We start from the raw sequence: 57,671 nt of genomic DNA, 5'->3' as shown, positions 1-57,671 counted from the left end.
ATGGCTCTGAGAAAGCCAAAGACCCTGACGGCAGGGTGAATTACACAAGATTGGAGCTGATATAGTGGGCATTGAAATAAAGCTTGATATGCAGGCGATAAAGGCTATCGAGGACGCCGCTGTGAAGTCCGCTGAGGTGGCTATGGAGCAGGTGAGGACAGACCTTGTAAGTGCTCAGACAATGCCGTTCGATACAGGCGATATGCAGAATAATCAGACCTTTGTCCACGCTGACGAAAGCGGTGCAAGTCTTGTGACAGGCTCTCCGCAGGCAAGACGTTTGTACTATCACCCTGAGTATCATTTTCAGAAAGGCAATAACCCTAACGCAGGTGCGGCTTGGCTTGAACCATATATCACAGGCAGTAAAAAGGACCTTGCCAAGAATGAGTTTGTGGCAGAGTTCAAAAAGAGGACAGGCGTATGACTTTACTTAACATAGCGGATATGCTGAGCGACATCCTTGACTTGCAGGACGTGTATGCAGGCACTATTGACGGCAACCTTGATAAGTGCATAGGCGTGTACAACGCAAAGACCTCAAAGCCGCAGCGTATCTGCATAGGCGGAAAAGCCTGCACAAAAACACTTGAAAAACATATCTCGGTGCTTATTCACTGGACTGATACTCCCACGCAGGCAGAGATAAAGGCACAAAGCGTTCTTGATATCCTATCCGATATACGTCAGTATAATGGTGACGGATTTACGGTAAAGTATCTCGAATGCAAAGAGCCTGTTTCTGTTGGCAGGGACGAGCGAGGCGTGTGTGAATATGTTATCGAGGCAACAGTATATTACGAAAGGAATGAATGAGTATGGCAAACACAACAGGAGTTTATCCCGTATATGAAAACCAGTTCAAGATAGACAAGACAGGCGGTGACGGCTCGACAGAGGGCAATCTTGTGACTATTGCCGATATGGAGAGCTTTTCAGTATCCATTGACGGCAATATCGAGGAGTGGAAGCCTTTTGATCAGCAGGGGTGGACAAGACGTTTGCTCACTGGTAAGTCTATCACTATCAGTATCTCAGGCAAGAGAAACGTCGGTGACGCAGGCAATGACTACATCGAGAGCCTTGCACTCAAAACAGGTGCTGCGGCGACCACAACCCTTGTGTGGAACTTCCCAAGCGGAGCAAAGCTTGTTATCAAGGGCGTTGTCAGCGTAACAGAATGGGGCGGCGGAGATTCGACAGCAGTTGCGCCGCTTGCGTTCGACTTTGCTTCCGACGGCAAGCCTGAGTTTACAGAGGCGACAGCGTAAGAACACAGACAAAACAGGGGAGCGTTCAAAGCGCTCTCCTAATTTTATATATCAGAAAGGATAATAACTATGGCAAAGATGTATACACTCGACAGCAAGCTTCTTACAGGTACACCTGAGATAAGAGTAGGCGACAAGGTCTACCCTGTGGACGACAGGCAGAAAACTGTCAAGAAGATACTTGACATCTGCGACAAGAACGCTGAAAAGAAAGACCTTGATATGATAGACGAGGTTTTCAAGCTTGCGTTCGCACCAAAGGACTACAAGGAGATAGAGGGAATGAATATGCCTTGGGCGGCATATCAGCAGCTTTTCACTCTTGTTATCTCAGCGGTAACAGGCGAGGACGCAGAAAAGACAGAGGCTCGATTTCCGCAGGAAAACGCAGAGTAAGTTTGAAGAAAGCTGGTACGATCTTGACTATGACCGAGAGCTTATCATACAGTCCATTGCAAAGCAGTACAATATCCTGCCCTCAGAGCAGGAAAATCTGCATTACAGCGATTGGTACAGGCTCGTTGCAGGGCTTATGCACGATACGCCGCTGGGTCAGGTCGTTCGTATCAGGAGCGAGGACAACAAGGATATCATAAAAAATTTCGACAGGTATGAAAAGCAGATACGCTCAGAGTGGACGGCGTTCAGAAGTCAGAAAGCAAGAGAAACGTTCACGGAGCAGGACAAGCTTGAAACTGCGAGATACTTTGAAAGGCTGTTCAAGGGAATGTTCGGAAAGGCAGGTGATAAGTAATGGCAGACGGAGCAAGCGTTGGTGTTATATCTCTTGACCTTGTGATAAAAAACAAGGTGCAGGAGCAGCTTGACAAGATATCTGCAAGCATACAGAACGGCTTTTCAAAGCCAGTAGAACAGGCAGAGAAAGCTGTTGAGAACGCTATGGATAAGACCGCTAAAGCCATAGACGAGGGCTTTGGCAGTGCGTCGGAGATCGCTCAGAAAAGTATGCAGGAGGCTGTTGAAAAGGCAATGGCTGAGTATGATAAGCTGGGCAAAAAGGCGCAGGAAGCGGCAGGGCAGACAGATAATATCAAGCCTAAAACTGTTCAGGTGAACTATGACCCTGAGTATGACACTACAAAGGTCGAAGCTGAGGTCAATGAACTAACGGATAAGATAGTTCAGAAAATGCAGGACAAGACTAAATCAAGTTCTGCGAAGATAAGTCAGACAGCGGCGGAAACGGCAAACAAGTCAGCCGAAAGCGTTTCAGAGCAGACAACAAAAATGGACGATATTATTGCAGGCTTTGCTGAAAGTGCCGTGCAGAAAATAAAGACTGTTGCAGGCAGGATAAAAAGCGGTATCGGCTCAGCTGTCAGCTTTGCAGGCAAGGCGGTGAAGTCAACTCTCGGCGGAGCTTTTAGGACAATGCATTCGGCAGGCTCGAAGGCTGTTGACGCAGTTAAATCCAAATTCAGCAGGCTTAAAACAACTATCGACAGCACTTCAAAACCGCTGAGCAAGTTTACACATTCGCTCAAATCTGCGGCAAAAAGAGTGTTCTTAATGGCAGGCGTGCTTGTTTTGCTGAAAGGAATACGTTCCGCTGTTGCAAACGCTGTTTCAGGCAACGAAGAATTTGCCAAGTCCTTAAACGAGATTAAAGCAAACCTCACCATAGCTTTCACACCGATAATGAACACAGTTATGCCGTATCTCAATACGCTTATGACGGGCGTAGCGACGGCGACAAAAACTGTGGCAGCGTTTATCTCTGAGCTTTTCGGTACCACCTATCAGAAGTCCTTGCAGGCGACAAAGCAGGCGCAGAAATCAGCGGAGAAGATAAAGAAAACTCAGGACACTTACCTTGCGGACTTTGACGTTGTAAGAGTTGCACCGGATCAGAGCAAGTCCGATACAGACAGTTCAGAGGGCGGCATTGATTACTCAGCCATAAACGGCGACAACGTTCAGCTCCCTGATTGGGCGGAGCGTATGAAAGATGCCATTAAGTCGGGGGACTGGGCAGGAGTTGGCTCTCTTGTGGCTGAAAAGGTCAACGGAGCTTTCGCATACATCAACTGGGACGGTATTCAGAAAAAGCTGAATGGCTTTGTGGATAAGCTTACAGACGGTCTGAACAGCTTTATTAAAGGCGTTGATTGGACAGGTCTTGGAGACAGCTTCGGCGGCGGTATAAACACAATTTTTGGCGCAGGATACCGCTTTATGAAGAAGTTCGATTGGGCAGGCTTCGGCAAGGGTACGGCTAATTTTCTTAACGGCGGTATAAAGAAAACGAATTGGTCGCTTATCGGAAAGACCCTTGCTTCAAAATGGCAAGCTATCATCGACTATCTTTATTCGTTCGTTACCACCTTTGATTGGTCGGGCTTTGGCTCGTCCATAGGCACTTCGGTGAACGGCTGGTTTGATGAGATTGATTGGGGCAAGGCAGGAACGACTATCTCTGAGGGCGTAAAAGGTCTGCTTGATACGGCAATAAATTTCCTGCAAACTGTAAACTGGCAGGGCATAGGCGAAAAGCTGTGGACGTTCATTTCTACAATAGATTGGAGCGGTATTGCCACAAAGCTTTTCAAGGCCATAGGCTCAGCTATAGGCGGTGCGGTATCGGTGCTGTGGGGCTTTATCAAGGACGCTGTTTTCAGTATCCGTGACTACTTTACGGAGAAGATACAGGACTGTGGCGGTAATATCGTTGAGGGGCTTTTCACAGGTATCGTTGACGCTTTCAAGGGCATAGGCACTTGGCTTTATGACCATGTTCTTACACCATTTATTGAGGGTTTCAAGAACTGTTTTGGTATTCACAGCCCTAGTAAGGTCATGGCTGAAATGGGCGGATATATCATACAAGGTCTGTATAATGCCGTATCTGAGGGTATTGCAAAGATAAAGGAGATCTTCACAAAGCTTCTTAACGCTGTCAAGGGCGTTTTCAAAGGCATAGGCAAGTGGTTCAAAAAGACCTTTTCAGACGCTTTCGGAGGCGTAAAGACCATTCTCAACGGTATTATAATGTTCGTAAAAGGCATTTTCACAGGTAGCTGGAAGAAGGCTTGGCAGGGTGTAAAGAAGATCTTTAAAGGCGTGTGGGATACGCTTTACAGCGTTGTGAAAGCACCTATAAACCTAATTATCGGTGCAGTAAACAAAATGACCAGTGCTATTGAAAGTGCGGTCAACTGGATAATCGACGGCATTAACAGCCTGAGTTTTGATGTGCCTGATTGGGTGCCTGGCATAGGCGGAGAAACATTCGGCTTTGACCTTGACACAATAAGCATACCTGAGATACCAAAGCTTGCCACAGGCGGACTTGCCACAGCACCGACCCTTGCAATGGTGGGCGATAACAGGAACGCAAAGGCAGACCCTGAGGTAATTTCACCGCTGAGCAAACTGCAAGGTATGCTTGATAACGGCAAGCTTGACGAGGTGCTAAGGGTGCTGAACGCTATACTTGATTGGCTGAAAGCTTATGACCCTGTGTTCTTCGGAACAGTTGACAGCAAGGTGCTTTTCAAGTGTATGCAGGACAGCAACAATCAGTATAAACGTAAGACGGGAGTGAGTGCATTTTGACAGGAACATTGCTAAAGATAAACGGCGTGTGGGTGACAGACCCTGACCCTGGTAGCTGGAGCCCTGTAAACTGTTACGAGTGGACGGCAGGCTCAGGACGAGTGAATACAACAGGTCTGTTTGTGGGTGCAAGAAAGTTCTGCAAATACAAACTGCCCTGCAAGTGGACAATGCTTCCTGTCGCAGATTCAGCCGAGATACAATCCCTTATCGAGGACGGACCCGACTTTGCAGAGCTGGAGTTTTGGCACAATGGCAAGTATTATTCTATATCCGCCAACGCAAGCGACTATGTACCGCAGGGGCTTGTCAGACTTGACGGTGGTGAGTATTACAAGAGCTGTACTGTCACATTCGCAGAACGTTAGGAGGGCATATGTACACCATAGCAAGCAATGAGATAACAAGCAGGATAGAGAATTACAAAGCCTTGTGGGGTATGTGGATAGAGGACGCTCAGAGTGGAGAACCTGTGGCATATGACGGCATTCAGAACGTTCAGACGGACATTCAATCAACATCTCTGAGTGATGATATAGAGCTTGGAGCTGTCTGTTCTCAGAGTGTGACGGCGGAGCTTGTTGACGACGGGACTAAGTATCTTGGAAATGAGTATGTTTTCAGTTTGTATACAAAGGACGCAACTTCATCTGATATAAATGACGAAAAGATACCAATGGGGCGTTTCACCTGTGTGAAGTCGAAAAAGTCAGGCGGCAGTGTTCAGCTGACAATGGCGGATAGATTATATTTTTCCGACAAACCATATGTGCCGCATATCCCTATGCCAAACTGGAATAAAGCCGTCGAAGACGACATTTGCAGACAATTAGGCTTGCAAAACGGCAATGACTATACAGAGGTGCGGTTACTGCGTGACAAGAATGGCAGAAGGTTGATAGATAAGAACGGCAAGGTGCTGTACTCAAAGTATTTTTACTTCAAGGTCGGTTCCGTGCCCAAAGACGTGACCATGCGGCAAATGTTGTCCTATCTGACTTCTGTGCAAGGTCAGTTTGGGTATGTTGACAGGTATGGAAAGTACGTCCGAAAGTGGTATGGCAAACCGGTGAAAACGTTGGATAACAATACGATAGACCTGCCAACACTGTCAGAAAGGCAGAACGTTATCGTGGGCATTATCTGCAAGGTCGGTGAAGATGTAACGTTGTCGCTAGGCGTGACAGATACAACGCAAGGTCGAGTCTTGGAGTTTGAAAATCCGTACATGACCGAATCACTGCTGAAATCTCTGTGGCGCAGGATAGGTGGATTTTCGTGGTATACCACTGAGCTGTACCACAGACTTGGTGACCCACGTTTTGATATCGGGGACGTGGTGACCTACACCAACGGCACAGACAGCTATGACATACCGATAACGAATTTAGGATTTACCTTTGACGGCGGACTGAGTGCTGATATTTCGGCGGTAGGTTTGTCGGTAGAAGAACAGCTTTAAGGGGGTGAGATAATGGCTGATGAAAATGTGACATTGACACAAGATATCACAGAAAATGACTATCCTATGCAACACGCCGGGGAGGAAATTGATGAGATATTGATCCGAGCCGGCAAGATACACTATGGCACTGTGGAACACAAGATGACGGGAGCAAATGCGCTGATGCGGATACCGCTTGGACTGACCTTTACACCAAAGCAGGTAATAGCAACACTACGGCAGACAGACATACCAACACCATACAAGACGTTCTGCACCCACGTTAGTGGTTCGGGAAAGTCGTACTATCTGAACGTCTGCATGGGAGCTAATAACGGGTCAACAGTAAATGTCCCGACAGGAACGTACTATGTGGATTACATTGCGATAGAATAGAGGGGGATTAAATGACAATAACATTAAATGCAGATTATGACGTAACCCTAAGCACAGCCCTGCTGGGCTATGTGGGTGAAACGAATGCCCGTCCTGTGTCGGTCGAGGGCATGGAGATAGACGGTGCAGACCGCTATGTGCTGACTATCGACTATGGCGACGGCACTGTCTATGAGGTCGATATCACAGGCGGACAGTGGACACCTACGGCTGATATACTGCGGTCAGCGCAGACAGTCAGCTGTCAGATAGCGGCGACGAAGCTGTCAGGTGATGAATATGTGCTGGTGAAGAAATCACGCATGTTCAGATTGCGAATAGGTGCGGCTATAGGCGATAATGCAGTACCGTCACCAAGTGTGGCAACTGACGCACTAGACCGCATAGACGCCATAGGTAAACAGGCGCACGCAGATATGCAGACAGCCGTCACCGCCGCAGACACAGCTACTACAGCGGCAAATAACGCCACTAAATCTGCCACAAACGCAGGATTGTCAGCCGACACCGCAGAACAGGCGGCTGAACGTGCTGAGACCGCAAAGACAGCGGTTGAAACGTCCGCAACGCAGGCAGAAACCGCTATGCAGGGCGCAGAAACCGCACGTGCTGAGGCAGTTAAATCACAGAATAGTGCCAAGGTATCAGCAGTGCAAGCATCAACGGCAGCACAGCAGACCACAGCTGACAAAAACATTACAGCAGGCTATGCTAAAACCTCCAAGACTAATGCCGATAGCACAGCAGTGGATAGACAGGCTGTTCAGACTCTTGCAGAACAGGTAACAGCGGATAAGGCTAATGTAGCAGAAAACGCTACTAAGGTTGCGGAGGACAGGGCAGCCGCCGAAACTGCCGCACAGACAGCACAGGCGGTGGCTGATAGCCTTCCGGACGACTACACAACAGCGGTCGGAAAGATAGCTGAAAATACGGCAGAAATAGCTAACGTGAAGCTGACGGATAAAGAGTTACAACGTAGGGTAAACGCACTGTATGACTTGGGCAATGGTGTGACACATCAGTTTGAAACCGACAGCGAAACAGCGTATGCCAAGACAGTGCCTACAGGGGCGAAGTTGATGAGCGTGAAGTCTGTTGGTGGTAGGTCTATCGTGTTTAATCAGTTTGCGAAAAATAAACCATTCGATTCCAGAAATGGAATTACAACGTCAACGGACGGAAATTATTCAGTTCTGGACGGAACGGCAACCAATGCTATAACTGCGAAGGGATGGTGGGGTTTGAAATTGGACGAATTCTCGCCAACTAACGGACACAAATATTTGTTTTGTTCAAAAATTATCTCAGGAACCGTTAATCCTGCGAATGGATGCACAATCGGAACTGCAATCCAAAAACAGATTGTTGGAAAATCGTTCATATTTGAAATGTCGGATAAACATTGGGATAGCAATTGGCTATCGGCCATATATTCTGACAAGGATACAGTTTTTAACAAATTAAAAATTTCCGTCATGCTGATAGACCTCACCCTCATGTTCGGCTCAGGCAACGAACCTAGCACAGTGGAAGAATTCGAGAAAATATTCCCTAATGATTATTACCCATATAATGCAGGTGAGATTGTCAGTGCAGGCACGGAAGAGGTCGTTGTGGGTGATACCGCCCACCCTATCCCTGAAGCAATCCGCAATCTGCCTGGCTACGGCTGGTCAGCAGGAACGGTACGAAACTACGTTGATTATGAAAATAAACGATACGTTCAGTGTGTGAACAGCGTTGATTTGGGGACGGAAAACTGGCGGATGTACAAAGACGGTGACTACACCCCATTTTTCTATTTGAATGCAGTATCTGACATTCGTGGTGGCACATCAAATTTTCTGTGCCCGAAGTATCAGTATGTTAAGATTGGCGTTACTGATAGCGCATCTGGATTATATGTTTTGGAGAACACAACGGTGCGTGTGCGAGACACCGCCTACACCGATGTCGCCACATTTAAACAGGCAATGCAGGGTGTTATGCTATACTATGAACTAGCAACACCTATAATAACAGACATTTCAACCCTGGTTGACGACGATTTTCTGCGAAATCTAACAGTTGAAGCAGGCGGTTCAATCACGTTCAAAAACAGCAACGACAGCTATCGCATACCAGTGCCGTCGGAAGAAGAATATGTGGTCAAGCTGTCAGAGATAGGAGGTAGCGTATGACGGATTTGCAAAAGAAAATGGCTGAGAAGCTGGGGTTGACGAAAGATAATTTTGAAAAACCTACAGTAACTGAGCAGGACAAGATAATGGCACAAGTGCTATACACAGCTGCTATGACAGGCACGCTGATAGGTGAGGAGGGCGAGTGATGTATTACAGCATTATTAAACGTTTCTATGATCTGGGCGTGTATTCGCTGGCAAAGGTCAAAGATTTTGTCAAGGCAGGCGTTATTAGTCCGGAGCAGTTCAAAGAAATAACAAAGGAGGTATACCATGAAGCAGAAGTTAGCGAAACTCATTGACGTAAAGTCCATTGTAACGCTGTTCTTGACAGCGGTGTTCTGCGTGTTGGCACTTCGTCGCACGATCTCAGCAGAGCAGTTCATCACAGTGTTTACTGTGGTGATATCGTTCTACTTCGGCACGCAGTCGGCAAAGAAAGGCGGTGACGGCGAGTGACGGAAGCAATTATCGTTGCACTGATAACGGCGGCTTCAGCGGTAGTGTGTCAGATCGTCATAGCATCTAACAGCCGTAAGACTATGCAACAGGCGCAGTATGATAGCCAAAAACTCATTGAGTACAAGATAGACAAGTTGTCTGAGCGTGTGGATAAGCACAATTCCGTTATCGCTCGGACGTACAAGCTGGAACAGGATTATGCGGTGGTCGCTGAACAGATAAAGGTCGCAAACCACCGCATTGAAGATTTAGAAAGGAAGTAATTTTATGGGAAAGACATTTAAAGGCATTGACGTATCGCAGTTTCAGGGGAACATTGACTTTGGCAAAGTCAGAAAAAGCGGAGTTGAGTTCGTTATCATTCGTGCAGGCTTCGGCAAGTACGCTAATCAGAAAGACCCATATTTTGAGAAAAACTACAAGGCGGCAAAGGCGGCAGGGTTGAAAGTCGGTGCTTACTGGTACAGCTATGCGGCAACTGTTGTGGAAGCAAAGGCAGAGGCTCAGACCTGTATCAACGCTATCAAGGGCAAGACGTTTGAGTATCCGATATACTTTGACCTCGAGGAACGTTCACAGTTCGCAAAGGGCAGAGCATTTTGCAACAGCCTTGTCAAGACTTTCTGCAATGCACTTGAACATGCAGGCTACTGGGCAGGTATCTACATAAGCAGAAGTCCATTGCAGCAGTACATATCTGCCTACGTCGCTAAGAGATATGCTCTTTGGGTCGCTGAGTACGGCTCACGCTGTAACTACGGCGGCACTTATGGTATGTGGCAGTACAGCTCCACTGGAAGAGTCAGCGGTATCAGTGGCAATGTTGATATGGATATATGCTATATAGACTATCCTGCTAAGATAAAGGCGGCTGGCTTGAACGGTTTCAAGGCAACGTCGCAGTCAGCTGTTAAGCCGTCTGTAAAGTCCTTAGAGCCGTCCAAAACAAAGGCAGTAACTTACACGGTAAAGCGTGGTGACACCCTTTCTGCTATCGCTAAGCGGTACAAGACCACTGTTGCGAAGCTTGTCAAGGATAATGGCATCAAGAACGCTAACCTCATTTATGTGGGGCAGAAAATCAAAATCAAGTAGGTAGTAAGACAGCCGACAGGGATTATTCCTTGTCGGCTGTCTTTGTTATGAAGCACCAAAGCACTATGTTCTATTTCTGATAACTGCTGATTAAAACAACATCAACAATTTAGGAAAACTTTTTTGAAAAATCACTTGACAAAGTTAAATTGATGTGATATAATAGTATCATCGAAGGGAGGGCGTAAAAGATGTTGACAGAAATCGGCAAGTTTCTCAGAAGATATCGTATTGACAATGGTCTCCTACTTAAGGATATGGCTGGTAAAGTTGGAGTTACATCAGCCTACTTGTCTGCTGTTGAAAATGGCAAGAAACGACCAACCGAAGATTTAGTGGGTAAGATCATAAACGCTTACGATTTGGATTCGGAAAAGGCAACAGAGCTTAAGGAAGCTTATTTCCGGAGCGTAAACGAAATCTCAATTAGCACAGCAGGGTATTCGACCGAGCAAACAAATTTGGGACTTATCTTTGCACGGAAGATTGACTCGCTTACAAGTGATGAGATTAACAGTTTAATTAAAATTCTTGATAGTAAGAGGTGATCAGTATTGAGTCAATTCATCGCAAAACCGATGAGCACAGATGACATTTTACATTTGACCAACAGACTTCGCAGAAACTCAACTTATACGATCGTACATATTTTCCGATTGTTGAGTTCATAGAAACTGTGTTGCCTGAAATAGACCCAAAATTTTCGTATTTATATGTTGCTAAAAATGAGATGCCCGATACATACGCATATTTTGATAACGTAGCAAACAGTATTGTCGTCCGTGAAGATGTTTATGATAGAGCGTTAAATGGTAGTGGACGTGACAGGTTTACGTTGGCACACGAGCTAGGGCATTATGTTCTTCATAGTTCAGGTGTGCAGTTGTGTAGGAGTGACGGCGGACGTGTTGTTACATATTGTGATCCAGAATGGCAGGCTAACACATTTGCAAGCAAATTGCTTATGCCGGATCATCTGATATACACGCTGACACCGTCAGAAATTTCAAAAGAATTTGGCACGTCTTATCAGGCAGCAGAAATTGCTCTATATAAAGCAAAAAAAGCCAAGCTCGCAACTTGACTTTTCATACCACTTGCTATCGAAACTGTGTTTGTCAGCAATGTATTCTCAACAATTACATTATATCATAGTTCTTTCGAGTTTGCAAGGGGTTTTATAAACTTTTTTTGCAAAGGGGGAATGTCTATGTACATTTTCACGGCGTATATTACGTCGAAAGATGGACGCAGACTCTATGCTAAACAGTATGGCATGAAGGCGTTCCGTATCTGGATTGATGACGACATGGTAAAAAATTAATATAGACAGTATGTGAGCTGACAACATACTTCTGCAATAGTTTAAACAGCCGTCTCGGAGTGATCTGAGGCGGCTGATTTTGCGTACACGAATTATACACGATAAAGCTGAATTGTAAATATATGCTTGTGAAATGTGGAACAAATGAAATGGCTTAAATGACGTAAATGCGTGGTTTACAAACAATTTTATAAAGCAATAAAAAGCGGTGTAAAGTGGTGTATTTAATCTCTCCATCTCCGCCAGCAGGGGCGTGCCCCTGCACCCAATCCGCTATCATTTATGGTAGCGGATTTTTTTGCTCCCGCCCATAGGTATGATACGCTGGGAGGGGTTTGATGCTCGCCGTGACGGGCATTGTCCGTCATGGCTTTTTGTTGCCACACAAAATCTTGCATTTCCACCCGAACTGTGTTATAATCCTATATATCAAACATCATAACACGGAGGTCTATCATGTACGAAAATTTTAAATATCTCGACGCTGTTGCACAAAGAGAGATAACCAAGGGTGTTTTCTCAGGCTCAGTTCTCAGCGTTATCCATAAAGGCGAAACTGTCTATCTCAAAAGCTTTGGTCTTGCTGACAAGGAGAAAAATATCCCTATGAAAACTGACAGCATTTTCAGACTTTTTTCTATGTCAAAGCCTGTCACAGCCGCTGCCGCAATGATACTTATCGAGCGTGGTCTGCTCGACACTCGTCACCTGCTCAAGTGGTTTATCCCTGAGTTTTCCGATCCTGTGGTCCTTGATGAGAACGGTGAGCGTCCTGCCGACAGAGATATAACCATAGGCGACCTGCTCACCATGACTTCCGGTATCCCTTATCCTGACGGCACTCCTGCAGGTCAGAAAATGGGTGCGCTTTGGGGCGAGCAGTCTGAAAAATATCTCAAGGGCGAAAAGCTTCTGGATACTGTGAGCTTCGCAAAGGAAATGGGCAAGCGTCCTCTTATGTTCACCCCTGGAGAGAAGTGGATGTACGGTGCATCTGCTGACATCATGGGTGCTGTTATCGAGGTGGTTTCCGGCATGAAGTTCGGAGATTTTCTTAGAAAAGAGATCTTTGAACCTCTCGGTATGAACGATACAGGCTTTTATATCCCGGCGGAAAAATACAGCCGACTTGCCCAGTGTTATGAATACAAAAATGGCGGAAACGAGCCGTTCACTCACTTCCACCTTTGCCTTACTGATTACACCGTACCTCCTGCCTTTGAGTCGGGCGGAGCAGGTCTTGTTTCCACTGTAGAGGACTATGCAAAGTTTGCCAAAATGCTTATGAACAAGGGCGAGCTTGACGGCGTGAGGATACTCGGCAGAAACACGGTCGATTTCATGACAAGAAACGGTCTTACACCTGAACAGCGCAAGACCCTTAACTGGGACAGCACAAAGGGTCACGGCTACGGTAACTTCATGCGTATCCTTGACGACCCTTCCGCCGCAGGACTTATACAGTCAGAAGGCTCTTTCGGCTGGGACGGCTGGATGGGTTGCTATTTCAGCCTTGACCCAAAAGAACAGCTCTGCATACTATATTTTATCCAGCAGACAGGCGCAGGCACTACCGATTCTGCAAGGCGTTTGCAGAACATCGCATGGGGTGCGGTAAAATAAGCAGAGGAGGTCTGAGATTTGAAATTACAGGAAGGCAGATTTATACAAGGGCTTAGAAATATGTTCAGTCTGCGCTGGGATATGGCTGACCCTGATGAGATACATAATACGATAATATCTGGCGCAAAGCTTCAGGGTACTAATATGTGTATCCTTATGCTTGCAATACTTATAGCCTCCATAGGTCTGAATATGAACTCCACCGCCGTTATAATCGGTGCTATGCTCATCTCGCCTCTTATGGGCGGCATAACAGCCATAGGCTACGGAATAGCCACAAATGACCTGACTCTTTCAAAGGGTGCGGCAATAAGACTTTGCATACAGGTGGTCATTTGCCTTATCACCTCGACTATTTACTTTACTATCTCACCTATCACCACAGCCTCCTCCGAGCTTCTCGCCCGAACGACCCCTACAGCGTGGGACGTTCTTATTGCCCTTTTTGGCGGACTTGCCGGTATAATAGGTCAGACCCGTAAGGAGAAAAGCAATGTTATCCCAGGCGTGGCTATCGCAACAGCACTCATGCCGCCGCTTTGTACCGCAGGCTACGGCTTGGCAAGACACCGCCTTGACTATTTCGGCGGTGCATTGTATCTCTTTTTCATAAACAGCTTTTTCATCTGCCTTGCGGCTATCGTTGTACTGAAGCTTTTAAGGCTGCCTCACGGCAACGATATTTCCCCGAAGGCTTTGAAAAAGATACACAGAAATATCGCTTTTATCACAGTTATTACCATGCTGCCTAGTATTTATCTTGGCTATGATATTGTGAAAAAGACAATGGATAACAGCAGTGCAGAGAAGTTTATCACCGAGAATTTTGACTTTGACGGCACTCAGATAGTGCAGAAAACTATAGATACCGATAAACGTATGATAGAAGTGGCACTTCTTGGCAAAAAGATAAGCACTGCCGATACAAAGGCGCTTCAAAGCGAGCTGAAAGCTTTCGGATTGGGAGATTATAAGCTTGTGATAACACAAACCGAGGTGGAAAGCGGTGTTACCGCTGACGAGGTCGAAAAGATGCTTGAAAAGAACGCCGACGATGAGGAAACACAGAACAAGGTGGCACAGGTGCTTGCGCAGAAAGAAAACGACGACCTTAAAGCCGAGAATGAAAATCTGAAAGCACAGCTTGACAGCTATCAGAGCTATGATATAGACATGAGCGATATCGCCGAGGAGCTTGCTATCGTTTATCCAAACATAACAGGTGCGGCAGGCGGTCACATGAGCAGTCATTCAGTAGGCTCCCCCACAACAGTTAATGGCGTAACAGTGGTGCTATATGAGAACAAGGCTCTTACCGATGAACAGCTCAAAACTGTCACAGAGCTTCTGAAAAAACGTCTTGACGTGTCAAACGTCACAGTTATCCAGCAGGTGGAGAAGCAGAAAGATACCACCTCAAAGGCTGAAAGCACCGATAAAAAGAAAAAGAATTGAAAAAATTCTGAAAACCCCTTGCAATCTGAGAAGATGTGTGCTATAATATATTAAAATGTATAATTATGTTTTGGAGGAACAAAAATGAGCGTAATTGAGATCGTTGCAGGCGCACTGCTGATCGTAGCCAGCCTCGTTATCATACTTGTAGTTCTTGCGCAGGACACCAAAGAGCAGGGTCTTACATCTGCTATCGGCGGTGGATATAACGATTCTTTCTATGGAAAGAATGGTTCAAACACCAAGGACGCTAAGCTTAACAGACTGACAAGGATAAGTGCGATACTGATATTCGTGATAACTCTTGCTGTAAATATTATTTATCAGATCAAGAAATAATTACCCGCCCTGCTCCGTGCAGGGCTTTTTCTTTGCAGAAAGTAAGAATGGGGAAAAGAATGTAATGAAATGTGCAGACGGTGTAAAGAATAAGATAAGACCGCTTTTTGCGGATCTTTATGACTCGCTGATGTTTTCATATTTTGACGGCATTTTCGGCAATGCCTTTTGCGACGATACCACCGCACCAACTGCGGCGGTCATATGCTGCGGCGACTTTTATTTTGCCGCAGGTGACAAAAGCTTTGGGGCTGATATGCTCAAATTTTGCAGCGATAACAAAAACGCAGTCATAGTTCCTGACAGCGAGGAGCTTGCAAAAGCCTTGTGTGCCTGCGACGGACAGCTTAAAATAGTCAAAAGATATCACACCTGTCCGCCTGAAAACGACTTTGATACCGACAAACTGCGTGAAACATTATCAAGAGTACAAAATATGGGACAGCTTAAACTGTCAATGATAGATGAAGAACTTTATAAGAAAGCCTTGGCAGAGCAGTGGTCGGAGTCCTTTGTATGCAATTTTAAAGACTTTGCGGACTTTTCAGCCCATGGCTTTGGCTTTGTGCTCACTGATAATGGCAGGATAGTCAGCGGAACTTCTGCGTTTTCATACTACGATAAAGGCGTTGAGATAGAAGTTTCAACCCGTAAAGAATACCGTCTGAAAGGTCTTGCACAGATAACTGCGGCGGCGTTTTTGCTGGAATGTGTACGCCGTGGGCTTACACCTCACTGGGACGCACGAAATCTCACCTCGCTTTCAATAGCACAGAAAATGGGCTTTGTGTTCAGAGATGAATACATAGCGTTGGAATATAAGTAAAAAGAAAGGAAATTTATGAAGTTAGATTACAGAAAAATAATATATTCAAAGTTAAAAAAAGCAGGCAAAAAGCCGCTGACTTTCAAAGAATTGCTGAGATCATGCAGAGGAAAGGGCTTTGAGTTTGAAAAATTTACAAAAGCCGTTGACAAAATGAAGAAAAACGGCGAGATAATGGAAGACAAATTCGGCATAAGGCTCGTTGACCCTAAGAAATTTGTCAAGTGCGAGGTGGTAAGGCTCAACAAGACCTATGGATTCGTGAAAAATCTTGACACTGACGAGGAAATTTTTGTTGTGGGCAAGTACCTCAAAGGCGCAATGCCACACGATATCGTCCTTGTGAGAACCTTCAAGGGCGAGGGAGCTTGCACCGAGGGCGAGGTCATGAGCATTGTGGAGGAGAATTTTGCTAAGTTCACAGGAGAGCTTGTGAGCGAGTTCGGAGTGCTGAAAATCGTTCCTGATATGCTGTCAAAATATGCAATGACTTTTGAAAACCCTATGAGGCTTGAGCTACATGAGGGTGATAAGGTGGTGGCACAGGTCACAAAGCGTGGAAACAGGCACTCTGAACACGTCTGCGAGATAGTTTCAAGCTATGGAAGCTCCATGAAAGCCTCTGCCTGCGCAATGAGCGTCCTTGAGGTCAATGGTCTGACCCCTGTTTTCCCAAGCGAGGTCATCTATGAAGCTAGGGAAGTGTCCGATTATTCAAGGATAAAAGAGGAGATACCGGGCCGCCTTGACCTCCGTGACAAGCCGATATTCACCATTGACGGCGCAGATACAAAGGATATCGACGACGCAATTTCTGTTGAACGAACCAAAACAGGTTATCTCCTTGGTGTTCACATTGCCGACGTTTCCCACTATGTTCAGCCAAAGTCACAACTGGATAACGAAGCTTTCAAACGTGGCACAAGCGTTTATTACGCAAACCGAGTTATACCAATGCTCCCAAAGGAGCTTTCAAATGGTATCTGCTCCCTTAATCCCCAGGAGGACAGACTCGCGTTCTCATGTCTTTGTGAGCTTGACAAGCAGGGCAATATCACCGAGTATAAGTTTGCAAAAACTGTTATCCGCTCCCGTGTAAAGGGCGTGTATTCTGAGATAAATTCACTTTTGGCAGGCAGTGACGATGCTGAACTTAAAGAAAAATATGCCGAGGTTTCAGGTCAGCTTCCTATTATAAAGGAGCTTGCGGATATTTTGTATAAAAACAAGAAAAACCGTGGATGTCCTGAGCTTGAAACCTCTGAGAGCAAGCTTATCATCAATGACGAGGATATCTGCGTGGGCGTTGAGAGGCGTACCCGTGGAAGAAGCGAGGAGATAATAGAGGACTTCATGCTTGTTGCAAACGAGTGTGCCGCAAGATTTGGCATGGATAATAACCTGCCGTTCGTTTATCGTATCCACGAAGAGCCGTCAGACGAGAAGCTTGAATCCCTTAGAGAAGCCCTTGTCAAGCTCAACGTCCAGTATAAGCTGGGCGAAAAGGCTTGCCCTGGGGATATGTCGGAGATACTCAAAGCTGCAAAGGGTACTGATATCGACCTTATCATGAACAATATCGTACTGAGAAGTATGTCAAAGGCAAGATATTCCACCGAGCCTGTAGGTCACTTCGGTCTTGCGCTGGAGGATTACGCCCACTTCACTTCTCCTATCAGACGTTACCCTGACCTGACTATCCATAGAATAATGTCAGCTTTTCTCGGTGGCAGCAGTGCAGAGGAGTGCGCCACAAAGTTCAACAAATTCGTTTACGCCTCAGCCGACCAGTCCACAAAGACGGAGCTTACCGCAATGCAGGTGGAGCGAAGCTGTGAGGATTGCTACAAGGCTGAGTATATGAACGCCCATATCGGTGATGAGTTTCAGGGAACAGTGGTTTCAGCCGTTGAGTTCGGTCTGTTTATCGTACTTCCTGACACCTGCGAGGGACTGCTCCACACGGACAATATGCCTGACGGTGAGTATGTCTGCGACGATATGGTGAGCCTGAAAAACCTTACAAACGGAATGGAATATCGTGTGGGCGACTCTATCAGAGTAAAGGTGATAAACGCAAATGTAAATTCGGGCAAGATAGATTTTGCACTTGCTGACGAGGACTAAAATATGCTTATATAAGAAAAATGGCGGTCTTGCACCGTCATTTTTTTTTGCAATTCTGTAGGGGCTGGCGCCCTCGACAGCCCGCTTTTCTCGCACGTCACTATTTATGTTGATTTTCACATTGTATAAATATTGCACAAACAATGTAGGGGACGGCGCCCCCGACGTCCCGATATTCTCGCCCGTTATGTCGCCCTACAAATCTATGGCTTTATGAATTGCATATATGTACAAAAAAATCGGACAGCCGCACCAAGCAACTGTCCGATAATTTTTTGTATTAATAAATTACTTTGAAAGACCCCAAATATCTCTAGCGTAGTCCTCAACAGAACGGTCTGCGGAGAAAATGCCTGCACCTGCAATGTTTGCAAGGCTCATCTTCTGCCACTTTGTCTGATCCTTGTAGCACTCAGAAGCGTAAGCCTGAGCCTTCTGGTAAGAATCGAAGTCCTTGAGAGCCATGTATGGGTCAGAGTTCTTCAGGCTGTCAGCGATCTCATTGAACTGCTGTCCGTTGATGCCGTACTGAAGTGTGTCGATAGCCTGCTTAACAACTGTGTTTGAGTTGTAGATGTCCATAGGCTTGTAGCCTGACTTGCAAGCGTTTACCTCGTCAACGTTCATACCGAAGATGATGATGTTGTCGTCTCCTACCTGCTCGTGTATCTCAACGTTCGCTCCGTCAAGAGTGCCAAGTGTGATAGCACCGTTTATCATAAGCTTCATGTTACCTGTACCTGAAGCCTCTGTACCAGCAAGTGAGATCTGCTCAGAGATGTTTGCCGCTGGCATGAGTATCTCAGAAAGTGATACGTTGTAGTCCTCAAGGAAGATAACGTTGAGCTTCTCGTTGAGCTTCTTATCCTTTTTCAGCTCCTGAGAAATGTTCCAGATAAGCTTGATGATCTGCTTTGCCATGTAGTAGCCAGGAGCAGCCTTTGCAGCAAAGATATATGTCTTTGGTACAAAATCAGCGTTTGGATTAGCCTTGAGGTAATTGTACTGTGCTATGATGTTCAAAGCGTTGAGCTGCTGTCTCTTGTATTCGTGAAGTCTTTTTACCTGAACGTCAAAGATAGAATCAGTGTTGAGAACAACGCCGTACTGATTCTTTACATACTTTGCAAAACTCTTCTTGTTGTCAAGCTTGATCTTTGCAAGTCTGTCAAGAACGTCCTTGTCGTCCTTGAATACAGCAAGCTTTGAAAGCTCAGCGGCATTCTTGAGGAAGCCGTCGCCTATCTTCTCGCAAAGAAGATCTGTCAGACCCTCGTTTGACTGATAAAGCCATCTTCTGTATGCGATACCGTTTGTAACGTTCTTGAACTTTGTTGGTGTGTCAAGATACTCGTCCTTGAATGTTTCCTTCTTGATGATCTCAGAGTGTATCTTTGCAACACCATTTACGCTGTGGCAAGCGTGTACGCAAAGTGTAGCCATTTTCACCTTGTTGTCCTCAACGATAGACATATGTGAAACCTTAGCCTGATCCTTGTATCTCTCCCAAAGATCCTTGCAGTAACGCTCGTTTATCTCGATAATGATAGAGAAGATTCTAGGGCAAACGCTCTTGAGGAGGTTGCAGTCCCACTTCTCCAAAGCCTCAGGCATTACTGTGTGGTTTGTGTATGCAAATGTGTTTGTAACGATGTGCCAAGCCTTGTCCCATGAATAGCCGCAATCATCAAGAAGAACTCTCATAAGCTCTGGGATAGCAAGTGTAGGGTGAGTATCGTTGATGTGGATAGCTACCTTTTCGTGGAGGTTGTCAAGTGTGCCGTAAACGCTCATGTGCTGGTTTACGATATCGCCGATTGAAGCAGCGCAAAGGAAATACTGCTGTCTGAGTCTGAGTGACTTGCCCTCTGCGTGATTGTCGTTAGGATAAAGCACCTTTGTGATAGCCTGTGAAATTATGTTCTTGCTAAGAGCCTTCTGATAGTCGCCCTGATTGAACATTGACATATCAAAGTCAGCCATTTCAGCTTTCCAAAGTCTGAGCTTTGAAACAGCTTCGCTGTTGTAGCCTGATACGAACAGATCGTATGGAACAGCCATAACTGATGTGTAGTTCTCGTGAGTTACGCAGTGATACTGATTGTCCCAGTATTCCTTAAGCTCGCCGTCAAAACGAACCTCGACAGCCTTTGACGGAACAGGAACGAGCCATACAGAGCCGCCCGGGAGCCAGTTGTCAGGAAGCTCGGTCTGCCAGCCGTCCTCCAGCTTCTGCTTGAAGATACCGTATTCATAGCAGATAGAATAGCCTGTAGCATGATAGCCGTCGGCAGCAAGAGCGTCAAGATAGCATGCAGCAAGTCTTCCAAGACCACCGTTTCCAAGACCTGCGTCAGGCTCGCACTCGTAAATGCCGTTTATAGAAATGCCCATGTCCTTAAGGACCTTTGTAGCCTGCTTCTGCATTTCAAGGTTATAAAGAGAAGTTTTAAGGCTTCTTCCCATAAGAAATTCCATTGAAAGATAGTAGACCTTCTTCTTGCCCTCAGACTGAGTTTTAACAGTGAACTTTCTTCTCTTAGCTTTAAGAATGCCTACAACGATCTTTGACAGAGCCTCGTATACCTGCTGGTCGGAAGCGTCCTCAGGTGTTGTCTGGAAATCGTTGTGAAGAACGTCAAGAAGCTTTTCTTTAAGTTCCTGCGTGGAAATTGTTTTTTCTACAGCACTATTTGCCATAAATCTTTACCTCCTATATACTTTCAAGCCGAGCTTTGCGCTCTGCACCTTTATAACTATATTGGCGAAAACGTTTAAGAAACAAGGATAGTTTTCACCCATTGAGGGGATAGCACGCCCCTGCTCCTGATAATTATACCACAAGCCGACAATTTTTGCAAGAAAAAATGCCAAACGCCCCAAAAATTTAAACACTTTTTACATAGGGCAGGCGTATGATTTGTAGAAATCATAGACGTTGATATGCTATTTCTGCAATAGCTGTCATATTATGTTTGGAATATAATACAGGATATAGTATTTGCCTAATTTTATTATATGGTATAGTTGCATAATTGTCAAGGCGTTCAATTGTATAAAATGCTGATTTTGGAAGAATGAACAGCAAAATGGGGCAGTAGGGGCGGTAGTTTTTATATAATCACAAGAATATGAATTTGCTAGGTGGGCATATAGGCCATATGATATGTGTTTGAATAAAAAATCAGGACAGCCTTAACCGTCCTGATAACAAAAGTTCTATTCTTCTTCTATCTTTTTCTCAGCCTTTGCAAGCTGCTTCTTGTCAAACACGCTCTTTGCTACCTGAATACCGAACACTATCGCCGCACCGATGATAAAAAATACGATGCTGAATGTGCCGAAGGACATAGGGTCTTTAGGCTCTTTAAGCGTTGTAGGACCTATAACTATGGCGTACAGTGAGCCTATCATCATGCCGATAACGCAGTAGATAGTCTGGCTTCTGAACTTTTCAAGAGCCTTTTTGATAAGCCTGAGGGTAATAAACACCCCAAGGATAATGCCAATACCCAAAGAGCAGAGAAGTCCGAAATACTCGAAATTCAGATGAAGAAACTCTTTTATTCCCGTGATAACAGGCATATAAAGACCGAATGTGAGAAGTATGGTGGAGCCTGAAATGCCGGGAAGCACCATTGCAGATATTGCGCACATTCCTGCAAGAACAACGAATATCACTGTGCCTATATTCATGTGAGAAACGTCAGCTCCGCTGCCGGAGGGATTTATAAGGGATATTCCCACGACTATTGCAATGCCGATAACAGCCCATACGATGTTGTAATATTTGCCCTTAATGCTCTCTTTTTCTTCCATTATCATGACCGGTATCGCCAGAATGATAAAGCCCAGAAACAGCGAGCTTACCTTGTAGATGCCGCTTTCAAACACGTTGGCAAGAACGCTTACTGCAAGAAGCATACCGATCACCCAGCCCACGCCAAGCTTTATAAGAAAGAAAAATGCTTTTTTACGCTTTGCATTGTCACGTCCCATAATGTCGTTAAGGGAATTTATGAAGCTGTCATAAAAGCCCAGCAGGAATGCTATAGTTCCTCCCGAAACTCCAGGGACACTGTCCGCAAGAGCCATGCAAAAGCCTCTGAGTGCGTTTATTATCATACTTGTTTCTATGCCTTAAAAGGCATATCCTCCTTCCGTGGTGTTGTCTGCTTTCGTATCAGCAGACTTTTCTTTTGTTCTGATGTAAGCTTTTTCTACCTGTGTCATCAGCTTTCCAAGCTGTGCTTCCTGCTTATCGTCACTAACGAGCGCCGCACTTTTTTCAGCCGAAGCCTTTGCCGCTCTCACATTACCCTGAGCGAGAAAACACTCGCCCTTGTAAAGCTCACAGTTGCACCGAAGCGTTTTGTCAGCGTCACGGCTTTTCTCTGCGCTGTCAAAAAACTTCACCGCCGCTTCAAAGCGTTCGTTGAAATATTCCAGCAGACCAAGTGTGAAAAGCATTTGCCCATTGCGTTTACCGAGAAGACCTCGCTTGAAGTAATGCTCTGCCGAAACAAATATCTCGTTTGCCTGAGAAATATCTCCTGACATGAGTCTGCCGTAAAGAAGCAGTTCAAAATACTTGTTCTGATCTGAGGGGGTAAGCTTATCAAAAGCTATACGGTCAAGTGTGAGAAAACAGTTTTCAAAGCGTTTTTCTGAAATGTAAACAGCGGCAAGCTTCAAAAGCCCGTGACCCTTATCCTTGTTCTGCCTGAGAAGATATTTTTCAAGAAGCTCAAAATATTCGTCACAGCCGCCCTTTTTAGCGTAGAGCCTTTCGAGCTTTTTTATTTTGAATACCCATATGAAAAGCCCTGCAAGCTCGACGATGCACAGTAATATAAGACAAAGAGGAAGCGCTCTCATAAAAACGTTTATGCAAAACTGCGCTCCATAGCGACAGCCCTTTGAAAGCCATGCAATGCACATCACAGCATAACTCAGCACCAGGCTCAATGCGGCAATGAGCCACAAGGTCCTTATAACGCCTTTATGCACCTTGCTCACCTCTTTGTAAATCATATCACATATAAGTAAAGATCAAATGTTGTCTGTGTAAAGAATGGGTAAAAATGTATAAACTGTTCAAAAATTTTTAAATTTAATCTATTGCCGTCTACTGCATATCCTTATTTCTGTTTTTGAGAAGTTTCTGTCTTTTGCGTTCGTGTCTATCCATAACTATCTTTTCGCAGAAGTCTACGACTTTCTTCATGAAAGGCTTGAAAATGTAGAAAAATTCGCCCTCATAGGTAACGACCTCGCCGTTAAAGCCCTTTTTGAACTTGTATACGCCGTAGTTAGGGTTTGTTTCATCGTTGTAGAATGGTATGCCCTGAAAATCATAGATATAGTTTTTGCCCTCCAAAGCCCAGTTTATCATCGTCCACTGCATGAGATAGTTAGGGTAGAGGTTTCTGTGGTGGTTTGCGGAAGCACCGTAAACATAGCAGGTCTTGCCTGCATACTGTGTTGTTACTGCACCTGACAGCGGTATCTGTTTGCCGTCCTCGTCAACATAGCACATGAAAAGTCGGCAGTGTTCAGGACCAAGACCATTGAGCATTTTTACAAAATACTCCTTTGAACGGATAGAGAAGCCATCTCTGATACCTGTTGCCTGCATGAGAGGGTAAAAATCGTCAAGAGCCTCAGTGCCGCAAGCCTTGCAGTAAACGCCCTTTCTAGGGGCTTTTCTGATACGGTTTCTCCAGTCAGGTTTGAAAGTCGCCATGACCTCGTCAGGGGTTTTGCCCTCGATATTTCTGAGCATATAGTTATTACGAGCCTGAATAGTGGTCAGCTCGGCAGCCTTATGTATATGCTGGAACCCCATGTCCTCGATAAGCTTTGTACACTTGTCGTCGTCCTCCTCGAAACAAGGATCCCACATAAACTGGTAGCATTTGTATTTCTTTGCAAGCACCTTTACGCCCTCGAAAAGGTCGGTCATGACCTCTTTATCAGACCAATCGCAAACAGGGCCATGAGGGGCATACATAAAAGTAACGCCGAAAATAGGCACTTTTTTGATTATGATAAGGCAAGTTCCACGGATATTGCCGTCAGCGTCACGGGAGATAACAGCGTCCCAGCCCCAGTTGTCCTTTACCTTCGGCCATTTGAGAGATTGCATGAAATTGCCGTATTTGCTGGTGCTTGCGAACTGTTCATATTCTGCAAGGAGTTTTTCATCGGACTTATTGATTATTTCCATTTTATAAAGATCCTCTCTGTAAGAATTTTTCTGTTATTATGCACTATTTCATTTATTATACTACATATTACGGGAAAAATCAAGGGGGAGTTTAAGTGAGGAGTGAGGAATCAGGAATGAGGAATCAGGAATGAGGAATGAGGAGTGAGGAATGAGGAATGAGGAGTGAGGAGTGAGGAATTGGCAAAGCAGACCAAAGTAAATTGCAAGCATAAAGTAAAATAAAGCACCGAGCAAAGCGATTTTGCGGCGTGATGAGGTCGGGGTAGAATTGTAGGGGACGGCGCCCTCGACGTCCCGTTTCGGGGAACGGCAAGGTTTGAATTTATCACAATGTTGTGTAGACGTGCCGTGTGGAGAATATTGTGCCGCTACCCTGAAGATGTGATTGGATAGTTTTTAGTTCTATCCAACAATGATATAATCGTGGGCTTGTTTCCTCGACGGGCGAACACTGTTCGCCCCTACTGCCGTTTGTGGGGGTATCAGGGGGTGTGTGATAATTACAATGTGTAGTATTCTATACGAATTCAAAAAGCGGTGAAAAAGTGTTTTATACCACAATGTATGGCGTAAAATGCCCGTCACGGCGAGCGACAGTACAAAAAAACGGACAGCATAACGCTGTCCGTTTCAATTCTATCTCTTATTTGTCATCATGCGACTCGGTGATAAGATCAAGATTGATCTCGTATTTGGAGTCGAGAGAGTTCTGTAAAGGTGCGTCCTTTACATATTTGTTTACAAGCGCTGTACTCTTTTCCACCGCCTGAAGTGTACCTGCACCTGCTACACAGCCGCCAGGACAAGCCATGCCCTCGAGAAGATAGCCGTCATATTTGCCTGCTTTCGCAAGTGTGAGAAGCTTGCGGCAGTCCTTAAGTCCCTGCGCTGATACTACCTTGACCTCACGCTCTGGGTCAAGCTTGTGGATAACGTCTGCTACTGCCTTTGCTACGCCGCCGCTTACTGCAAAGCCACGTCCGTCGCCTGTACCCTCGCAAAGATCTACCTTTTCTTCATCTGTAATGTCTTCAAATGTTACGCCCTTGGCATTGAACATTCCCATGAGTTCTTCAAAGGTAAGCACAAAGTCTACGTCGCTGCGGATAGTACGTCTTGAAGCTTCAAGCTTCTTTGCCGCACATGGTCCGATAAATGCGATACAAGCGTCAGGATCGTCCTTTTTGAGCATTCTTGCTGTAAGTACCATTGGGGTCAAAGCCATTGAAATGTATGGGGCAAGGGTAGGGAAAAGCTTCTTCGCCATTACTGACCATGCAGGACAGCATGATGTCGCCATGAATGGCTGATGTTCAGGAACTTCTCTCATGAAGTCCTTTGCTTCCTCGATGGAACAAAGGTCTGCGCCTATTGCTACCTCGACCACGTCTGCAAAGCCAAGCTTCTTCATTGCCGCTGTGAGCTTTTCAGGGCTTGCCTTTGGTCCGAACTGACCTACAAATGCAGGTGCTACGATAGCGATGACCTTCTTCTTTTTCTTCATTGCTGTTATAAGCTGGAATATCTGTCCCTTGTCTACGATAGCGCCGAATGGGCAGTTTACAAGACACATTCCGCAGGATACGCACTTGTCATAATCTATTTTTGCCTTGCCCTCTTCGTCTGAGCCGATAGCGTCCATGCCGCAGGCTCTTGCGCATGGTCTTTCCATTTTGTTTATTGCATTGTATGGACAGACACTCTGACATCTGCCGCACTTTATACACTTAGACTGATCTATTACTGACTTGCCATGCTTGATGGTTATGGCACCCTTTGGACAGACTTCCTGACATGGGTGTGCAAGACAGCCCTGACAGCAGTCGGTAACATGATAATGAGTTTCAGGACAGCCGTTGCAGGCAAACTTGATTATGTTTACAAGCGGTGGATCGTAATACTTTTCTGCGATCGCACTTTCTTCAATGCCGTCAGCCACAGACTTATGCTCCTCGATCGGTCTTAGGGGCAGACCGATAGCAAGACGGAGCCTTTCTTCAACGATAGCTCTTTCAAGGAAGATAGACTCACGGTAAACAGCCTTGCTTCCCGGTACTATCTTATAAGGAAGCTCTGCGATCTTTTCGGCATAATCGCCCTCTTCATAGGCAAGTCTTGCCACCTCTGTAAAGACTTTTCGTCTGATATCTGTTACTGAGGAATAGATACCTCTCATTTTCATATTTTTACCTCCTGCGTTGTTCTTCAAATTTGTGTCATACACTTACTATTGTACTATTTTTTCGGCTTTTGTCAAGTAATATATACTTTTTTTCATAAGGTATATTGAAAGTTTCGCATAGCTTACATATTTGTCTGAAATAAGGTGCAGTAATGGTACGAAACGTCCTAAAAAAATAAAAGTATTTCTTTTTACCAATAGTTTTTCTGTTCATGAAAGTATGTGGCTTTTGCACAGTTTTGGACAGGTCGATTTATGCAAACAAATGATAAATGATTTAATTTGGCAACATTTCTGCAATTGTTGCATTTTTTATGCAACAAAAGGGGCATTTTTCGGGATAAGTGAGAGATGTTTTTTGAGAGCCGTCAAGATACGGCGGACATCTTTCGCAGAAATTAAAAAGGAGGAACGATATGGCAGGCGAACAGAAAAGATTTGCGAGATTTTTCTTCTATCTGAGAAATCTTCGTGAAGCGGCTTTGCACACCGGTGCAAGGGCGGAGGAGGCTGAGGACAGGGGGCTTGAACTTCTGCACTCGGCAGAAACGGAGGCGGAGCTTAAAAAGCTGGAGGAGGCTGACAGCGACACCCTTTCTTATGTGAAGCGAGGGCTGAACAGGATAGCTTTCGGGGCGGTGAATGACGCTGTAAGCTGGTTTTTGACGCTGAGAACATGACGGCAAGGGACATCATGGGCATGGATCTTTTCAATGTGAGTGAGATAAAGATCAGCGGAAAGAACGTTTTGGAGATCAAGTTTTTTGACAGGCAGAAAGCCTTGGAAAAGCTTGGGGAGCTTGCGCCTCAGCTTGACGGCGGCGGTGAGTCGAAGCGACTTATCGAGAGCATTTACGGCAGGGACGGTGATAGCTTGTGAAAATAACAAGGCTGTCGGAAAATCAGAGGTTTGTTTTCAGATGGTGGACGGCACGGGAGCTTAGTGATTACGACGGGATAATCTGTGACGGTGCGGTCAGATCGGGCAAGACCTTTTGTTTGTCGGCGTCTTTTATGACATGGGCAATGACTAACTTTGACGAGTGCATTTTTGGGCTATGCTCAAAAACTATCGTGTCGCTGAAAAGGAATATCCTGCCTGCGCTCAGGGAGTATATGAAAGCCATGGGCATGACGGCGGTGGAGGTCGCGTCAAAGAACTATATGGACGTTAGCTTTTGCGGCAGGAAAAACAGGTTTTACTACTTTGGCGGCAGGGACGAAGGCTCGCCCTCACTTATCCAGGGCGTGACCCTTGCGGGGGTGCTTCTTGACGAGGCGGCACTTATGCCCAGAAGCTTTATAGAGCAGGCTGTGGCAAGGTGTTCGGTGGCAGGGAGCAAGCTGTGGTTCAACTGCAATCCTGACAATCCTTACCACTGGTTCAAGAAAGAATGGATAGACAAGGCGGAGGAAAAACGGCTTATCTACAGACATTTTGTGCTGGAGGACAATCCGACTCTTGACAGGGCGGTGATAGAACGCTATCACAGGATATACACTGGGACGTTTTACGAGCGTTTTGTACTTGGCAAATGGACGGCGGCAGAGGGGCTTGTTTACCCTATGTTCGACGAGGAGAAAAACGTCTTTGAGGGGGATATACAGTGCGAGCGGTATGTTATAAGCTGTGATTACGGCACTGTAAATCCTTCAAGCTTCGGGCTTTGGGGCGAGAGCGGTGGTGTGTGGTACAGGCTCAGGGAGTATTACTATGATTCTCGACGTGAAGGTATGCAGAAAACTGACGAGGAGCATTACAAGGGGCTTGAAGATCTTGCCGACGGGCTTTGCATCGAAAAGGTCATTTGCGACCCCTCGGCGGCTTCGTTCATACAGTGCATACGCAGGCACGGAAAATACACTGTCCAGCCTGCAAAGAACGACGTTGTTTCGGGTATCAGGCTTGTGTCGGACTGCATAAAGGACGGCAGGATAAGAATAAACCGCAGGTGTCGTGATACGCTCCGTGAGATAAATCTTTACCGCTGGGACGATAAGGCAGGAAAGGATGCACCTGTGAAAGAGAACGATCACGCCATGGACGATATGAGATACTTTGCGGCAGAATGTCTGGGACGTGAAAAGGACGATTTTTTTGTACTGACAGTTGAACATTAGTACAAAAAAGCGTACAGAAAGAAAGGAGAGAAAATGAGTATTTTCAGAAAGAAGGTCCGTGAATTTGTGCCGAACACGGCAGGCTCTGACAGAGAGTCGGGGTTTCATTACAGACTTGCGCCTGAGGGGGCATTTCAGCAGGAGCTTTATGACGCACTCAGGGCGAACGTTCCTGTTATCGACGCTTGCTTCGGCAAGATAATAAGGCTCACAGGGGGCTTTAAGGTCACGGCTTGTGACGAGAGGGCGCAGGTGGAGCTTGACAGGTTTTGCAGAGAGGTTTCCGTGGGGGTGTCGGGAAAGTCCATTTACACTTTTGCGGATATGTATCTGGATTCACTGCTTACATATGGCAAGGCGATAGGCAGGATATATGCAGATTACAGGACAGGCAAGGTAAAGGGGATATATGTTGGCGACCCGACTTTGTACAGAGTGCGTGAGGGCAGGAACGCTTTTGAAAAACGTATTTTTTACATGGGAAGCGGTGAGGAGATACCGGTAAGAAGTCCTGAAAAACTGCTTTACACGGCGCTCAATCCTAGTCCTAAGCACCCTGACGGGGTGTCCATACTCCGTGGATTGCCTGCGCTGAGCGAGATACTTATGCGAATTTACGAGTGCATGGGGCAGAACTTCGACAGGGTAGGAAATGTGCGCTATGCGGTGACTTATCACCCTGAGGGGGAGAGCGACAGGGCGAGAGCCAAGGAGCGTGCAGAGCAGATAGCAGAGGAATGGAGCAGAGGCATGAGAGCCTCACGAAATGGCTCGGTGCAGGATTTTGTGGCTGTGGGTGATGTGGACATAAAGGTCATAGGCGCTGACAATCAGATGATAGACACGGAGATACCTGTCAGACAGCTTATGGAACAGCTTGTGGCGAAGCTTTCAATACCACCGTTTTTGCTTGGGCTGAACTGGTCAACCACTGAGCGAATGTCTGCACAGCAATCGGATATCCTCACAAGCGAGCTTGAATATTACCGCAGACTGCTTGAACCTATACTCAGAGAGATATGCGAGGCGTTTTTAAGGCTTAACGGATATGCTTGTGGGGTTGAGATAGAGTGGGACAACATAAATCTTCAGGACGAGGAAGCGTTGGCGAAGTCAAGACTTTACAATGCGCAGGCTAAGACGGCGGAGCTTGAAAACGAAAGGGTAGAGAACGAGAGAAAAAAGGAGGAAATGCAATGAGCGAAACAGTATCAGGCGAGGAGCTTGAAAAGATAAACGGCTATGCGAGAGAGCCGCTCACGGAGGACAAGGTCTTTGTTTTCAGGGTGGCGCTTTGTGACAATGACATTGACAGAGATGGTGAAAAGTTTTCATCAGGCGCTTTGGAGAAGCTTGCGGAGCTTTTAAGGGCAGAACGGGTATTTTCGACCATGACCCTAAAAGCTCAAAGCAGACTGCCAGAATATTCGACACTTGGGTGGAAACTCTGCCTGAGAAAACTACAACAGACGGAGAGATCTACCGCAGGCTTATGGCAAAGGCTTATATGGTGCGAACAGCTTCTAACGGCGACCTTATAAGCGAGATTCAAGGCGGCATAAAGAAAGAGGTATCTGTTAGCTGCACCATGGGAAAGAAGCTTTGCTCTGTATGCGGAGCGGATTTGTATAAGGGCGGCTGTGACCATGAAAAGGGCGGTGAATACGGCGGTAAGCTGTGTTATCACATTCTTGACGAGCCGCTTGACGCTTACGAGTGGTCGTTCGTGGCAGTGCCTGCACAGGTGAACGCAGGGGTAACGAAGCGTTTTGCGTTAAGGGAGAAGCATGAAAGCACCGACAAGAGCCATGAGCTTGCCCTTGCGAGGGAAGCTTTTGAAAAGGACGTTTTAAGGCTCAGCTATTTCTGCAAGCCTTTTATGAGTGCAAAGCGTGTGAAAGAACTTGCGGAGCTTATGACAGTTACGGAGCTTATCGACTTCCGAGGCAGGCTTGAAAAGCAGGCGGCTGAGAATGAGGAGGTCTACAAAGCCGAAAGGGAGAGCTTTATCACGGGGGATTACAAGATGTAAGGGACAGATGTGAAAGGAGGCGATGACAATGTGGAGATAGGGCTTAAATGCCAGAATGTGATATCATCACTGTAGGGGCGAACAGTGTTCACCTGAAAAGACAAATGGTTTTCGATGATACGAAAATCAGTACAAAAAAACGGACAAATTTAATTATCGAAAAGGAGAAAATAATATGTACAACAATATCAAACTTGAAAAGGGACTTTATTCTATCACAGGCAAGACATTCACACAGGCGCTGGCTGAGCTTGATCCTGACGCAAACTATGAGAACACCGAGCTTAAAGGTCTTGACGCTTTTGAAAGACAGCTCAAGCGTTTTGACATCAAGGTAAAGGGTGCAAATTCTGACAGGGTGGAGAAATTCTTCATTTCCACTGAGTCGGCAGTGCTTTTCCCTGAGTACATAAGACGTACTGTCAAGCAGGGCATGGACGAGGCTTCTATCATGGGCAAGGTAGCGGCGGCTGTTTCATACACTGACGGAGTGGATTTCAGAGGTCTGAACGTTACAAAGTCAGGTTCAACTGATGTTGTGGCAGAGGGTGGAAATGTGCCTATCACAACTGTCAGACTTAGCACCTCCAGTAAGACTCTCACAAAGTTTGCAAGACGTCTTAACTGTTCTTTTGAGTCTGTAAGGAAGCAGAAGCTTGAGGCTTTCGGCGTGGTGCTGAGAAACCTTGGAGCGACTATAAGCAGAGATGTGAACAGCCTTGCCATGACTGAGATAACAAGAGGTATTACAGCTCAGACTCTTATTGGCAGCGAGCTTACTTACGCTGATCTGGCGGCTTTTTGGGCTTCCATGGGCGAGTTTAACATGACGACCATGATCTGTACTCCTGATGTTATGGCTAAGATCCTTGCTATGGACGAGATGAAATACTGCATTGGCGACTATATGGCAGGCGGCACAGTTCAGACGCCATACGGTGTAACGCTTGTAAAGTGCCCTCAGCTCACAGGCGGTATTGCGGTGGGCATCGACCAGAGCAGTGCTGTTGAAATGGTGCTTGGGGGAGATGTTATCGTGGACTACGATAAGCTTCTTACTAATCAGAGCAACGAGATCGTTTGCTCGGTGCTTGCAGGTTTCTCTGTACTTACGAGCGGTGCTGTAAAGACGCTGAAAACTACAAAGTAAGCTGAGAGGATAATGAAAAAGGGACGGTGGGCGGGTATTTTTTTGAAAGGAGCAGGAAAATGGCAATAAGCAAAGACAATGTAAAAAGCGATTTCATGGAGCTAAGCGGACTTGACAGCACGTCGGCTGAGGTGTATGCAGGGCTTATAACGGTGTGTGCTGACGAAATGGAAAAGGCTGTTGACCAGGAGCGAATGGTCGCTGAGGGCGGGACGGCTATATGCGAATTTGCGGCGGCAGCGGAGGTCTTTTACAGATTTATTTGTCTGAAAGCCGCTGAATACAAGGTCATGTTTACGGCACAGGGCAAGGCGGTGGAGGCTTTTGACGAGGAGAACAGGATAAAGGCGGCAAGAGAGCTTCGTGACAGCGCAGTTTCAAGGGCGGAAAGATTTTTCTCAAAGGACGGCTTTGTGTTCAATGCCGTTATCGCATATTAGGAAGGGGGACGAGCCATGACAGTCTGGACAGAAATGGCGGCAGAGATAAAAAAGATACTTGACGGAGCAGGCTTTACTGCAATGGGTGAATACACATCGGCTGACAGTCTATTGCACAGTGGGGAAGCAATTGGCTTCTATGGACTTAAAGGCTATGATGTGGTAGATGAAGTCATTGGGCAGGGCGGCAAAAAGCTTTACACTGAGTATATATGTCATATCGACCTGCGGCTCATGGGCAAGGCAGGAAAATATGATGACATGGAGGAGCTTCAGGAAAAGTGTGAAAGCGTTATGGCGGAGCTTGCAAAAAGCGAGGTTCTGAATGTAAAGAGCGCAAAGCTTGGAAGCGCAGTTCAGACATTGCCCCTTCACAGGCTCGAAAGGCAGGCAGAGCTTAGTATCGGCATTTGCAGTGAGGAGGATATAAGTGAGTAAAAAGGGAAAGATAAAGCTTGACATCGGCACACGGTCATTTTACATGGACGGAGTTAAGCGAAGCGGAGGTTACATTCAGGAGGAAACAAAGGCTGTGAATGGTATTTTGCGAAATATCTCAGGCAAGGCGGCGGAGATATTTCAGTTCAGCGGCAGGATCGCTCCGTCGGACAAGGCTTACGCTTGGGCTGCTCTAAGCGAGAACGGGGGAAAGACGATCAATTTCACGGCAGACGGGGTCTTATACAGCGGATACATACTCTCAGAGATAGAAATGGATTTTCAGCCTGACAGGATGATCGGAAGCCTTATGATAAGCTAGGGGGGCGGAATAATGGCGAAGATATACATCAGGTTCGAAATTATTGGCAGTGGCAATTTGGACTATAGAAACATTGTTTCAGCAAGGCTTGTGAAAGACCGCTATACGCCATACAGTGAACTTAGAGCGTCTGTCGTTCTGAATAACAGCATAAATCTTAACAATATCAGGCGTGTGGCACTTTATATAGGTAGCAGGCGTATGCACTACGGTCCTGCGGATTACATCAGAACAAGGGTGAGAGGCGGAAAAACTGTTCTTGAACTTATAAGCCGTGGGATAACACTTATGCTGGGGCAGAACGAGCCTGAACCTGGGGTATGGTCTAAGGTGAGTTTGACAGATATTATGAAGAGCTACAGTCCCTCGAGTGAGATAACCTACGAGAGTGGAACTAACACTGTGAACTATGTGAACATCAAAGAGAAGTCTACACTGTGGGAGGCTATCGGCGTATATGCGGTCAAGGCTTACGGCAGGCGTGCATATATCAGAGGGGACAGGCAGGTCAATGTGTCGCTGAGTATCCTTTCTGTGAATATCGGTACTCAGCGTATTATTGAATATGGCAAACAGCTTGATACGAGATCGATGCTGTCGAAGATATATATGAAAAACGTGGACGGGGAGTATGGATATAGCTATTCAAGCGGTAAAACTATACCACATGGTATCACGAGGGAGAAGTATTATGGTCTTGATAAGCAGTGGCTCAATAATGTGGATGCCGGGCTTAAAGATAGGATAGAGTTTGCAGAGAGGGAGTATTTGGTGGAGCATATCACTTATGAGGGGTATTGCGGCGAGGATATCACGGATAAAATAATTTGTAATGGATATGGCGTAAATGGAAAAAGAGTGAGCAGAATGGAGATAACGGTCAATAGCAAAGGTATGCAGACGAAGCTTTTATGTGAATAGGAAAGAGAAGTAAGGAATGAATGGAGTAAAAAAAACAGCGTACAGAAAAACTGTACGCTGTTTGAAGCTTCGTATTAACCCTTTACGCTTCCCAAAGCAACACCACGAATGATGAACTTTGAAAGACAAAGGTAAACAATTACTACAGGGAGGATAGCAAGTACGATGTACAAGCTGAACATTCCCACGTCCTTCTCCTGTGGACCTGCGTAACGCATTGCGTTAAGTACCAGAGGAATTGTGTACTTACTCTTAGTTGTAAGGATAAGTCTTGGCATGAAGTAGTTGTTCCAGTTTGTTACGAATGTAAAGATGATCTGAACTGCGAATGCAGGCTTGAGGATAGGAGTTACGATCCTGTTGAAGGTCTTGAACTCTCCGCAGCCGTCGATACGGGCTGCCTCTACGATCTCAAGCGGAAGTGCAGATGCCATATACTGTTTCATGAAGTAGTATGTAGCAGGAGCAGCTATTGCAGGAATGATCAGCGGAATGTAGGTATCTGTCCAACCGAGTTTGTTCATGAACTGGTAGAAACCGATAGCTGATGCCTGTGTTGGGACCATCATTACGATGAGAATGAACATATCAGCAAATTTTCTGAGTTTGAACTGATAAACGTGAGTTGCATATGCAGTCAGTGCTGAGAAATAAACGCTGAGCAGTGATGCACAAGCAGAAATGAACAGTGAGTTAGCAAGTGAACGCCATACACTTCCGTATGCAACGGCTGTTGAACCACTGAACAGGTTCTTGAAGTTTGTTGCGAGGAAGTGGTCAGGATACCATCTGATACCTGCCTGTGATCTGCCTCGTGTCGCATTGATTATCAAAAGATAGAATGGGAAAAGTGAAATAACGACCAAAAGAACAAGGACAACATAAGCTATTATCCTGTGGATCAGAAGTCCGGTACTATTTGTCTTTTCACCAACTATTTCAGTACTTCTTGGCATTTCAACTTACCCCCTTTTCTTCTTTTTCTTCTTTCCGTCATGGTCAGCGGACGCAAACATAAGTGCAAGTCCGATAACAGCGGAAACAACAAAGATTATTACGCACAGTGCAGACGCCTTACCGATGTCGCCCTGCTTATTTGCCTGGATTATCATTACGACGGTCTTGAGTTTTCCGTTCGGGTTACCCAAATCCTTTGTGAGGAGGCAGGTACGTCGTACATCTGAAGTCCACCGATGAGTGATGTTACAAGAACATATGACATGATAGGCTTGATGAGCGGAATTGTAATCTTCCAGAATGTCTGGCTGGAAGTTGCACCGTCGATCTGTGCTGACTCATAGAGTGATGTATCAACACCCATGATAGCAGCCATAAGAAGAATTGTTGTATTACCATACCAAAGTATGAAGTTGATGAGTCCAACTACACCTCTTGATCCCCAAACACTTTCAAGGAGCGGTACCTTGATAAGATCATAGATAGCACCGCCTCTGCTGAACAAGCTGTAGAACAGAAATGCAAAAGCAGATGCCATGATTACGTTTGGAAGATAGATAACAGCCTTGAAGAATCCCTGAGCCTTTATCTTAAGACGAAGGTCAGTGAACCATACTGCAAGGATAAGAGAGATAACGATCTGTGGGATAAATCCTACGATCCACATGATGATCGTATTCCAGAAAGACTGGAGCAGATCACTTCCTGATGTGAATATAGTTGAATAGTTATCGAAACCGCAGAATGTCGGTGTTACTTCGACAGCCTGTCTTGTCCAACCACCGCCGATAGAGCCCTGATCCTTAACATAGTCCGTAAAGCTGTAATAGAAAGTCTGGAACAGAGGATATAGTGAGAAGATGATGTAAACTACAAAGAATGGGATAAGGAAAATATATCCCCACTTGGCATAGCTTATGCTTTTTCTCTTCATATAAGTATACCTATTCCTTTCGTGAGATTAATAAATAATAGGGGGGGATATCCTCCACCCCCTATATTTAATTAGATACTGTTTTTTTATACGATTAGAAATCGCAAGTAAGGTTACCATAGAGGTCTGTGATGTTCTTCTTGAAGTTCTCAAGAGCAGCCTCATATGAATCAACTGTGCCGAGGAAGTAGTCCTTCATAGCACCCTGGAATTTCTCGTTGCAGCCCTGGTCATAAGCAGAAAGCTTGTTCTCGAGGGAGATCTTGTCAGCAGCCTCTGTAAGAAGTGCAAGGTGATCCTGTCCACCGAGGAATGCGTTTGTATAACCGCCGTCGATAAGCTCCTTGATAGCAGCCTTGTTGTTTGTGTAGTCCTGCTCGCCCTCAGTGATAGCCTTAGCTACGTCCTTGTTGCAAGTCATAACCTTCATGATATCAGCAACGATATCCTGGTTATCGGAGTCGATAGCGCCGCAGATCCATGTACCGCCCCAGTAGTAAGCCTGTGGGCCTGAGCAAGCCTTCCAGAGACCATAACCGCCGTTGCCTTCCTTAGCGTTTGAACCATCAGCCTTGATCTCTTCGTCAACTGTGTTTGGAAGAAGTGTGAAAGGAATGCCCCATGTTGAGAAGAAGTAACCAAATACGCCACCGTCGATCTTCTGGCCAGCAGCCCAAGCATCGTCCCAAAGGGAAGTCTTGTTGTTGTAGCCCTTGTCTGTGTATTCCTTAGTCTGGTCAGCCCAAGCCTTGATCTGTGGGTCAACTGTGATCTTGTTGTCTGTTACCCATGGGCTAGACATATTGTTTGAGAAGCATCTGTATGTATCATCGAAACCAGATACCATCTTGTAGCCCTTGTCAGCCATCTTCTGAGCTGTTGCTGTGAATGTATCCCAATCCTTAACAGCTTCCTGAACCTTCTCTGGATCGCTTGTGCCGAGAACGTCCTCAGCGATCTTTGTGTTGTAGAGGAACAGACCTGGAGTTGCCTGCCATGATACACCCTTCAGCTCGCCTGTCTTTGTATCTGTTGCAACGTCCTTTGTGTACTGATACATCTGTGACATATCGTCGTCTGTGATGCCGAGGTCCTGAATAGAAAGTGCAACGTCGCCGTTAGCATACTTCAGAGCGTAGTCAGCTCCATAAGGAACATATCTACCTTCTCTGTGCTGTCCTGCTGACCCTTAAGAGCCTCGTCCAGCTTTGTCTGGTAAGCGTTACCTTCGTTTTCAACCTGTACCCAGTTCAGCTTAACGCCGTTGATTGTTGCGATCTCCTTAGAACCATCAGCAAGCTCGTTGTATGTAAGCTCGTTTGATGTGCCCTGTGGATAGTACTTATCAAGTCTTGACTTGAACTCTGTGTTCCAGCAGTAAATTGTAAGAGTCTTCTTTGAATCCTCTGATGAATCTACACCGTGAAGCTTTGAAGTATCCTGTCTGTCTGCATCTTTGTTGATACCTGTGCCGTCGCCAGCCTTTGATGTTGTGCCGCCATTCTTGTCAGATGTTGAAGATGAATCTGTGTTGCCGCAAGCTGTGAACATTGAAGCTGCCAGACAGAGACTCAGAGAACCTGCAAGTACTTTCTTAAGATTTGCCATAATAATTTTCCTCCTTAAAATCGCATTAGTTTATTTGATTTGCTCCGCAGCATTTCTGCGGAAAATTAATGCCTTGAATTAATTGATGTCGCTTACCGAGCCGCCTTCCAGCAGCTTTCCGTCGACTGTTATCACCTCTTTAAAGGTGGTCTGTGGGTTTTCTATCAGTGACACCAGCTGTTTTGCGGCTGTTACACCGATAAGGTCTGTGTCCTGAAGATAAGTCGTAAGCTTTGGAGAGAGAAGCTGTGAATAAGCTATTCCGTCGTAGCCCACTATCGAGATATCCTCCGGTACTGAAAGACCCATTTCCTTGACTGCATTAAAAGCTCCCATTGCTGAATAATCATCGGGCATGAAAACGCAGGTTGGTTTGTTCTCTCTGCTAAGAAGTTCTTTTGTCAGCTTATAAGTTAGATCAGGGTTGTGATAATCACCGTTAAGTATCCAATCGGGTTCAACTGAAATTCCTCTTGTCATACAAGCTTTATAGAAGCCTGCCAGACGTCTTTCGGCTACTGCCGATTTGTTGCCCTGGATAAAAGCGATCTTCCTATGCCCCATTTTCGTCACATAGTTGATAAGCTCTTCCATACCTTTTTCATTATTGGACATGATCGCTGTTCTGCAATCGAAGATGTGGTCGATCGTGACCACTGGTATATCTCCGTTTATCACCTCGTACACGTCCTGCGACGTAAAATCCGTACAGGCAATGATAACACCGTCAACATTGCGGTATTTGCAATGTTCGTATGTAGACATTTTCTGCTTGCCCACATCTCTATTTATAAAGGTTATATCATATCCTGCTGCTTCAGCCGTAGTCTTAAAGCTGTCAAGCACCTTTGCGAAAAACTCATGGGTAAGACCGCTTCCTGCTTCGTCGAGATACATGACCCCGAGATTATAGGTCCTGTTGGTCTTCAAAGCTCTTGCCTGAGAATTTGGGAAGTAGCCCATTTCTTTGGCGGCTTTCATAAGTCTTTCTCTTGTTGCCTCGCTTACGTCCTTATGGCCGTTGAGGGCTTTGCTTACGGTTGCGACGGATACTCCGCAGCGAACGGAAATGTCTTTTAAGGAAACCAATGATATTTCCGCCTTTCCGTAGATTTTAAACGTTTACGCTTGATGTTTTCCGTGAAAACTTATTTCAAACGTTTCCGTTAATAAAAATATACAATATTCTCGGCATAATTTCAAGTCTTTTTTCACATTTTTATGCCCTCTGTAATAAATTATGGAGGTTTAGCCAATTTTTCAACTTTACTTTTGTGCATTTTAACAATGCTATTTGAACAATTGTAATCGATTTGTTACAAAGGAACTGACAGGCTAATCAAAAAGCTGCGAAAATGCACGGTGTTTTCTGAGGAAGTATATGAAACCAGCTGTGTGGTATGTGAAAAATGTATATAAACATTTCTTTTGTATTCGATTATGTTATGTGAAATTACAAAAAGTATCAAACAGCCCGTTCATTAAACGTTTTCGGATAATAATTGTTGAAAAGTGTGCTGTGACATATGATATTGTTAAAATATTATCCTGATATGAAAATATGATAGTCATTTGATCGGAAAAGTTGGAATATTCGGTGTTTGCGAAGATATTTATGAAACGTTTAAGCATATTTCAGCGTTTTTTTATTGTGCAAAATAACGATACGGAAAGAAAACGTATTTATTTCATACATTATATTCAAAAGGTACATATGATATGACTATTTGATAGGGATTTTGCAAAACTAAAAAAAAATGCTTGAATTGATGTTGACAAATGTGTGTTTTTGGTGTATAATATTCAGGTCTGATATGCTGATATGGCTCAGTTGGTAGAGCAGCTCATTCGTAATGAGCAGGTCGTCGGTTCGAGTCCGACTATCAGCTCCATCGCAGCGTGGTCTGCAGTTTGCCCTCCGATCCATTTGTATGGGTCGGAGGGTTTATTATTATGTTGGCAGCGGAGGACATGGTGTAATGGCTGATGTAATAGTACAGAAAAAAGGACTGCTGCGGTCAGGCGGCGGTCCTTTTTGGTATTATTCTTCGATTTGTTTGCCCAAGAACATTGCGGCGGCTTTGGCGAGCATGGATTGTTTATCGGTACAAAGCTCGGTATCGTCGGTAGCCATGAAAGCCACTGCGCCTGTTATATCGCCGTTTGTGAGGATAGGGGCGATGGTGAGGGCATGTGTGGTGATACCCTCGACAGCTCTAAGCGGCTCGGCTGTGGTATCGGTATAGTCAAAGGTTTTGCGGTTTTCCAAAAGCTCCTCCAGGGCAGGGGAGAGGCGACGCTGAGAATACTCTTTTTTCGGCACGCCTGACACTGCCACGACGTGGTCCTTATCGAACACCACGGCAGGCGCTCCCCCAAGCTTTGAGATGACTTCCGCTGCCTGAGCTGCGCCCTCGGACATTTCGTTTATTGCGGAATATTTTTTGAATATCACTTCGCCGTCGGGGTTGGTGTAGATCTCGAGGGGGTCGCCCTCACGGATACGCATGGTGCGCCTTATTTCTTTAGGTATGACAACTCTGCCGAGATCGTCGATCCTGCGGACAATTCCTGTTGCTTTCATATTTATGACCTCCGTTGTTTTTTCAAAATTGCAGTAATATTATTTGCAGAGGTGGGGAATTTATGCAGGAAAAAGGCGAGTGATAATCGTATGGATTTTAGCTTTTATTGTTCATTATCACATTGATTGGGAAATGTAGTATATAACTAATACGATTATCATTATTATTACGATTGCAGCGGCTATAATGGCATTTACTTCATTGGTTGTTCTTGGAAGTTCTTCAAGATCAGCTTCTAAATAATTAGGATCTAACTGTTTCAATTTTTCGTCAACTCTATTTATTGAATCAAGCCATTGCCTTTTATTTTTATAGTTATGGCGGTAGGACGTTTTTCGACATACAGAATATATATATGCATATTGTTGGCGTATGATTTTCCAAAGATATGTTGTCTTATATTTGTCCGGTATAGTATGTATGATATGTTCTATTGATTCGATCATTCCCAATGATAGTTCCACGAACATATCATAAGTGTATTCACTATCATTAGTTGTATAACTGCCATTCTTACCATATTCAGTCGTTGTATTCATTACAAATGAACTATTTAAAAAAGCAAGCAAATCAGAATTGATTCTTTGAATCAAAGCTTTGTTTTCTTCGTATTTTTTTGGTGAGCTATCATAATTGTCATCAATTACAGATATCGAATTTTTTAACACTTTAATTTTCTGTTCTCTTTTAAAGCGGTCAGAATCTACAAGTGCCATTCTTGCTTTTCCATAGCTGGAGTAAAAAATAGCCTCGATATTTGTTGGCTCATACTGTTCTACCATGTTATAGTATTTTTCACATTCTTCCCAATCTTCTTTAGCTTTTGCACGGCGTGCGTTTTCGAGGGAACGCTCTACAAAAGAGGTGTTATCGACTGTGACTTTACTTCCCGACACATCGACCTTGCCATTAACTTCGACAATAAGACGTTTAGCTTCTTCAGGTGAATATTTAGCACCGCAATACTGACAGATAAAGCAGCCGTCCTCTTTGACTAAATCATTGCTACCGCAAACTTCGCATACGATTTGTTTCATGCTTTACATCTTCTTCCTTAAATGATATATTTAGTATGGAATTTCAACCCAATCTTCTATTGCTTTGACTTCAACTTTTTGATTGTTACCACAATTTTGACATATAAATGATCCTCTATCACTCGAATATGTACCGTGAATACCGGACTGTACGGTTCCACAAGCCTCACATTTGTATGAATATGAACAACTTGAAAGATATCCTTTGTCGTTGTATTTAAGGTCAGTAATCACTGCACCTTGAATTGCACTGAATGACAGAATTTCATATGAGGTATATGTGCCATGTTCCTCTGTCGTTTGTGCATTTTGTTCGCTAACGGGTGATGTTTCTGTATTTTCTGTTTCATTTTCAACACTTGTGGTTATTTGTGAACTGGTGCTATAATCTTGGTTTGAGCTGTCTGCAACACTATTGTTTTCATTTCCTTTGCAAGAAGTCAATGCAATAGTTGCTAATAGCATTAGTGTTATAATAGCCTTATTTTTCATTTTTATACTACTTCCTTTCAACATATGCGTTGTTTTGCACTATTTTTCTCACAATGTCATTATACCACTTTATTTCCATGATTTGTTAAGCTAGCTGCTTAGGATAACGATTACATTTTGTAAACAAAGTGTAAACTTTGCAGATGTAAACGTTGATAGGGGGTGTTTTTGAAATAAGGAGTGGGGAGCGAGGGGTGTTATTTCAAAAAGTGGGGAGTTTTTGAAATAAGGGGGATAAAAAATTCCGCCGCAGGTCGTATTAATTCGTGACCTGCGGCGGTTTGTATAATCTAGTGGTTATACCACCCAAGAGGTGTACCAGATATATTTATGTTTATCTGCTTTGTTTCCTGATATTCATCAAGACCGCTTGTACCAAGTTCTCTGCCAATGCCACTCATTTTGTAGCCACCCCACGGGGCTTCTGAAAAGGCTGGGTTATAGCAGTTTATCCACGTTATACCTGCACGAACTTCTTTTATCACCCTTAGAGCTTTTGCGGTATCATTGCAGAAAACAGCACCTGCGAGTCCATAATCTGTATCATTTGCCAATTCTATTGCTTCTTCCTCTGTTTCAAAAGTCAGCACAGTAAGTATAGGACCAAATATTTCTTCACGAACTATTGACATATCAGAGGTGCAATCGTCAAATATGGCAGGCTTGATGAAATTTCCGTTGACAAGATCGTCATCTGTACATTTGTATCCACCGCAAAGAAGTTTTGCTCCCTCTGCCTTTCCTTTTTCAATATATCCAAGTACGTCCTGCATATGCTTTTTTGATATGAGCGGACCCATATCAGGGTTATCAAGAGGAGCGCCAAGGGTAAGCTTATCAGTTCTCTCGACAAGTTTTTTAGAAATTTATCCTTTATCGATTTTTCTATTATCAGCCTTGATCCTGCACAGCAGACTTCTCCTTGATTTAAAAATATACCCATCATTACCCATTCAACGGTCTTGTCGATATCCGTGTCTGCAAAGACGATATTAGGTGACTTTCCACCGAGTTCGAGCCCTATTTTTTTTACGTTGCCAGCAGCAGCCCGCATTATGCCTTGCCCAACGGATGTGCTGCCTGTGAATGTTATCATATCTACCTTTTTGCTTTCGGCTAAAAGATTTCCAACTGTGCTTCCTGAACCGATGACCAGATTTGCAGTGCCTTTTGGTATATCACATTTATCAAGTATCTCAAAAAGCTTCAATGCCGAAAGTACCGTTTCAGAGCTTGGCTTGAAAATTATACTGTTGCCAGCCGCAAGTGCAGGGGCTATTTTCCATACGCTCATCAAAAATGGAAAATTCCAAGGTGTAATAAGTGCGCAGACACCCACTGGTTCTTTCACTGTGTATGAGTGCATATTGCCGAAATTGCTGTTTACATTGTAAGTTTGACCGCTTGGTGTACGGATAAGCCCTGCATAATAACGGAAACAATGCACAGCATCGTCAACATCTGCCTGCGCTTCACGCAAGGGCTTGCCGTTGTCCATTGACTCTGTCTTAGCTATTTCATCAATCTCGCTCTCTATCATATCAGCGATCTTTAGAAGCTTGTCGCTTCGTTGCTGAACATCAAGATCACGCCATTCTCTGGTTTTGTAAAAGGAACGTGAGGCACTTTCTATTGCATATTCCACATCTTCCTTGCTGTTTTGCACTATCTCGCCTAACTCTTTGTTATTTGAAGGATCAACAGATCTCAGAACAATTCCCGAAGTGCCTTCAAACCATTCTCCGTTAATGTATGTTTTATATCTGCGCATAGAAAGAACTCCTTTGGCTTGATTTACAGTGACTTTAAATATAGATCTCTTATGTGTGACCTGTCAAATTTTACGGGATGATAGGATATACCTGCTGCTGAAACTTTCATACAGCTGTCTGTCAGCATATCGATATCACTTTCTTTTACTCCAAAATCTGATAACGTACAGGTAAGACGAAGTGAGTCGATAAATTTTGTTATCTGTTCTGCACAATCATTCTCATTATTGCCGCCTAACACTTTTGAAATAAATGCAAATTTCTGTGGGTCACCTTTTATGCTTGCTTCTGTTACTGCAGGGGTTATGGCTGCAAGACCTTTGCCGTGTACGGCATTCTTGAAACCGCTGACAGGGTGTTCCATACCATGTGCAAGTGTAACACCTGCGGTATTTATGACCATTCCCCCCATTGTGCTTGCAATACTTATCTTGTCCCAGTACTCTGGATTATTGTCACCCTTAAAAAGCTTTGGAAGATCATCTGCAATAAGCTTCATTGCCTTTTCGCACATAATATCCATAAAGGGTTGAGCAATGCGGCTTATATAGGCTTCCATACAGTGACAAAAGGCATCAAAACCGACACTTGCCAAAACATTTTTCGGCATAGTCATCATACATTCAGAATCAATGATAGACGCCTTTGCAACTATTGCATTGCATCTTAGTGATTTTTTATCTCCGTTTTCCGGGTTTGTTAATACAGCAAATCCGTTTCCCTCACTGCCTGTTCCGCAGGTCGTTGGGATAAGTATTATCGGCAGAGCTTTGCCGCTTTTCAGACGATTGAATATGTAGTCATTTATATCACCGTCATTTACTGCGATAAATGCTGCTGCCTTTGCACAATCCATAACGCTTCCGCCGCCGACGCCTATGACCATATCGCAGCCGTTGTCTTTTGCTATTCGTGCAGCTTGCTCAGCTGTCGTTGTAAGAGGATTTTGTGGTACTTTATCAAAAACAGTATATTCGATACCTGATTTTTTTAAGTGACTGCAAATTCGGTTAAGCAACCCAGAGCGCTTTGTGCTGCTTTTTCCTGTGACAACAAGTGCCTTTTTGCCGTGATCGCTTGCGATGATTCCAACAGAGCTGACTTTTCCTCTTCCAAAAACAATATTTACAGGCAGGTAGTAATTAAAATCCATACTCACGTTTAATACCTCTTTTCTTGTATTATTTATCAGACTTTGCTTTTACCAAAGCGGTCTCAAATATCTTAAAGCCTTTTTCAAGTTGTTCGTCTGTTACACACAGAGGGACAAGAAATCTTATAACGTTTCCGTGTGTGCCAGCATTTTCAAGCATAAGTCCCATTTGAAGGGCGTTCTGTATCACCTTAGAAACAAGTTCGCCGTTTGGTTCTTTTTCTGCTTTAGTCTTTACAAATTCCACGCCAAGCATCGAACCAAGACCTCTTACATCTCCTACCTCTTCATATTTTTCTTTAAGACCGCTGAAAAATATAGTTGCCTTTTTACCTATTTCTTCAGCCTTGCCTGCATAATCTTCTTCCAGCATTATATCCATTACCTTGAGTGCAGAAGCACAGGCAAGAGGATTTCCGCAATATGTTCCGCCAATAGTTCCCACAGGTACTGAATCCATAATTTCCTCACGGGCGGTTATTGCATTTATTGGAACGCCGCCGCCAAGAGATTTTGCTGTTGCTATAATATCTGGTGCAGCACCTGCTTCCTTCCAATATTCTGAGGCATAGTATCTGCCACTTCGACAGTTTCCACACTGTACTTCATCAGCAATAAGTAAAATACCATTATCGTCGCATATCTTTCTGACGGCTTTTACCCATTCGATAGGTGCGGGGACAAAACCACCCTCTCCTTGAACAGGTTCAACTATCATTGCTGCAATATCACTGGCAGGTGCAGCTTCATCAAAAAGAGTGTTGAGTTTATCTAGGTAATATGCTATCGCTTCTTGTTCAGAATATCCTTTTGGTGCATGATAAAGGTAAGGGAACTCAGCTCTGTAAATATCAGACGGGAAAGGACCCATTCCCTTTGCATAAGATTTTTTTGCTGTAAGAGCCATTGTAAGATTTGTTCTTCCGTGGAATGCACCAGAGAAGCAGATGATGCCTTTTCTTCCTGTATATGCTTTGGCTATCTTTACTGCATTCTCATCTGCCTCTGCACCGCTGTTTGCAAAGAATGTTTTCAGTTTATCACCTTTGCATGGCATAAGTTTGTTGAGCCTATCAGCAAGTTCAATGTAACCACTGTGTGCCACCACATTGAAAATGCAGTGAAAATATTTTTCTGCCTGATCTTGAACAGCTTTCACGACCTCAGGTCTGCTGTAGCCGATGTTGAGAACGCCGACACCTCCGATAAAATCAAGAAAGATGTTTCCGTCAACATCTTCGAGCATTGCGCCCTCTCCACGCTTGATACATATAGGATATGTATAGCCACAGAGCGCTTTAGGCAGTGCGTTGTCCCTTTTTTTCAAAAGTACACAGGCATTTGGTCCTGGAACCTTATCTGTAATTATAGTTGGCAATGAATTTCTTAGCATTATAAAGTCACTCCTGTTCTTTTATTACGGAAAGTTTTTTCCTTTGATATAATTATAAGAAAAAAACAGTATAACAGCAATGTGTTGTCTTTATAATCTTTATTGTGGTGTATGCACACAATAAATTATGACTGATCTTTTTGACTTTCACGATAGTTTTTGATCTCAAACGCCATTTTAAGTTCAAGATAGACGTCAAGATCATCAAGTTCGCAGCAAAGTATCTTTTTGATCTTATCCATACGATAGCGCATTGTATTTCTGTGGATAAACAGGTGCTCTGCTGCTGCGGCAGCGTTGCAGTTATGATCAAGATAGGCTTCAAGCGTTTTGCAAAGGTCGCCCTCCTGCAAAACATCAGATTGTATCAGTTTGCCTATATGATTATTTACATATTCATCAAGAAACTTATCATTTTTTATCTGCGCGATAAGCGAGTAGATACCGAGATTATCGTAAAAGAATACTTTCTGACTTTTACTTTCAGAGTGTGATATTTTAATGGAGTTCAGAGCTTCCTGAAAGCTTTTCTTTAATTCCGATATGTATTCATATGCAGATCCTATCCCTGCCTTTGCGTCAATGCCGTAGTAAGAACTAATGTGGTCTATTATCCTTGTGAGTATATTGGAGAGCAGATCGCGGCTAAATAACTCCGAGGGGATAAGCATTATGCCTGTATCTATTTGCCAGAGCATCAGCATTTTTTGCAAACCATAGTTTTTAAATTCATATCTGATATATCTTTGCAGATTTTCATAAGAGTCCTGAAGTTTGTTGTTTTTGTTTAACTTCAGCACGACTATATGATTTTTATCCGATATACTAGTGCCTAGATAGCCTGCCCGTATCTTTATATCAGCGTCATTTATATTAGAGGAATAAATTATTGCAGCAAGAAGCTGATCTATCGAGTTTGTGTTGCTTTCTTCTTCCACCAATGCCTTGCATACGATCTGTGAAAGATCAATGAGGTGCAGATCATAGGACAGTTCAAACAGAGGTAGTTCGTTGTCATTGCAGTATTCGGTCAGCATAGGTGATATCTGTCCGACATTTATAACAAGCCCAGCTATATTCTTTTGGTTCATTTCCACAATCATACTGAGCATTTTGTCATCATTGTCTGTAAGTGCTGCATTTGTGACAATAACAAGTTCTCCTCCGTGTATCAACTGTGAGACTTTAAAATCATCTGAAAGACATTGTGTACAATCGGCAAAATATATCCACCGTATGTTTCTGTACATTCCTGATCCACCCGCTATAAGCTTCATTCCTGAATATATTTTGGGTATGTTCATTAGATCTTCGCAGTTCATTTGTTATCACTCCTAAAAACACCTTTAGCCCATAGGTAAAACTATGGGCTGGAGATGCGAGATTTATTCTTTATTATACATAAGATACATAAGGTCCTGTGCGATCGTTGCCGCCGCAAGTGCGGTGATCTCGCTGTGGTCATATGCGGGAAGCACCTCTACAAGATCTGCTGCTACAACATTGATACCACGCAGTTCGTAAAGTAGTTGCCTTGCCTGAGCTGAGGTAGGACCGCCGATAACAGGCGTACCTGTACCTGGTGCAGCCGAGGGATCGAGAGCATCGATATCAAAGGTTATGTATACAGGCATATCGCCCACAATGGCTTTCAACTGTCTAGCTAGCTCTTTCATATCCATATTTACAGCGTCCATAGCATAGAAAATATTATATCCACATTTAGTCATTTCAGTTCTTATAAAAACCTGCGCCGAATGTGACGGGTCGATACACCCCTCAGCCTGTAAGTCATATGCGAAGTTTGCGTGGGATACATTTCCATCAGTGGACGGAGTGCTGTCCTGATGAGAGTCAAAATGCAGCAGAGCAAGTTTTCCAAACTTTTCGCTTGCAGCTCTGACCATACCATATGGAATAGTGTGGTCTCCGCCAAGGGTAAGAAGTTTGCTGCCAGATTCAAAAACTTTTTTGGCAGTATTATACGTTTCCTCAAGCATTACCTTCGTTGTATTTGCACCCACATAGTATCCTACATCGCCGTAATCAACGATCTTTGCTTTATCGCTGAGTTTGTAGCTCCATGGATAGGCAAAGCAGTTTGTGAGCTGACTCATATTTCTTATAGCTCTTGGTCCAAGTCTTGCACCTGGACGATTTGTAACACCACTATCGAAAGGTACACCCATTATAGTTATGTCAGCACATTCAGTATCCTGTGTGTACGGATAAAGATTAAAACTTGGTATTCCTGCATAATGCAGATGTTTCTGAATTTCATATTCCATAATAAATAGCTCCTTTATCTTAAAATGTTATTGCGGTTGCACGGCAGGGACTTCCTTCACCGTTATGCAGTTTTAGTGGAAAGGCTGTAAAAAAGAACTTTTCAGGCAGAGATGATAAATTTACAAGACCAAGTATTATCGGTATCCCTGCTTCTGAAAACTTATAGTCGGGAAGAACGAGGTCAGCTCCTACTGATGAGATCCCGTCATTCGGATCGCCTATCATAGGGCTGTCCATTCCCACGAGTTTTATTCCCTTTGATACAAGATATTCTGCCGCAGGTACTGTAATATATGGGCTTTCAGATACATATTCTTTTTTGTTCCAAAAGCTATCCCAATTTGTTCGGATAATACATATCTCGTCTTTTTCAAGACCATCAGCACCTGCTGCTTTTAGTCTTTTCACTGTTATCTCTTTGCTTTCTGAGAACGGCAGGTAAAGTAACCGAGCGTTACCTGCGAATTTCTCAATAGGGGTCTCGCTTATTCCCTGTGCATTTTCGCTCCAATGAGCGCTGTTTTCTATGTGAGTGCCTGTGTGGGCTGTCAGTGTATATTCTCTTGCAATATAGCCATTTTTATCGACACACGCAAGATCTTTTACGCTGTATGGCGTATATGGCTCACCATAATACCACATTTTTTCTGTATATTCGCCGCTCAGATCAATTATTTTCATAACATATGCCCCCTGTCAGAAATCCCAGCCATATCGTGTGGCATATATATCAAGCTGTTTTTCAATATCATCAGTGTATCCCTGAGGTATTTTTTCAAGGCTGTCAAGATAGTTTATAAGCTCACTTGAGAAATCAATAGGCTGATCAAAGCCCCTTTTGTCAATGTTTTTCATATCATCAGCAGGCGTATGTCCCCATACGAATCCACCGTTTGACATAGTAAGACTAGGGATTTTGTTTGATGTGAGATTTAGTGTGTCACAGGGAACAGGTCCGGAAAAAATGTCCAACGTTGAGCCGCACTTTTCAAATATTTTTTCAAATATCGCTTCAAAGTCTTTTACGCCTGCATAGGTTATGGAATAAGGCGTTGTCATTCCAATGATATCGTAATTGATATTATATTTTATACGTTTGTAAATGTCCTGGTTTTGCTGCAAAAAGTATTTGCTTCCGTGCAGACCAGGTTCGTGACCCGACCAGCAGGCAAAATACAAGGTCCTATGTGTTCTGACGCCCTTGTCGGATAGAGCCTTGTATTTTTCTGCTAATGCCATAACAGTGCCTATTGCACCTGCATCATCAACAGCACCTTTGCTGCTGACTGCCGAGTCAAGATGACCTGAGATCAAGATCACTTCATCTTGCTTGTCTGTACCCTCTATCACACCTATCGTATTGGTGCTTTCTTTTTTCTGAACCTGAGTTTTTAATTCAACGTGCAGTATGACCTTATCATTTTGGCTGAACAGTTTATTCACATCATTTTTGTTCATTATGAATGACGGCAGCATATACTGTGCTTCTCTGTATTCAAAATTTGAATACACATATGGTATGCCTTGCTGTGACTCGTCTGTTGTGAATATTACGGCAGCGGGCTTATATTTTTCAAGTACCTTGTAGGTATCTATATCTGGGTAATCCATAAGAACGCTTCGCTCTATAACTACGATCTTTCCTTTGATATCTGTTTTTATACACTTGTCACTGATAGGATAGATCTCGCCGATAACACCCATTTTCTTGACGTCTGAATGTATAAGTACAGCTTCCGCTGTTAAGCCACCCTCTGGTGTATCTGTGCAGAAGCACACATTAGTATGTGGCAGAGGTGTGATCTGCTTGTTTGAGATCAACTCAACAACGCTTTTTTCAGTGCTGCAAACAGGTACTTGAAAATGATGCTGGATATATTTCATGCCGAGAGATCTGAACACTTCGACAGCGTGTTCTGCTGCCTTGTTCATCTGTGCAGTGCCTGCGATACGCTCTCCGCATTCTTCAACAAAAAAACGTGTATGTTTGTATGCTATCTCAGAATAGTCTTTGCTCATTATAGGATCACTCCTTAGTTTGACATGATCTTATTCCATTGTTCATCATATGCGGAAAGTGCGTCAGTAGGGACGTCCGAATTGAGAATGTATGATTTTTTATCATCAGGGATCTCAAACATACCTTCTATTTTCTTATAATCATCGGAAACATAATTCAGCGCTTCCTCATTATTTGATATAGCAGGGTATGTATTCAGACAATCTGCATAATTTTTAGGGTCGCATACATAATCAATGAATTTTTCGGCGTTCTTGCTGTTAGGTGACTGTTTTCCAATGACCCAATACTGTGTGCATTGCATAAATGTCTGGTCTTCTACCTTGAGGTAATCAAGATCAGGGTCATCAAGAAGCGCTCTTGAAGCGTCACTTGCAAATGTAAGAGCAACACTGCATTCGCCGTTTTTCACAGAAGAACTTGGTGTTGCGCCGTCGAACACCTTTACGTTCGCAGTAAGCTTCTTGACCCATTCTGTTGCTTCAGCAATCTCCTTTTCGTCTGTAGAGGAGTCTGAATATCCAAGGTGCATAAGTGCTGACGGATACCACATGAAAGAATAAGGCATTGTAACGATCTGACCACGAAGCTTTTCATCAAGAAGATCATCCATTTTTGTGATAGTGACAGGACAGGTCTTTGTGTTGTATATCCAAGTGTAACCGCCGGTGGTGTTATATGGAATAGAGTACTTCTTGTCATTGTCATTCAGTGAGATATCACATTTATCTGTGGAAATATATTTGCTGTTTGGAATATCTTCATAGCTTATTTCTTGAAGCATATCTGCATCGATAAGTGCATGCAGAGTAGAAATAGCAGGCTGACCAATATCATAACCCTTGGGATCTTCTGACCACTTGGTATAGATGAGAGTATCATTGTCAACATAGTCGATATTACACTTTATGCCTGTTTCTTTTTCAAAGCTGTCAATGACAGATTGAGGGACATAGTCAGGGTAGAGAATCATATTAAGTTCTTTTGTGTCGCCTTTGCTGCCTGAATTGTTTCCACAGGAAGCCAGTCCGGTTGTTGCCGCCAATACCAATGCTGCTGTCAACGCCAGAAATTTTCTTCTTTTCATTTTACTTTCCTCTTTTCTTTTTTATTGCAATAGCCGCGGTAGCTATAAGCATTACCGCAAGTATTATGGTGAACAATGCGTTATATTCAGGTGAGATACCTACCTTCAGATTTGAGTATATTTTTACAGGAAGTGTGGTATATCCCGTGTTGCTGAGAAAATTTGATACGATAAGATCGTCAAATGACAGCGAGAATGCCATAAGTCCGCCAGTAAAAATACCTGGAAGTATCATAGGACAGATGATGTGTATGAATGTATATATCTGGTTTGCACCAAGGTCAAGTGAAGCTTCTATAGAAACATCATAGTCTGCAAATCTTGACTTGAGCGTAACAATAATATACGGAAGAATGAATATAGTATGCGCACATACCATAACCCCAAAGCCTTTTGATATGCCAGCTGCACCTGTAAGCCCAAGAAATGCTACCGCTATAACTATTTCTGGGATCACCATAGGTACAAAAACCATAAAATTCAGAAACGAACGGCCCTTGAATTTAAGCCTGCAAAGCGCATATGCACCAAGGGTGCCGATAAAGATAGCGGCAAGCGTACTTACTACTGCCAGTGTAAGTGAGTTTATAAGTACTTGGATCATTTCACTATCAGAAAACAGTTTGCTGTAATAATCAAGCGTGAAGCTTTCCCAATGCTGATTTGAAGACAGGCTGTTGAATGAAAATGCGACCATAACTATTACAGGGATAAATACAAACACATATATCAGCATCACATAAGCATTCGTTATTTTATTTACAAGTTTGCTGTTTTTCATTTACATCGCCCCCAAATCATCAAGGTTTCCTATCCTACTGTAAAGATAAAGCATAAGCAGAATGAATATTACAACGCACACTGAGAGTGCTGCACCGAGAGGCCAGTTCCTTGCACTGAGAAATTGGTTGCATATAATGTTACCTATCATATATACTGTTCCACCGCCGATAACATCTGTAATAAAATATGTGCCTATAGCAGGAACAAAAAGAATGATAAATGCTGCGATTATTCCCGGAAAAGTCATAGGGAGAATTACCTTTATGAAGGTCTTTATCTTGCCTGCTCCAAGGTCATAAGACGCCTCGATAGTTGCTTCGTCAAGTTTTTCTATAGATGAATATAACGGCATTACTGCAAACGGCAGAAGATATTGTACAAGCCCAATTGTGATCGAGCCGTTTGTATAAAGCATCTGCAAAGGTGAGCTTATGATATGAAGCTTCATAAGAGCAGTATTTATCAAGCCAGATGAATTAAACATTATAACAAGGCTATATAGTCTTGCAAGGCTACTGGTGTAAACAGGTATCATGAGCAGAAACATAAGCAGCTTGCCTGATTTTTCCACTTTCTTGCCACAATAAAGGTAAATGGATATCCAAGCAATATGCATAATACAGAGCTTTTAAGAGCCATACATATTGATCTTCCTACGGCTTTGAGATAAGTAAAATCTGCAAGAGACTCATAAGCGTCAACTGTAAATCTTTTGATAGTGCCGCCGTATGCGCCACGTCCCATAAAACTCATTGCTCCAACATATAAAAGTGGAAGTACCACCAGCAGCAGAAGTGCCAAAGTTAGTGGGAGAATATATACAAGTGCCGTGAAATTGAACCTGCTGCGTGATGTTGTCATTTACTGCACCCCCCGCAATGTGTCAAAATTTTCGGCCATAGGGCCTGTCGGATTTTTGATCATTACAGCGTCCTTTGCGTCCCATTCAAGATATACCTTGTCACCGATATTTATATCGTTGTAGGAAGCAATGTCTGCAACTTTTATCTCGTGTCCGTTAGAAAGCACGGCAATATGTTTCATCATATTGCCAGTAAATATCTGCTCCTTTATCTCGGCTGGCAGTGAATTGCCGCTTCCTGCTTTTCTTGTGATCCGTACTTTTTCTGGACGAATGCAAACATATACCATTTGTCCTGCAACATAACCATCACCGCTGCACAGGATGTTTCCACTTTCGATCGCAACTGTGCAGTTGTCGCTATTTCTGTCCTTTACTACGCCCTCGAAGATATTTGACTCACCGATAAATTCTGCAACATATTTTGTTTTTGGCTTCATATAAAGTTCCTTTGGGGAACAGACCTGTTCAAGTATGCCCTTGTGCATTACAGCAATCCTGTCACTCATCGTCAGAGCCTCTTCCTGATCGTGAGTGATGTATATAAATGTTATGCCAAGCTTTTTCTGCATTGTTTTCAATTCCATCTGCATCTGCTTTCTGAGATTAAGGTCAAGAGCCCCCAATGGTTCGTCAAGCAACAATACCTTTGGATTATTGATGAGTGCTCTTGCAATAGATACACGCTGTTTTTGTCCGCCTGAAAGCTGAGCAGGCTTCCTTTTTTCATATCCGTCTAACCTGATAAGCGAAAGCATATGTGAAACACTTTTGTGTATCTCTGCTTTGGAAACTTTTTTTAATTTCAGACCATATGCAATGTTGTCATAAACGCTAAGATGAGGAAACAAAGCATAACTTTGAAAAGCCGTATTTACTTGCCTTTTATAAGGCGGAACACCTATCACGGAGCTGCCGTCGATACAAATATCGCCGGAGGAAACGTCCTCAAAGCCAGCTATCATACGCAGCGTGGTGGTTTTGCCACAGCCAGAAGCTCCAAGAATAGTCAAAAACTCGCCCTCATAAATATCCAGATCAATATTCTTGACGACCTTGACATCATTGTCATATGTTTTTGATATGCCTTTTAAGGACACTATTACTTTTTTCTCTTTCATAGTTACCTCTCTTACTGCTTACAAAGCATTTTCTCCACATTCTCCTGTACGGATTCTCATGGCATCTTCGATGTTAGATACAAATACCTTGCCATCGCCGTGTGTTCCTGTACCAATCTCATTGTAGATGTCGTTCATAATGAGCTTTAGCTCACTGTCTTTTACAACTGTCATAACATATATCTTAGGGAGAAGATTAGTTGCAACATCATCATTTTCAGCTTTGCTGATATGACCTTTCTGACGTCCACAACCCATTACTGAATAAACGGTGAGACCAAGGCAATTGTGATTGACAAGGATCTTCTTGATAATCTCTAGCTTTTCCGTTCTTGTGATAATTTCGATTTTTTTCATGTAATCCAACCTCCTGAATAAAAAAGACGCCATTTGCCTTTAAAAAGGAAATAACGTCTTTGTTCTTTGAAATATTCTGTTTTGTCTTTCTATGACCTAAGTATATCACAATAAACAAGATTAATCAAGTTGTGCAAGTTACAAATAATGTTGTTGTGAGTGCACAATAATCAGTAATTGTGCAAAGAACACAGAGACAATTGTGGTGTTATGACCTTGAAATCTCTTTTATAATTTAATATAATTTTTATAAGGTAATGTTAAACCCTTAATAATGACTATTGGAGATGATTTTTATGAGAGCGGCGGTAGGCGGCTTTTTTCACGAAACAAATACATTCTGTGCTATACGCACAGACCTTGACAGCTTTAAAGCTCGTGATTACATTGATACTGATGATGTTAAGGAGTTTACGGAGTATTTCAACGACGCTCGTGAGATAACGGGCTTTTTGAGGACATTGGCAAAGTATAATGATGATGTATTACCTCTGCCAGCTGCGTTTGCTACGCCGTCGGGACTTATTGAAAAAGATGTATATGTCGCTATAAAAGAGAGAATGCTTGAAAGGATCGCTTTTACTAAGCCTGATGTTGTGTTTCTCAATCTCCATGGTGCAGCAGTAGTTGAAGGCTTTGATGATTGTGAGGGGGACTTGCTCAGCTCAATCAAGGCACTTGTTGGAGAAGGTACGCCGATATATGCTGTACTTGACCTGCACGCAAATGTATCTCCTCTTATGGTGAAGAATGCAGACCTTCTTTTGGGTTATAATACAGAACCTCACGTTGATATAAGGAAACGTGAATCGGAATGTGTGGAGATATATCATAGACAGCTTGAAGAAGGCTTTGTAATGAAAACGGCATATGCTCAGCCACCGCTCCTTTTGCCTGCGATCAATACAGATACAAATGGTGGTGCTATGACGCCATTTATAGCCCAAGCTTTTGAATATGAGAAACAGGCGGGCGTTATCAATGTATCACCATTTGCAGGCTTTTATGGCTCTGACAAATATAATGCAGGTCCGTCTATTATTTGTACGGTGACAACAGATGTATCCGATGCACAGGCGATATGTAATGACATATCAAATATGTTTATAGACAGAAAAGATAGTTTCTTTGTGCACCTTGATCCACTTGACAAAATAATATGCACAATAAAGAGTGCACCTTCAAAGAAATATGCCGTTATCGATGAATGTGATGACCCGCTCGGCGGCGGTCCTGCTGATGGTACTTATATTCTTGATAAACTTATTGATGGCGGTATAAATAAAATAGGGGTATCAACTATCTGTGATAGAGAGATCACGGAAATGGCTTTTGCAGCAGGAGAGGGTGCTGTTATAAAGGGACTTCTTGGTGGAAAAACTGATAATAAGCACGGACGACCTTTACCGATAACGGCGGTGGTCACTAAACTCATTTGCAAACCAATACCAATGTGCGAAGCTAATGGTGAAGAATTTGCAGATTATGGGGAAACATATACTGATTATGGTCGCATAGCTGTTATTAGCACGGAACAAGCAGATATTGTTGTAACTGAAAATAAAGTTCCAACGGAGATGATAAATATTTTTAGACATCTTGACATTGACAGCAACAAATATTCAGTTCTCGTTCTCAAAGGCTTCGGCCATTCATACAAGGCAAATTTTAGCGACAAGGAATATGTATATTTTACAGCAGAGAGTATAGGTGTCAATAATCCTGACGTTACAAAAATCGGTGAATTTAAGAAGATAAGAAGACCTGTTTATCCGCTGGATATGAAATAGTATGTTAGCTATGTTTCAAGGTAATTAGATCACAGATAACTATAAAAGAAGTCACCGCCGCAGGTCGTATTAATTCGTGACCTGCAGCGGCCTTGCATTATTTTATGTACAGCCTATCCGCTAATCTGAGGAGTGCAATTATTTTTCGTGCAACATAATGCTCGTCAATAGTTGGAAATGTATGTTTAGAACGCCACAATAGCATTACGATTTTTACACGAATATTAAAATTATGATATAATTTTTGGCTATATAGTGCTACGATATAGTTGCAAACAAAACTAGAATCAGAAAGGACGGTTAAAAATATGAGAAGATTTAATGGCTATATGCACGGCATCGATATCGGAGGCTGGCTGTCACAATGCGATTACAGTAAGGAACATCTTGATAATTTTATCACTGAGGAGGACATCAAGCGTATAAAGGGCTGGGGCTGCGACCACGTTAGAGTGCCTGTTGATTATAATATCTTTCAGGACGAAAACGGCTTTATAGAGAGCGGCTTCGACTATGTTCAGAAGTGTATCGATTGGTGCGGAAATAACGGTATCAATATGATACTTGACCTCCATAAGACAATGGGCTTTTTCTTTGACAAGGCTCAGGCTGAAAGCGGATTCTTTGATAATGCTGAGCTTCAGCAGAAATTCTATGACCTTTGGGAAGAGTTTGCAAAGCGTTTCAGCAAATATTCTGACAGGGTCTCTTTTGAACTTCTCAATGAGGTAACTGACCCGAAATTCAGTGCAAAATGGAATGCTATCGTTGAAAATGCCATAAAGCTTATCAGAAAATACAGCTCTGATATAAATATCATTGTGGGCAGCTACTGGAACAACTCTATTGATTCAATGAAAGACCTTGATAAGCCTTATGACGAGCATATAGTTTATACTTTCCATTGCTATGACCCATTTCTTTTCACTCATCAGGCTGCCTATTGGGTAGATGAGATGCCGAGAGATTTCAGGATCGATTATCCTGGCAGCGTCCCAAAATACAGAAGTGAGATAAAGCGTCTTGGTCTTGAATATATGCAGACATACGAGGAGGTCAAGACAGAGAAATTTACGCCTGATTATTTTATGGGAAGATTTGCTGAGGCTGTAAGGGTCGCAGAGGAAAGAAATGTTCCTATGTATTGTGGCGAATACGGTGTTATAAATCTTGCATCTGCTGAAAATACTCTTAACTGGTACAAGGATATAAGCAGTGCCTTTGAGAAATGTTCTATCGGAAGAGCGGCTTGGTCATACAAGGGTGTTGACTATGGCTTTATTGACGGACATCTTGACGGCGTTCTTGATGAACTGGCAAAGTATCTTTAATAGATCATTTCTTAATATAACTCCATTTTTGGACAAGCTCGGTCACGTTTGCCGAGCTTGTTTTTTTTATGCTTAGTTTCATAAATTGATGTTTGCTCATAAAATTCTATTTACGATAATTATTTGATATAAATAATTA

At 43.8% G+C, this 57,671-nt stretch carries 61 protein-coding genes, 1 tRNA gene and 2 pseudogenes (1 of these 64 running past the window's edge); 37 read left to right on the top strand and 27 right to left on the bottom strand.

The features are described from left to right. The 23 genes and pseudogenes from DW793_RS05775 to rnr form a co-directional block, all read left to right on the top strand. Positions 1-65, top strand: the 3' end of a protein-coding gene (locus DW793_RS05775) for a hypothetical protein (RefSeq protein ID WP_117865742.1). The gene continues 268 nt to the left of window position 1, outside the view; only the last 65 of its 333 coding nucleotides appear in the window; the start codon falls outside the window, past its left edge; it ends in the stop codon at positions 63-65. After that, positions 65-427 (top strand): hypothetical protein, encoded by a 363-nt coding sequence (locus DW793_RS05770; protein WP_118157334.1) that lies wholly within the window; start codon positions 65-67, stop codon positions 425-427. Before DW793_RS05775 ends, DW793_RS05770 begins: the two co-directional genes overlap by 1 nt. After that, positions 424-816, top strand: coding sequence for a phage tail terminator protein (locus DW793_RS05765; RefSeq protein WP_118157333.1), 393 nt, complete (start codon positions 424-426; stop codon positions 814-816). Before DW793_RS05770 ends, DW793_RS05765 begins: the two co-directional genes overlap by 4 nt. A gap of 2 nt (positions 817-818) precedes the next feature. Then, positions 819-1,271, top strand: a complete 453-nt coding sequence (locus DW793_RS05760; RefSeq protein ID WP_118157332.1) for a phage tail tube protein — start codon at positions 819-821, stop codon at positions 1,269-1,271. A gap of 69 nt (positions 1,272-1,340) precedes the next feature. Then, complete coding sequence (locus DW793_RS05755) at positions 1,341-1,667, top strand: hypothetical protein (RefSeq protein WP_118157331.1); 327 nt, start codon at positions 1,341-1,343, stop codon at positions 1,665-1,667. A gap of 40 nt (positions 1,668-1,707) precedes the next feature. Further along, positions 1,708-2,025, top strand: a pseudogene (locus DW793_RS14580) (Gp15 family bacteriophage protein); the annotation flags it as partial. Continuing rightward, positions 2,025-4,847 carry a hypothetical protein gene (locus DW793_RS05745; RefSeq protein ID WP_118157329.1) on the top strand — a complete coding sequence of 941 codons (2,823 nt, stop codon included), beginning with the start codon at positions 2,025-2,027 and terminating at the stop codon, positions 4,845-4,847. The pseudogene DW793_RS14580 and the gene DW793_RS05745, both read left to right, overlap by 1 nt. Beyond that, positions 4,844-5,215, top strand: coding sequence for a hypothetical protein (locus tag DW793_RS05740; protein WP_118157328.1), 372 nt, complete (start codon positions 4,844-4,846; stop codon positions 5,213-5,215). Before DW793_RS05745 ends, DW793_RS05740 begins: the two co-directional genes overlap by 4 nt. A gap of 8 nt (positions 5,216-5,223) precedes the next feature. Continuing rightward, complete coding sequence (locus tag DW793_RS05735; protein WP_118157327.1) at positions 5,224-6,309, top strand: hypothetical protein; 1,086 nt, start codon at positions 5,224-5,226, stop codon at positions 6,307-6,309. A 27-nt stretch (positions 6,310-6,336) separates the two neighbouring features. Further along, on the top strand, positions 6,337-6,687 hold the full coding sequence (locus tag DW793_RS05730) for a hypothetical protein (RefSeq protein ID WP_147342163.1): 351 nt from the start codon (positions 6,337-6,339) through the stop codon (positions 6,685-6,687). Positions 6,688-6,698: 11 nt separating this feature from the next. Continuing rightward, on the top strand, positions 6,699-8,870 hold the full coding sequence (locus DW793_RS05725) for a hypothetical protein (RefSeq protein ID WP_118157325.1): 2,172 nt from the start codon (positions 6,699-6,701) through the stop codon (positions 8,868-8,870). Continuing rightward, entirely contained in the window at positions 8,867-9,019 is a 153-nt protein-coding gene (locus DW793_RS14575; protein WP_181988302.1) for a hypothetical protein, read from the top strand. Before DW793_RS05725 ends, DW793_RS14575 begins: the two co-directional genes overlap by 4 nt. Next, the gene (locus tag DW793_RS05720) at positions 9,019-9,174 is read left to right on the top strand and encodes an XkdX family protein (RefSeq protein ID WP_118157324.1); all 156 of its coding nucleotides are present in this window, start codon (positions 9,019-9,021) and stop codon (positions 9,172-9,174) included. The genes DW793_RS14575 and DW793_RS05720 overlap by 1 nt, the downstream gene beginning before the upstream one ends. Then, positions 9,146-9,331, top strand: coding sequence for a hypothetical protein (locus DW793_RS05715; protein WP_118157323.1), 186 nt, complete (start codon positions 9,146-9,148; stop codon positions 9,329-9,331). The genes DW793_RS05720 and DW793_RS05715 overlap by 29 nt, the downstream gene beginning before the upstream one ends. Beyond that, complete coding sequence (locus DW793_RS05710; RefSeq protein WP_118157322.1) at positions 9,328-9,597, top strand: hypothetical protein; 270 nt, start codon at positions 9,328-9,330, stop codon at positions 9,595-9,597. The genes DW793_RS05715 and DW793_RS05710 overlap by 4 nt, the downstream gene beginning before the upstream one ends. A gap of 4 nt (positions 9,598-9,601) precedes the next feature. Then, a complete protein-coding gene (locus DW793_RS05705; RefSeq protein ID WP_118157321.1) occupies positions 9,602-10,429 on the top strand; it encodes a GH25 family lysozyme in 828 nt (275 codons plus the stop codon). Positions 10,430-10,620: 191 nt separating this feature from the next. Then, the gene (locus DW793_RS05700; RefSeq protein WP_118157320.1) at positions 10,621-10,977 is read left to right on the top strand and encodes a helix-turn-helix domain-containing protein; all 357 of its coding nucleotides are present in this window, start codon (positions 10,621-10,623) and stop codon (positions 10,975-10,977) included. A 131-nt stretch (positions 10,978-11,108) separates the two neighbouring features. Then, positions 11,109-11,513, top strand: a complete 405-nt coding sequence (locus DW793_RS05695) for an ImmA/IrrE family metallo-endopeptidase (RefSeq protein WP_118157319.1) — start codon at positions 11,109-11,111, stop codon at positions 11,511-11,513. 696 nt (positions 11,514-12,209) lie between these two features. Beyond that, positions 12,210-13,376: a serine hydrolase domain-containing protein gene (locus tag DW793_RS05690; RefSeq protein WP_118157318.1), complete on the top strand. Its 1,167-nt coding sequence runs from the start codon at positions 12,210-12,212 to the stop codon at positions 13,374-13,376. Positions 13,377-13,394: 18 nt separating this feature from the next. Continuing rightward, positions 13,395-14,831: a DUF389 domain-containing protein gene (locus DW793_RS05685; protein WP_117897297.1), complete on the top strand. Its 1,437-nt coding sequence runs from the start codon at positions 13,395-13,397 to the stop codon at positions 14,829-14,831. A gap of 84 nt (positions 14,832-14,915) precedes the next feature. Further along, on the top strand, positions 14,916-15,170 hold the full coding sequence (secG, locus tag DW793_RS05680) for a preprotein translocase subunit SecG (RefSeq protein ID WP_022287545.1): 255 nt from the start codon (positions 14,916-14,918) through the stop codon (positions 15,168-15,170). Positions 15,171-15,234: 64 nt separating this feature from the next. Then, on the top strand, positions 15,235-15,996 hold the full coding sequence (locus DW793_RS05675) for a GNAT family N-acetyltransferase (RefSeq protein ID WP_118157317.1): 762 nt from the start codon (positions 15,235-15,237) through the stop codon (positions 15,994-15,996). A 15-nt stretch (positions 15,997-16,011) separates the two neighbouring features. Then, on the top strand, positions 16,012-18,123 hold the full coding sequence (rnr, locus tag DW793_RS05670; RefSeq protein ID WP_118157316.1) for a ribonuclease R: 2,112 nt from the start codon (positions 16,012-16,014) through the stop codon (positions 18,121-18,123). A 288-nt stretch (positions 18,124-18,411) separates the two neighbouring features. Here rnr and DW793_RS05665 read toward each other — a convergent pair whose 3' ends face one another. The 5 genes from DW793_RS05665 to DW793_RS05645 all read right to left on the bottom strand — a co-directional run bounded on the left by DW793_RS05665 (position 18,412) and on the right by DW793_RS05645 (position 26,531). Next, positions 18,412-20,823 carry a glycogen/starch/alpha-glucan phosphorylase gene (locus tag DW793_RS05665; protein WP_117905427.1) on the bottom strand — a complete coding sequence of 804 codons (2,412 nt, stop codon included), beginning with the start codon at positions 20,821-20,823 and terminating at the stop codon, positions 18,412-18,414. Between the two features lie 519 nt (positions 20,824-21,342). Beyond that, positions 21,343-22,248: a DUF368 domain-containing protein gene (locus tag DW793_RS05660; protein ID WP_353845133.1), complete on the bottom strand. Its 906-nt coding sequence runs from the start codon at positions 22,246-22,248 to the stop codon at positions 21,343-21,345. A 15-nt stretch (positions 22,249-22,263) separates the two neighbouring features. Further along, a complete protein-coding gene (locus DW793_RS05655; RefSeq protein ID WP_118157315.1) occupies positions 22,264-23,133 on the bottom strand; it encodes a hypothetical protein in 870 nt (289 codons plus the stop codon). Positions 23,134-23,251: 118 nt separating this feature from the next. Next, the gene (locus tag DW793_RS05650; protein WP_118157314.1) at positions 23,252-24,352 is read right to left on the bottom strand and encodes a lipid II:glycine glycyltransferase FemX; all 1,101 of its coding nucleotides are present in this window, start codon (positions 24,350-24,352) and stop codon (positions 23,252-23,254) included. A 646-nt stretch (positions 24,353-24,998) separates the two neighbouring features. Further along, the gene (locus DW793_RS05645) at positions 24,999-26,531 is read right to left on the bottom strand and encodes a 4Fe-4S dicluster domain-containing protein (protein ID WP_117858009.1); all 1,533 of its coding nucleotides are present in this window, start codon (positions 26,529-26,531) and stop codon (positions 24,999-25,001) included. Between the two features lie 422 nt (positions 26,532-26,953). Between DW793_RS05645 and DW793_RS05640 the strand changes: the two genes are divergently transcribed. From DW793_RS05640 to DW793_RS05590, 11 genes are all read left to right on the top strand, one after another. After that, positions 26,954-27,217: a hypothetical protein gene (locus tag DW793_RS05640; protein ID WP_118157313.1), complete on the top strand. Its 264-nt coding sequence runs from the start codon at positions 26,954-26,956 to the stop codon at positions 27,215-27,217. Next, positions 27,214-27,417, top strand: coding sequence for a hypothetical protein (locus DW793_RS05635; RefSeq protein ID WP_118157312.1), 204 nt, complete (start codon positions 27,214-27,216; stop codon positions 27,415-27,417). The genes DW793_RS05640 and DW793_RS05635 overlap by 4 nt, the downstream gene beginning before the upstream one ends. Then, the gene (locus tag DW793_RS05630; protein ID WP_118157311.1) at positions 27,414-28,658 is read left to right on the top strand and encodes a PBSX family phage terminase large subunit; all 1,245 of its coding nucleotides are present in this window, start codon (positions 27,414-27,416) and stop codon (positions 28,656-28,658) included. The genes DW793_RS05635 and DW793_RS05630 overlap by 4 nt, the downstream gene beginning before the upstream one ends. 33 nt (positions 28,659-28,691) lie before the next feature. Next, entirely contained in the window at positions 28,692-29,858 is a 1,167-nt protein-coding gene (locus tag DW793_RS05625) for a phage portal protein (protein WP_118157310.1), read from the top strand. Then, a complete protein-coding gene (locus DW793_RS05620; RefSeq protein WP_118157309.1) occupies positions 29,855-30,199 on the top strand; it encodes a hypothetical protein in 345 nt (114 codons plus the stop codon). The genes DW793_RS05625 and DW793_RS05620 overlap by 4 nt, the downstream gene beginning before the upstream one ends. Then, on the top strand, positions 30,151-30,690 hold the full coding sequence (locus DW793_RS05615) for a hypothetical protein (RefSeq protein WP_147342162.1): 540 nt from the start codon (positions 30,151-30,153) through the stop codon (positions 30,688-30,690). The genes DW793_RS05620 and DW793_RS05615 overlap by 49 nt, the downstream gene beginning before the upstream one ends. Positions 30,691-30,865: 175 nt before the next feature. After that, entirely contained in the window at positions 30,866-31,840 is a 975-nt protein-coding gene (locus tag DW793_RS05610; protein WP_118157307.1) for a phage major capsid protein, read from the top strand. Between the two features lie 59 nt (positions 31,841-31,899). Beyond that, a complete protein-coding gene (locus DW793_RS05605) occupies positions 31,900-32,280 on the top strand; it encodes a hypothetical protein (RefSeq protein WP_117857980.1) in 381 nt (126 codons plus the stop codon). 15 nt (positions 32,281-32,295) lie between these two features. After that, positions 32,296-32,718 (top strand): hypothetical protein, encoded by a 423-nt coding sequence (locus DW793_RS05600; protein WP_117857983.1) that lies wholly within the window; start codon positions 32,296-32,298, stop codon positions 32,716-32,718. Further along, positions 32,711-33,040, top strand: coding sequence for a hypothetical protein (locus DW793_RS05595; protein ID WP_118157306.1), 330 nt, complete (start codon positions 32,711-32,713; stop codon positions 33,038-33,040). The genes DW793_RS05600 and DW793_RS05595 overlap by 8 nt, the downstream gene beginning before the upstream one ends. Before the next feature lie 12 nt (positions 33,041-33,052). Then, positions 33,053-33,961, top strand: coding sequence for a hypothetical protein (locus tag DW793_RS05590; protein WP_117857986.1), 909 nt, complete (start codon positions 33,053-33,055; stop codon positions 33,959-33,961). A 74-nt stretch (positions 33,962-34,035) separates the two neighbouring features. On the opposite strand, the gene DW793_RS05585 is transcribed toward DW793_RS05590, so the two are convergent. The 6 genes from DW793_RS05585 to DW793_RS05570 form a co-directional block, all read right to left on the bottom strand. Next, a complete protein-coding gene (locus tag DW793_RS05585) occupies positions 34,036-34,917 on the bottom strand; it encodes a carbohydrate ABC transporter permease (RefSeq protein WP_118157305.1) in 882 nt (293 codons plus the stop codon). Between the two features lie 6 nt (positions 34,918-34,923). Continuing rightward, positions 34,924-35,073, bottom strand: a complete 150-nt coding sequence (locus DW793_RS15240; protein WP_252969687.1) for a hypothetical protein — start codon at positions 35,071-35,073, stop codon at positions 34,924-34,926. Beyond that, entirely contained in the window at positions 35,073-35,852 is a 780-nt protein-coding gene (locus DW793_RS05580; protein WP_252969686.1) for a carbohydrate ABC transporter permease, read from the bottom strand. Before DW793_RS05580 ends, DW793_RS15240 begins: the two co-directional genes overlap by 1 nt. Before the next feature lie 94 nt (positions 35,853-35,946). Beyond that, complete coding sequence (locus DW793_RS15235; RefSeq protein ID WP_252969684.1) at positions 35,947-36,921, bottom strand: carbohydrate ABC transporter substrate-binding protein; 975 nt, start codon at positions 36,919-36,921, stop codon at positions 35,947-35,949. 59 nt (positions 36,922-36,980) lie between these two features. Next, the gene (locus DW793_RS15230) at positions 36,981-37,460 is read right to left on the bottom strand and encodes a hypothetical protein (protein WP_252969683.1); all 480 of its coding nucleotides are present in this window, start codon (positions 37,458-37,460) and stop codon (positions 36,981-36,983) included. A 78-nt stretch (positions 37,461-37,538) separates the two neighbouring features. Then, on the bottom strand, positions 37,539-38,549 hold the full coding sequence (locus DW793_RS05570; RefSeq protein ID WP_117905831.1) for a LacI family DNA-binding transcriptional regulator: 1,011 nt from the start codon (positions 38,547-38,549) through the stop codon (positions 37,539-37,541). Between the two features lie 727 nt (positions 38,550-39,276). Here DW793_RS05570 and DW793_RS05565 point away from each other — a divergent pair. Continuing rightward, a tRNA-Thr gene (locus DW793_RS05565) sits at positions 39,277-39,352 on the top strand. 149 nt (positions 39,353-39,501) lie between these two features. Here DW793_RS05565 and DW793_RS05560 read toward each other — a convergent pair. The 16 genes and pseudogenes from DW793_RS05560 to DW793_RS05490 all read right to left on the bottom strand — a co-directional run bounded on the left by DW793_RS05560 (position 39,502) and on the right by DW793_RS05490 (position 54,411). Beyond that, positions 39,502-40,044: a stage V sporulation T C-terminal domain-containing protein gene (locus DW793_RS05560; RefSeq protein ID WP_118157304.1), complete on the bottom strand. Its 543-nt coding sequence runs from the start codon at positions 40,042-40,044 to the stop codon at positions 39,502-39,504. A 117-nt stretch (positions 40,045-40,161) separates the two neighbouring features. Further along, complete coding sequence (locus DW793_RS05555) at positions 40,162-41,082, bottom strand: TFIIB-type zinc finger domain-containing protein (protein WP_117864402.1); 921 nt, start codon at positions 41,080-41,082, stop codon at positions 40,162-40,164. 30 nt (positions 41,083-41,112) lie between these two features. Further along, the gene (locus DW793_RS05550) at positions 41,113-41,574 is read right to left on the bottom strand and encodes a hypothetical protein (RefSeq protein WP_118157303.1); all 462 of its coding nucleotides are present in this window, start codon (positions 41,572-41,574) and stop codon (positions 41,113-41,115) included. A gap of 290 nt (positions 41,575-41,864) precedes the next feature. Then, positions 41,865-43,345, bottom strand: a pseudogene (locus tag DW793_RS05545) (aldehyde dehydrogenase family protein). A 23-nt stretch (positions 43,346-43,368) separates the two neighbouring features. Beyond that, the gene (locus tag DW793_RS05540) at positions 43,369-44,499 is read right to left on the bottom strand and encodes an iron-containing alcohol dehydrogenase (RefSeq protein WP_118157302.1); all 1,131 of its coding nucleotides are present in this window, start codon (positions 44,497-44,499) and stop codon (positions 43,369-43,371) included. Positions 44,500-44,527: 28 nt separating this feature from the next. Next, entirely contained in the window at positions 44,528-45,892 is a 1,365-nt protein-coding gene (locus DW793_RS05535) for an aspartate aminotransferase family protein (protein WP_118157301.1), read from the bottom strand. Positions 45,893-46,017: 125 nt separating this feature from the next. After that, entirely contained in the window at positions 46,018-47,214 is a 1,197-nt protein-coding gene (locus DW793_RS05530) for a PucR family transcriptional regulator (RefSeq protein ID WP_118157300.1), read from the bottom strand. A 63-nt stretch (positions 47,215-47,277) separates the two neighbouring features. After that, positions 47,278-48,180, bottom strand: a complete 903-nt coding sequence (speB, locus tag DW793_RS05525; protein ID WP_118157299.1) for an agmatinase — start codon at positions 48,178-48,180, stop codon at positions 47,278-47,280. A gap of 19 nt (positions 48,181-48,199) precedes the next feature. Continuing rightward, positions 48,200-48,862, bottom strand: coding sequence for a cyclase family protein (locus DW793_RS05520; RefSeq protein ID WP_118157298.1), 663 nt, complete (start codon positions 48,860-48,862; stop codon positions 48,200-48,202). 15 nt (positions 48,863-48,877) lie between these two features. After that, entirely contained in the window at positions 48,878-50,200 is a 1,323-nt protein-coding gene (locus tag DW793_RS05515) for a M28 family metallopeptidase (protein ID WP_118157297.1), read from the bottom strand. Between the two features lie 14 nt (positions 50,201-50,214). Next, a complete protein-coding gene (locus DW793_RS05510) occupies positions 50,215-51,288 on the bottom strand; it encodes an ABC transporter substrate-binding protein (RefSeq protein WP_117939703.1) in 1,074 nt (357 codons plus the stop codon). Between the two features lies 1 nt (position 51,289). After that, positions 51,290-52,069 carry an ABC transporter permease gene (locus DW793_RS05505; protein ID WP_118157296.1) on the bottom strand — a complete coding sequence of 260 codons (780 nt, stop codon included), beginning with the start codon at positions 52,067-52,069 and terminating at the stop codon, positions 51,290-51,292. Continuing rightward, a complete protein-coding gene (locus tag DW793_RS05500; RefSeq protein ID WP_181988301.1) occupies positions 52,070-52,642 on the bottom strand; it encodes an ABC transporter permease in 573 nt (190 codons plus the stop codon). Then, the gene (locus tag DW793_RS14435) at positions 52,603-52,932 is read right to left on the bottom strand and encodes a hypothetical protein (RefSeq protein ID WP_147342161.1); all 330 of its coding nucleotides are present in this window, start codon (positions 52,930-52,932) and stop codon (positions 52,603-52,605) included. The genes DW793_RS05500 and DW793_RS14435 overlap by 40 nt, the downstream gene beginning before the upstream one ends. Further along, entirely contained in the window at positions 52,933-54,054 is a 1,122-nt protein-coding gene (locus tag DW793_RS05495) for an ABC transporter ATP-binding protein (protein ID WP_118157294.1), read from the bottom strand. A gap of 18 nt (positions 54,055-54,072) precedes the next feature. Beyond that, positions 54,073-54,411 (bottom strand): P-II family nitrogen regulator, encoded by a 339-nt coding sequence (locus DW793_RS05490; protein WP_022288052.1) that lies wholly within the window; start codon positions 54,409-54,411, stop codon positions 54,073-54,075. Positions 54,412-54,707: 296 nt separating this feature from the next. On the opposite strand from DW793_RS05490, the gene DW793_RS05485 reads away from it, so the two are divergent. Both DW793_RS05485 and DW793_RS05480 read left to right on the top strand, forming a co-directional pair. After that, entirely contained in the window at positions 54,708-56,201 is a 1,494-nt protein-coding gene (locus DW793_RS05485) for a M81 family metallopeptidase (RefSeq protein WP_181988300.1), read from the top strand. A 308-nt stretch (positions 56,202-56,509) separates the two neighbouring features. Beyond that, positions 56,510-57,532 carry a glycoside hydrolase family 5 protein gene (locus tag DW793_RS05480; RefSeq protein WP_118125406.1) on the top strand — a complete coding sequence of 341 codons (1,023 nt, stop codon included), beginning with the start codon at positions 56,510-56,512 and terminating at the stop codon, positions 57,530-57,532. The last annotated feature ends 139 nt before the right edge of the window (positions 57,533-57,671 follow it).

The organism is Ruminococcus sp. AM31-15AC (assembly GCF_003462045.1).
GTDB classification, from domain to species: domain Bacteria; phylum Bacillota; class Clostridia; order Oscillospirales; family Ruminococcaceae; genus Hominimerdicola; species Hominimerdicola aceti.
This window is presented reverse-complemented; position numbering and strand designations above follow the sequence as displayed.

Excerpts from the sequence above, each read along its gene's own strand:
- secG (WP_022287545.1), top strand. The coding sequence starts at position 14,916 with ATGAGCGTAATTGAGATCGTTGCAGGCGCACTGCTGATCGTAGCCAGC.
- speB (WP_118157299.1), bottom strand. The coding sequence starts at position 48,180 with ATGGAATATGAAATTCAGAAACATCTGCATTATGCAGGAATACCAAGT.
- DW793_RS05515 (WP_118157297.1), bottom strand. The coding sequence starts at position 50,200 with ATGAGCAAAGACTATTCTGAGATAGCATACAAACATACACGTTTTTTT.
- DW793_RS05765 (WP_118157333.1), top strand. The coding sequence starts at position 424 with ATGACTTTACTTAACATAGCGGATATGCTGAGCGACATCCTTGACTTG.
- DW793_RS05605 (WP_117857980.1), top strand. The coding sequence starts at position 31,900 with ATGGCAATAAGCAAAGACAATGTAAAAAGCGATTTCATGGAGCTAAGC.
- DW793_RS05735 (WP_118157327.1), top strand. The coding sequence starts at position 5,224 with ATGTACACCATAGCAAGCAATGAGATAACAAGCAGGATAGAGAATTAC.
- DW793_RS05550 (WP_118157303.1), bottom strand. The coding sequence starts at position 41,574 with ATGAAAAATAAGGCTATTATAACACTAATGCTATTAGCAACTATTGCA.
- DW793_RS05720 (WP_118157324.1), top strand. The coding sequence starts at position 9,019 with ATGTATTACAGCATTATTAAACGTTTCTATGATCTGGGCGTGTATTCG.
- DW793_RS05600 (WP_117857983.1), top strand. The coding sequence starts at position 32,296 with ATGACAGTCTGGACAGAAATGGCGGCAGAGATAAAAAAGATACTTGAC.
- DW793_RS05640 (WP_118157313.1), top strand. The coding sequence starts at position 26,954 with ATGGCAGGCGAACAGAAAAGATTTGCGAGATTTTTCTTCTATCTGAGA.
- DW793_RS05580 (WP_252969686.1), bottom strand. The coding sequence starts at position 35,852 with ATGAAGAGAAAAAGCATAAGCTATGCCAAGTGGGGATATATTTTCCTT.
- DW793_RS05715 (WP_118157323.1), top strand. The coding sequence starts at position 9,146 with ATGAAGCAGAAGTTAGCGAAACTCATTGACGTAAAGTCCATTGTAACG.
- DW793_RS05660 (WP_353845133.1), bottom strand. The coding sequence starts at position 22,248 with ATGATAATAAACGCACTCAGAGGCTTTTGCATGGCTCTTGCGGACAGT.
- DW793_RS05615 (WP_147342162.1), top strand. The coding sequence starts at position 30,151 with ATGGCAAAGGCTTATATGGTGCGAACAGCTTCTAACGGCGACCTTATA.
- DW793_RS05480 (WP_118125406.1), top strand. The coding sequence starts at position 56,510 with ATGAGAAGATTTAATGGCTATATGCACGGCATCGATATCGGAGGCTGG.
- DW793_RS05620 (WP_118157309.1), top strand. The coding sequence starts at position 29,855 with ATGAGCGAAACAGTATCAGGCGAGGAGCTTGAAAAGATAAACGGCTAT.
- DW793_RS05530 (WP_118157300.1), bottom strand. The coding sequence starts at position 47,214 with ATGAACTGCGAAGATCTAATGAACATACCCAAAATATATTCAGGAATG.
- DW793_RS14435 (WP_147342161.1), bottom strand. The coding sequence starts at position 52,932 with ATGACAACATCACGCAGCAGGTTCAATTTCACGGCACTTGTATATATT.
- DW793_RS15230 (WP_252969683.1), bottom strand. The coding sequence starts at position 37,460 with ATGGCAAATCTTAAGAAAGTACTTGCAGGTTCTCTGAGTCTCTGTCTG.
- DW793_RS05510 (WP_117939703.1), bottom strand. The coding sequence starts at position 51,288 with ATGAAAAGAAGAAAATTTCTGGCGTTGACAGCAGCATTGGTATTGGCG.
- DW793_RS05540 (WP_118157302.1), bottom strand. The coding sequence starts at position 44,499 with ATGGATTTTAATTACTACCTGCCTGTAAATATTGTTTTTGGAAGAGGA.
- DW793_RS05755 (WP_118157331.1), top strand. The coding sequence starts at position 1,341 with ATGGCAAAGATGTATACACTCGACAGCAAGCTTCTTACAGGTACACCT.
- DW793_RS05485 (WP_181988300.1), top strand. The coding sequence starts at position 54,708 with ATGAGAGCGGCGGTAGGCGGCTTTTTTCACGAAACAAATACATTCTGT.
- DW793_RS05745 (WP_118157329.1), top strand. The coding sequence starts at position 2,025 with ATGGCAGACGGAGCAAGCGTTGGTGTTATATCTCTTGACCTTGTGATA.
- DW793_RS05610 (WP_118157307.1), top strand. The coding sequence starts at position 30,866 with ATGTACAACAATATCAAACTTGAAAAGGGACTTTATTCTATCACAGGC.
- DW793_RS05560 (WP_118157304.1), bottom strand. The coding sequence starts at position 40,044 with ATGAAAGCAACAGGAATTGTCCGCAGGATCGACGATCTCGGCAGAGTT.
- DW793_RS05535 (WP_118157301.1), bottom strand. The coding sequence starts at position 45,892 with ATGCTAAGAAATTCATTGCCAACTATAATTACAGATAAGGTTCCAGGA.
- DW793_RS05520 (WP_118157298.1), bottom strand. The coding sequence starts at position 48,862 with ATGAAAATAATTGATCTGAGCGGCGAATATACAGAAAAAATGTGGTAT.
- DW793_RS05690 (WP_118157318.1), top strand. The coding sequence starts at position 12,210 with ATGTACGAAAATTTTAAATATCTCGACGCTGTTGCACAAAGAGAGATA.
- DW793_RS05725 (WP_118157325.1), top strand. The coding sequence starts at position 6,699 with ATGACAATAACATTAAATGCAGATTATGACGTAACCCTAAGCACAGCC.
- DW793_RS05625 (WP_118157310.1), top strand. The coding sequence starts at position 28,692 with ATGAGTATTTTCAGAAAGAAGGTCCGTGAATTTGTGCCGAACACGGCA.
- DW793_RS05505 (WP_118157296.1), bottom strand. The coding sequence starts at position 52,069 with ATGAAAAACAGCAAACTTGTAAATAAAATAACGAATGCTTATGTGATG.
- DW793_RS05585 (WP_118157305.1), bottom strand. The coding sequence starts at position 34,917 with ATGCCAAGAAGTACTGAAATAGTTGGTGAAAAGACAAATAGTACCGGA.
- DW793_RS14575 (WP_181988302.1), top strand. The coding sequence starts at position 8,867 with ATGACGGATTTGCAAAAGAAAATGGCTGAGAAGCTGGGGTTGACGAAA.
- DW793_RS05490 (WP_022288052.1), bottom strand. The coding sequence starts at position 54,411 with ATGAAAAAAATCGAAATTATCACAAGAACGGAAAAGCTAGAGATTATC.
- DW793_RS05635 (WP_118157312.1), top strand. The coding sequence starts at position 27,214 with ATGACGGCAAGGGACATCATGGGCATGGATCTTTTCAATGTGAGTGAG.
- DW793_RS05645 (WP_117858009.1), bottom strand. The coding sequence starts at position 26,531 with ATGAGAGGTATCTATTCCTCAGTAACAGATATCAGACGAAAAGTCTTT.
- DW793_RS05700 (WP_118157320.1), top strand. The coding sequence starts at position 10,621 with ATGTTGACAGAAATCGGCAAGTTTCTCAGAAGATATCGTATTGACAAT.
- DW793_RS05760 (WP_118157332.1), top strand. The coding sequence starts at position 819 with ATGGCAAACACAACAGGAGTTTATCCCGTATATGAAAACCAGTTCAAG.
- DW793_RS15235 (WP_252969684.1), bottom strand. The coding sequence starts at position 36,921 with ATGTCACAGATGTATCAGTACACAAAGGACGTTGCAACAGATACAAAG.
- DW793_RS05650 (WP_118157314.1), bottom strand. The coding sequence starts at position 24,352 with ATGGAAATAATCAATAAGTCCGATGAAAAACTCCTTGCAGAATATGAA.
- rnr (WP_118157316.1), top strand. The coding sequence starts at position 16,012 with ATGAAGTTAGATTACAGAAAAATAATATATTCAAAGTTAAAAAAAGCA.
- DW793_RS05495 (WP_118157294.1), bottom strand. The coding sequence starts at position 54,054 with ATGAAAGAGAAAAAAGTAATAGTGTCCTTAAAAGGCATATCAAAAACA.
- DW793_RS05555 (WP_117864402.1), bottom strand. The coding sequence starts at position 41,082 with ATGAAACAAATCGTATGCGAAGTTTGCGGTAGCAATGATTTAGTCAAA.
- DW793_RS05590 (WP_117857986.1), top strand. The coding sequence starts at position 33,053 with ATGGCGAAGATATACATCAGGTTCGAAATTATTGGCAGTGGCAATTTG.
- DW793_RS05665 (WP_117905427.1), bottom strand. The coding sequence starts at position 20,823 with ATGGCAAATAGTGCTGTAGAAAAAACAATTTCCACGCAGGAACTTAAA.
- DW793_RS05675 (WP_118157317.1), top strand. The coding sequence starts at position 15,235 with ATGAAATGTGCAGACGGTGTAAAGAATAAGATAAGACCGCTTTTTGCG.
- DW793_RS05705 (WP_118157321.1), top strand. The coding sequence starts at position 9,602 with ATGGGAAAGACATTTAAAGGCATTGACGTATCGCAGTTTCAGGGGAAC.
- DW793_RS15240 (WP_252969687.1), bottom strand. The coding sequence starts at position 35,073 with ATGATAATCCAGGCAAATAAGCAGGGCGACATCGGTAAGGCGTCTGCA.